Below are 57671 nucleotides of genomic sequence, written 5' to 3'. Positions count from 1 at the left end.
ACCAGCGTACCGTGGAAGCGCATGTTTTCCGCCGCAGCCGCCGGCTGCGCCATCATGCCGGCCGCCATGGCCATGCCTGCCCCCAACAGCGCGCTCCGGCGCCGGTTCGTCTTTGTCGCGCGCATGACGCCACTCCCTTTGATTAGGCTTGCGCCGGTCCGACGCAAGCAGCGTATTAGTCGTAATAAAGGCGGAAATCGATCGCCGCACGGTAGGCACCGGCGCTCAGCGTCGCCGGGGTGCGCACCGGCGTCACCGTATACGTCAGGGTGTTTTGTCCCGGCGTTAACAAGATCGGTTTGTTACGCGCGCCGAGGCGCACCGGCAGGCCGCTGGCATCCGCCAACTGCAACCCCAAGCCGGTAACGCCGGCGACCCTGACCAAACCCGGCGCGTCGTCATCCGCCGGCGCGGCAAACGCCACCGACACCGCAGGCTGGCTGCCGCTCCAGGCCAGAACCCCGGTCCAGGCGTCGCGGTTGCTCGCCGGCGCCCGCAGACAGTCTTTCAGCGTCAGCTCAAACGCCACCGGCGTGCCGCGATCGCCCGGGCGCTGGAAGTGCGCCGTTCCTGTCTCCCCCAGCCACACTTCCTGACGAGCGGTGGTCATTTCCAGACTGCAGGCGCTTTCCGTCAACGCGCCGTAGACGTGGAGCGTGCCGTTCGCCCCCTCCACGTCCCAGTTGTCCACCGCGCGGGCCGGCGGCATCAGCATCAGCAGCGTGCCCGCCGTCAGCGGTACCATCAGCGCGGCCAACACCGTCAGGCCGATAGTGCGTCGCTGATGACGTTCATAGGCCTTTCCCAACAGCATGGGGATCTTTCGTTGCATGATTCGTTCACTCCGCTGTGTTCACTCTGTCTTCCCTGCCTGCGCGCGGCTCGTCATTTGGCGACCGGCACGACCTGGCAGGCATTGCCGGCGCAGCGGAAGTTCAACTGCGGCCGCCCACCGTAATCGTTGATGTATGCCAGCGACGGACCGTTGCCGAGGCTCGCGGCGGAGACGTTCAGCGGGGCGCTGGCCTTCGGCGCCACCATCAACGGTTCGAAGCCCGCCGCCCCTTTCCCGCCCTTACCGGCACTCGCCTCAACGATCGTCACGTAATACGGGGTCGGGTTGTTCACCACGTACTTGTCGCCCTGCCGGGTCAGCGTCAGCTGCTCCTGCCACGGCGCCGCGTTCTTCTTCGGGGCGAGCGCCGCCGGGCGATAAAACATTTTGATGCGCGTCTGCAGCGCTATCTGCAGCGTGTTCGGCTTATTGCTGCGCGGCGGGATCTCGCGGAGGTTGAAGTAATACAGCGTCTCCCGATCCTGCGGCAGCTGACGCGCCGCCGGCAGCGACTGGATCTTCACCTGGCTCGGTTTGCCCGGTTCCACCCGCTGCACCGGCGGCAGCACGGTGAAAGGGCTTTGGATCTTGTTGCCGCGATCGTCTTCGATCCATCCCTGTGCCAGATACGGCAACTGTTTGTTCTGGTTACTGATGTTAAGACTGACCGTTTTCAGGTCGCCGTCGAAAATCACGCGCGTGCGATCCAGCGCGATAGCCGCATGAGCGGGCAGGCTGACCGCGCCGATCGTCAACGCGGCGGCGAGCGGGCCCACAAGGAAAACGGTCTTTCTGGTCATAGTCAGATTCATCATGTCTTCACGGTTCCAGTCGGCCGGAAGCGGACGAGCCCGCCCCGGCGGTTTAGCGGCGGAGCGGGCTCCGCCGGGTGTATGTCAGTTGGCGTCAGCCGCCGGCTTGCTGCCGGCAAGAGGACGGCAAGGCAGCAGCAACGTGTTCATCAACATTTCGGCCGGCAGAGGCGCCGGCAGCTGAATTTCACACTGTGCCGCGCCATTCCAGTGCACGCTCATGCGCTCGCCGGGGTTGAGGCCGGACAGATAAACGCTGCCGCCATCATTGATGATGCCGGTCTCCTGTTTGCGGGCATTCAGCACCGTGGCGCCGAACGGCGGCTCGCTGCCGTCCGCCAGCTTGACGATCGCCATCGCCTTCTCGCCGGCGATCACCTCAAACTTGCGGTAGCCGATGGCCCCCTCGGTCAACGTGGCCTGCACCACGGAACGCGTCGCCTCGACGTTGTCGCTCAGGCTGTTGAGATCGATGCTGGCCTTGTTGCGGTAGTAGCTATTTACATCCGCCACCACTGCCTTGCCGTAACGGTTGGTCAGCACCGTACTGCCGTAGCCACGCACCGGTACACCGGCGACGCCTTCGGTATCGAGCAGCAAGCGCGTACCGCCCGGCGTATTGACGCGGTGCAGCACCGCCCCTTCCGCCGCCATCGTCAGGCCGCCCTGCGCGCCGATGCCAACGGCGCTGTAGCGGCCGGCCTGGTAGCTGGCGTTGGCGTTGATCTGCGCCATGTCGCCCTGATGGCTGTAATAACCGCTGGCCGTCGCTCCGCTGCGTGCGGCGCCTGCGCTGATCTGATAGTTGTTGTGTTCATCGACCCGGTTGTAATACCCGACCCGATGAGCGTTCTCTTCGCGATCGAGCGTCATGTTGTAACTGAGCGTGCCTGCACTGCCCCAGGGCAGCGACAGCGACAGATACATCCCGTCGTCGTTGCGCTCGTTGTATCGGTTGCGATAGGCCGACAGCGACACGCTGACGTTCTTGAAATCGCCAATGTCGAAGTAGCGCGATACCATCAGGTTGTAACGATCGTTCGGCGCCCGATCCCAGTAGGTTTGGTGGCTGTAGTTGAGATAGGTGCTCAGCCCCAGATCGCGGAACTGCTTGTTGAAGGTGATGGTGTACATCTCCTTGCTCTTGCCGCTGCGTCCCCCTTCGTAACGCGCATCCAGGTAGTCGCCCATGCTCATGAAATCTTCCTGGGAGAAGCGGTAACCGGCGAAGGTGACCTGGCTGTCGTATTCATCGAAGTTCTTCGAATAGCTCAGCCGGTACGAACCACCGGTCAGCGTGCCATCCTGCGGCAAACGCGCACGCGACTGCGTGGCATCGAACGACAGCGCCCCCAGCGCCATCAGATCGCGCCCGATCCCCAGCGACAGCGCGTTGTAATCGCCGCCGGCGATGCCCCCGCCGTACAGCGACCAGCCGTTGCTGATCCCCCAGGAAAACTCACCGGTGCCGAACATCGGCCCGCGCAGATGGTGCCCCCACTCCGATGGCTTGCCCGTCGCCAGCTTGTAACGCACCGTACCCGGCCGCGTCAGATAAGGGATGTTGGCGGTGTTCATCTTGAACTCCTGCACGCTGCCGTCTTGCTCTTCGACGCGCACGTCCAGCTCGCCGGAAACCGCATCGTTGATGTCCTGAATGCGGAACGGCCCCGCCGCCACCTGCGTTTCATACAGCACGCGCCCCTGCTGGCTGACCACCACCTTGGCGTTGGTTTTCGCCACGCCGGTCACTTCCGGCGCATAGCCGCGCAGGTTGGGCGGCAACATGCTGTCGTCGGATCGCAGACTGACGCCGGTAAAGCGCAGGCTGTCGAAAATGTCGGAGTTCAGGTAATCCTCACCCATCGTCAGCCGCGAACGCAGCGCCGGGATCGCCCGGTAGGCGTAATAGCGGCTCCAGTCGAACTGTTTGTCGGTCGGCTGAGAAGAGCCGGTCTGATGGTTGAGGTTGGCCTGCCAGTCGGCGCGCAGACGCCAGGCGCCCAGGTTGGCGCCGCCGGTGCCGTTGCCGCTCAGGCTGTAAGTGCTGCCGCCTTTCTGATGTTTTTGCGTTTGGGCGTTGACGTTATAGTCAAACAGCAGCCCAGGAATACCGTCATCCCAGCGCGATGGCGGGTCCCAGTTTTCCGAGCTGTATTCCAGATAGGCCTGAGGAATGTTCAGATACAGTGAAGAGCTGGCAAGATCGCCGCGGGCTTCCATCCCCGCCAGACTGGAGGCGTCAAGGCAACGGCCGCCGTGCGTCCAGTTCAGCGTGCTTAACAGTTTTTCTTTCAGCCCCAGTTGGTTGACCAATTCCGGCGAAAGACAGGCTTCGCTGCCTTTAGGATCGTTCTCGGGCGCCATAAACGTCACCGGTTGTTCCGGCAGATCGTTCTTATTGACGTGCACCACCATGGTATAAACGCCCGGCATGATGTAGCCGCTGCGCGTGAATTGGCTCAGATCGATATTTTTGCGATCGTTGATGTCCAATACGTCGGTATTGAATTGAATAACGTCGGCGGCATAGACCAACGCGATTGGATTTCCCAGAGAAAGGGCAACGCAAAGCCCCAAGGCTTGAAGACGAAATAACTTCCCTGCCGGTGAAAGCATAATAAAGTCCTTTCAATAACGAATTAACCGTCAGTACGAGAAAAAATCAAAAATAATCCAGCTTAAAACGCACTGTGGAAAAATACGCTCCCACCTTCAACGGCTGGTGATTCGGCATCAACGTCATGGAATAATTCAGCACTCGGTTCCCCGGTATTATTCCCTCCATCGGCAAAGGTTTCCCTGGAATAACCGTCGTGCCGCTGCTGTCTTTTATCTCCAATGCAACGCCGCGCGCATCGCCCTGTACGCCAAACAGAGCGCCTTCCGCATAACCATCAAACGTGACCTGAAAGAATTTCCAGTCAGGCTTGTTTTCCGGCCGTTCCAAAATGCAATTGACCAATTCGATACTGAAAGGTTTGGTCATCCCCTGGCCGTCACGAATGATCTGCCCGAGAGGAATAGTGTCCATATCGATCGTCTGATCGCGGCTGCCGGCAGCAATGGCGCAGGCAGTGTCGATAATGGCGCCGTGCATGTTGACTTTGCCCCACCCCTGCGCGGCGGAAATTGCATAGCCAGGCGCAAACGCCAACGACGCCAAAAGAACGGCACCCGCTCGATTCCTTGGTAAAAACATCGCGACATTCCTTTGACAGGGAGATTCACCAGGCATGCGGCGAACCCCATGCCTGGTTGATTAAGCCTTCGGGCTCACTTACTGATAAGCCAGGGTGAAATCGGCTACGGCAGTGAAATCGCCCGGAACGATGGCGGCGGAAGCGCCTTCGCCCTGCAGGTAGGCGGCGAAATGCAGGGTGTTGTTACCGGTGTTCAGGGTCTGCGCGGTAGTCGCTTCACCCAGTTTGATCGGCTGGCCATTGTAAGAGATGGCTACGCCGGCGCCGCTGGCAGTGCCCGCGATACCCAACAGATCCTTGTCGGTGGACGATGCTACGCCGCTGAAGGTGGTTTTAACGGTTTTCAGCGTGGTGATATCACACTGCTCCAGTTTGATTTCAAACGGACGCGGGTTGGATTTGCCGCCGTTTTTCAACGCCACGTTGGAAACCTGGCCCAGATCGACGGTCTGATCGATCGACTCGGGCGCAATAGAGCATGGCGCATCAATAATAGAGCCCGTGAAGGTGACCTTACCGTGTCCCTGATCGGCTGCCTGTGCAAAAGAACTTGCGCCAAATGCAATCACTGCAGCCATCATGATTTTGTTAAGTTTCATAGAACCTATATTCCTTATAAGAAAAAATGCATATTCCAATCAAGAAAAAGAGCGACAGGAAACCTGCTCGCGCTTATATATGCGCAGCCCTGATCCTTTAGCATCTTGCTGGTTGGTTAACTGCCAAAACCCAAAGACACCGACAATAAACATGTCGATAACGGCAAGTCCGCAGCGGCCCACCCATTAATGAATTCATCATGTAAAAATAAACGAAATCACAACAAGCAGAGGCCAATACTTTCTAATCCGTCCTTCTTGTTCGGCGATGAATATTCTGGCAAATGCCTCTCAGCAAAAAAAGGCTTTTTTTGATCAAGGCGAACATTCGCAATTTATTTCCTAATTGAAGTTAATTTACTGTTATTTTTAGGCTCATAGATCGTAAAAGATGCTTTTATAGAGCAATATCCTGTTTTTCTGTGATTCCCAAGTAATCAGATCGCAAAGTGGCGCTTTGTGAATATAATAAACCAAAATTTTAGGTTTCAGCGTGACGCCACCCCTGCCTTGGCATAGGCAAAAACGGGGCGGGCAACGCCTTTTTTTTCAATCCTGATAAATAGATAGGAATTTTCTTTGTTCGCGTTTTACCTCGTTGTTGGTAGGCAGCGAAAGTTTGTTTTTTCTTAGGAATACGGCAATCGGAATACAGAGGAAGTGCTATGGATGCGTTATCCCCGAAACAAAAGGAAATACGGCAATTGCAGCACGATCTGCTGCAAACATTATTCGCACAGTCGCCCCGTAAGTGCCCCGTCGCCGGGTTGCCGCCACCGCGGCAATGGCTATCGACGCGGCAACTGGCCAATGCCGTCAACGTCGGTGTTTACCGGGCTCGACGGCTGTTGTTGGATCTTGTCGCCCGACAAAAAGTGATTGTGACGGACGGCTCTATCAACAACTCGTTGAGGTGGTATCCCACCGCGTTGCTGAACGGTGATAACGACGGCATACCCAACAAAATTGCCCCCCACTCCCCTTTAACGAAATGAATATGGCCAACTGGCCTGATTGGCAATATTTCATTGCGGAGTAATGCCGCACACTATTTATATATATTGGGATATTATCGTGAGAAAAACAGCCCTGCTATTTTTACGTTGCTGCCTGGCATTATCTTTCTTCATGCTGATTGGCAACGCCAATGCGTTTACCTGCCGTACGTCCGATGGCGGACTGATTCCCCCTGGGGGCTCGACCACGCCGGTTGACGTCCGGGTACGCATCGGGCCACAGCTTTCTTATGGCAAAAACGAAATCGTCAACGTCAGCCAGGTCACCTGTAAAAACGACGTCGCGAGCTGGTATGACTATCTCAAAACCGACAGTCCGGCGCTGTCGATGAACAGTGCGATTTTTGGCGCCATCGGCAGCGGTACCACCATCAACGGCACCGATTACAACTCTCCGGTGCCATCAGGTATCAGCGTACTCAGCCTTACCGGGTTACAGACCCAGTCGGTCGCCATCCGGGTCTATATCGTGTTGAACCGTTTCCCAACGCCGGACATCAAGGTGAACAAAGGCGACGTCATCGGCCAAATCAACTTTATTCAGACCAACGATCAGCCGGGTTGCCCGCAGTGCGGCGTTTATCGCTGGCGCCTGATCGCCGACAATGACGCTTACTTCGTCACCACCAGTTGCACCATCAACAACGGCCAGCAGATTAACGTCGACTTCGGCCAGATCCGTCAGGACTTTCTGACTCAAAGCGCCAGCGATGCCCAGATAAAACAGGACAAGGCGCTCAGCTACCAATGCGACGACCAGAGCGCGACGCAGGATATTCTGATCCGCATGGTCAGCGACGCCAGCGGCTTCTCCAGCGATTTTATCAAGACCAGCAACCCTAACGTCGGCGTGGCGATGGTGTACAACGGCGCGGTGGTAAAGCCCAACAACGCCTTCAGAACGCGCATCGTCAACGGCTTGGGCAACGATACCGTGACCTTTGTGCCGGTGAAGAACAATGTCCCTTACACCAGCATCGCCACCGGCCCGCTGTCGGGTTCGGCCACGCTGATCTTCAGCGCACCTTGAGACGGGAGCCAAAATGAACATGACGAGAAAAACGCGCTGCGCTCTGCTGTGGGCGCTGAGTCTGATCAGCGCCGCCATTCAGGCCGCCGATCAGGGCACCAAGGTCAACATCACCGCCACCGTGGTGGCGCCTCCGCCTTGCGTGATCAACGACGGGCGCACCATCGATATCGACTTCGGCAAGGTCGGCATCAAGCGCATCGACGGCAATCGCTATATGCAACGCATCGATTACAGCATCAAATGCGAGTTTCTGGACAACAGCCGCCAGCTGAAAATGAAGATCATGGGCGGCGCGGCGGCCTTCGACGGCAGTGTGTTAACCAGCAGCGTCAATGGATTGGGCATCAAGCTGTTGGCCAACGGTAAGGCCTTCGCCATCAATACGCCGCTGAACATCGACTACGCCAATCCGCCGACGCTTGATGCGGTGCCGGTGAAGAACAGCGCCGTCACCCTGGCGGAAGGCGATTTCACCAGCGGCGCCACCATGCTGGTGGACTACTTTTAATCACCGCGTCCCAGATACTCGCGAAAAAAAAGCCGCAACGTCTCCGTTGCGGCTTGGTCGAGGATCGTGCGCCCGGGGCGCGCTCCTCACATCAGGGTATTCAGCCGAAGATCCCGCCGAACCACTGGCTCAACTTCATCATCACCATATCCCAGATGCGGCTGAAGAAGTTGCCCTCTTTCACCTCTTGCATCACCACCAGCGGGTGCTGCTCGATGGTCTTGCCGTCCAGCTGGAAATCGATGGTGCCGACCACCTGATTTTTCGCCAGCGGCGCTTCCAGCGTCGGCTGGGTCAGCTTGTAGCTGGCCTTCAGGTTTTTCATCTGCCCTTTCGGAATGGTGACCGAGGCGTCTTTCGCCACGCCAAGCGGCACTTCGCTGACGTCGCCGAACCACACTTTCTGCGTGACGAACGGTTTATCGGCCTTGATCGGCGTCGCGGTTTCATAAAAGCGGAAGCCCCAGGTCAGCAACTTTTCGCTTTCGCTGAAGCGCACGCGATCGCTCGGCGCGCCCAGCACCACCGAGATCAGGCGCATCGGGCCGTCGGTGGCGGACGCCACCAGGTTATGACCGGCGCCGCTGGTGTAACCGGTCTTGATACCGTCGACGTTCAGGTTACTGCTCCACAGCAGGCGGTTACGGTTAATCTGGCGGATCTTGTTAAAGGTGAACTCTTTTTCTTTATGCAGCGCGTATTCGTCCGGCACGTCGCGGATCAGCGCCTGGCTCAGCAGCGCCATGTCGCGCGCGGTGCTGTACTGCCCTTCCGCATCCAGGCCGTGCACCGTCAGGAAGTGGGTATTCTGCAGCCCCAGGGATTTGGCGTAGTTGTTCATCAGGCCGACGAACGAATCCTGGCTGCCCGCCACGTAGTCCGCCAACGCGATGCTGGCGTCGTTACCCGACTGGATCACGATGCCCTTATTCAGTTCCATCACCGGCACCTGATCGCCCGGCTTGATAAACATCAACGAAGAGCCGCGCAGCGCCGGGTTACCGGGCGCCCAGGCGTCTTTGCCGACGGTGACCATGTCTTCCGGCTTGATCTTGCCGGCCTTGATCGCCTGGCCGATCACGTAGCTGGACATGATCTTGGTCAGGCTGGCGGGATCGAGGCGAGTATCGGCATTACCTTCGGTCAGCACCTTGCCGCTGTTGTAATCCATCAGAATGAAGGCCTTGGCGTCTACCTGCGGCGGCGCCGGCGGTTCAGCCGCGTACACGGCCGGTGTGGCCAGCAACAGGATGCCTACGCTGAAGGTCAGTTTTTTCAGGGAAGTGGATAAGTTTTTTTTCATCATGACGTCGCCAGAGTGTCCATTCAAACCATTGAAATAGCGTTAACTTTTAAACATGTTCACGTTTTAAGCCAACCAGCGAGAGTGGCCCGGTGCGCGCGTGCCAGCCGCAACCCCCTGCGGCGCCCGTAACGAGTAACGAAGCGCACCGAAAATGCCCTTGCTGTGAGTTTATGTGATTTATCTTATTTTTGCAGGGTTTAGCGTGAATTTTCAGCATTTTTACATAACTGTACGCAGGCCCCCGCTTATCGTTCAAAAAATCATCGCGGTGCGCACTTTTACACCCACCCACGGCTACACGGCCAAGCATCTGCACCGCTAAACATCTGCGCTTCCATACGTCCAAAAAAGATTAATATATTCCATAATGGCATATAGAACCGTTATTTGTTCTTTTTAAAGCGCTTATCCTCAGCGCTATCATCCATATAACGACCTTTATACCGAATAATCCTGGAGATGAGTCATGGCGATCCCCCATTCCGTCATCGAGATGATTGGCAATACCCCGATGCTGGAACTGACCCAGTTCGATACCGGCCCGTGCCGGCTGTTCGTCAAGCTGGAAAATCAAAACCCCGGCGGTTCGATCAAAGACCGCGTGGCGCTGTCGATGATCGAACAGGCCGAGCGCGACGGCAAACTGCAGCCGGGCGGCACCATCATCGAAGCCACCGCCGGCAATACCGGCCTGGGGCTGGCGCTGGTGGCGGCGCTGAAAGGCTATAAGCTGCTGCTGGTGGTGCCGGACAAGATGAGCCGCGAGAAGATCTTCCACCTGCGCGCGCTGGGCGTGGAAGTGCAGCTGACCCGCTCGGACGTCGGCAAGGGGCATCCGGCTTACTATCAGGATTACGCCAAACGCCTGGCCGGGGAGATCCCCGGCGCTTTTTATATCGATCAGTTCAACAACCCGGCCAACCCGGCGGCCCATACCACCACCACCGCCCCCGAACTGTGGCGGCAAATGGAGCATGACGTGGACGCTATCGTGGTTGGCGTCGGCTCCGGCGGCACGCTGGGCGGGCTGAGCCGCTATTTCGCCGACGTTTCGCCGCAGACGGAATTCGTGCTGGCCGACCCTGCGGGTTCAATACTGGCGGACTATCTCGACAACGGCCGCATCGGCGAAGCGGGCAGTTGGCTGGTGGAAGGCATCGGCGAAGACTTCGTCCCGCCGCTCAGCGACTTTGACCAGGTTCGCCACGCTTACCGAATCGGCGACGCAGAAGCCTTCACCACCGCGCGCGATTTGCTGCGCAAGGAAGGCGTGCTGGCGGGATCGTCCACCGGCACCCTGCTGGCCGCCGCATTGCGTTACTGCCGCGCACAGACCGAACCCAAACGAGTGGTGACCTTCGTCTGCGACAGCGGCAACAAATACCTGTCTAAAATGTATAACGACCACTGGATGCTGGAACAGGGCCTGCTGAGCAAGCCGCAGCACGGCGATCTGCGCGATCTGATCGCCTACCGCCACGACGAAGGCGCCGCCGTCTCCGCCGCGCCGGACGACACGTTGGCGATCGTGCACGCCCGCATGCGGCTGTACGACATCTCGCAGTTGCCGGTGCTGGAAGGCGATCGGGTGGTCGGCCTGATCGATGAGTGGGATCTGCTGAACGCCGTCCAGGCCGACGCCGCCCACTTCAGCCTGCCGGCCGGCAGCGCAATGACCAAGCGGGTCCATACGCTGCAAAAAGAAGCCGGCTACGAAGAATTGCAGGCCACCTTCAACCATGGCCACGTCGCGGTGGTGCTCGACGGCGAGCGCTTCCTCGGCCTGATTACCCGCACAGACGTGCTTAACGCCTGGCGCCAAAAATTACGTTAATAAGGACCCATTATGGCCAAGTTTGATACGTTGACCGTTCACGCCGGTTACACCCCGGACGCCACCGGCGCCGTGATGCCGGCGATTTACGCCACCTCCACCTACGCCCAACCGGCGCCGGGCGAGCATACCGGCTACGAGTACTCCCGCAGCGCCAACCCGACGCGCACCGCGCTGGAAAGTGCCATCGCCGAACTGGAAGGCGGCAGCCGCGGCTACGCCTTCGCCTCCGGCCTGGCGGCCTGCTCCACGGTGCTGGAGCTGCTCGATAAAGACAGCCACCTGATCGCGGTGGACGACCTGTACGGCGGCACCTATCGCCTGCTGGAAAAGGTGCGCAGCCGCACCGCCGGCCTGCGCGTCACCTATGTGTCACCGGCGGATCTCGCCGGACTGGAACAGGCGATCGAGCCGGACACCAAAATGATCTGGGTGGAAACCCCGACCAACCCCTTGTTGAAGCTGGCGGATCTGAGCGCCATCGCCGCGATCGCCAAAAAGCATGGGCTTATCAGCGTGGCGGACAACACCTTCGCTTCGCCGTATCTGCAGCGTCCGCTGGATCTGGGCTTTGACGTGGTGGTGCACTCCGCCACCAAATACCTCAATGGCCACTCCGACGTGGTGGCCGGCGTCGCGGCGGTGGGGGATAACCCGGCGCTGGCGGAACAGCTCGGTTTCCTGCAAAACGCGGTCGGCGGCATTCTCGATCCGTTCAGCAGCTTCCTGACGCTGCGCGGCATCCGCACCCTGGCCCTGCGCATGCAGCGCCACAGCGACAGCGCACTGCGCATCGCCCAGTGGCTGGAGAGCCAGCCGCAGGTGGAAAACGTCTATTATCCCGGCCTGCCGAGCCACCCGCAGCACGCGCTGGCGGCGCGCCAGATGACGCGCTTCGGCGGCATGATCTCGGTGCGGCTGAAAGGCGACGACGCCTATGCGCGCCGGGTCATCCAGCGCTCGCGCCTGTTCACCCTGGCGGAAAGCCTGGGCGGCGTGGAAAGCCTGATCAGCCAGCCGTTCAGCATGACGCACGCCTCCATTCCGCTGGAACAGCGCCTGGCAACCGGCATCACGCCGCAGCTGGTTCGCCTGTCGGTGGGGATTGAGGATGTGGAAGATCTGATCGCCGATCTGCAGCAGGCGCTGGCGGAATAATCGCCCGAATCAATCGCCATCAGCCCGGCCGGCGCGCCGGGCTTTTTTGTGCCTAATGTTCAGACGCCGATGACGTCCCGATAAAAGCGCTGAGCCACATCGGGGTGGGAACGGATGCGGCCTTTCAGGTAGTTATACCCCACGTCGCGCAGCAGCGGGTTGAGCGGATCGCTGGCCGGGCCGCGCGCCTGCGCCGCCAGCGGCGGCGGCAGTTGATACAACGGCACCACCGCGTCCAAGCGTGCGCCGAGGAAGAAGGCGATCGACAGCCTGTCACGCCCCGCCGGCGGCGTCTCCACCCGGTGCACCGTGGCGCGCAAATAGCCGTTGGTCGCCAGCTCCAGCAGCTCGCCGATGTTCACCACAAAGGTGTCTTCACGAGGCTGGGCGTCGAGCCAGCGCCCTTCACTCACCTCCACCTGCAGCCCTTTTTGCTCGTCCTGCAGCAGGAAGCTGAGAAAACCGGAGTCCTTGTGCGCGCCGACGCCCTGTGCGCTGCCGGTGGCGTCCCGCCCCGGGTAGCGAATCAGTTTGATGTGCTCGTTGGGCTTATCGCCGTACAAGCGATCGAAAGCCTGCTCCGGCAGCGACAGCGCCAAAGCGAAAGCGCGCAGCAGCCGCAGCGACATGGTGGTCATCGCCTGCTGCCACTGCAGCAGCAGCGGTTTCAGCGTCGGCAGTGCCGCCGGCCACTGGTTTGGCCCCTGCAGGCGCGCCCAACGCGGGGTGTCATCAGACAGCGTCAGCGCCGGGCGTTCGGCGCCGATATCGAACTGCTCGCGCCAGTCCGGCTGACCGCGCGTCAGCTCCGCCGCCGCCCGGTTGTAACCGCGAAAGTGCGGCGAATGCACCATATGTACCGCCAATTTGTCGGCTTCCGGCAGCGCGAAAAATTGTCGCGCGGCCTGCTGCAGCCGCGCATTCAGCGCGCCGTCCACGCCGTGCCCGCGCAGATAGAAAAAGCCGACGTCGCGGGCCGCCGCGCGCAAATCGTCAAGAAAGGCGCGCCGCCGGCGCGCATCGCCGTCAAGCTGCGAAAGATCCAGCAGCGGCAGCGTCTTCAGCGTCGTCAGGTGCGTCATCATGCGGTTCCTCTTCTTCCCCAATCACGATCGGGCCGCCATACAGGCGAATAATCAACATTGTCTCTCTCCAGCGGGTCGCTGCGTTTGCCTCATAGTTATCACCGCGCTCGCCGGAGCGGCCAATATTGTTGCGTTCTAAGTTATGCAAACGTTCAACAAACTGTCGCAAAACCGTCATCAATGTTTCTTATGCTCTGCGCAATTTCGCCGACGCCGCTGGCTGGCGATGGGCGCTATCCGCTATCCTGTAAACGACCTCATACCCTGCCTGCCGGAGAAATACTGATGGATTTAGCCTTATTCGACCTGGATGAAACCCTGATTGACGATGACAGCGCCAGCCTGTGGATCCGCTGGTTGGTCGGCCAGGGCTTCGCACCGGCTGAGCTGGAGTTGCAGGAGCAGCAGCTGATGCAGCTCTATTATCAGGGCAAGCTGTCGATGGAGGACTACATGCAGGCCACGCTGGCGCCGCTGGCCGGCCTGAGTGTGCAAACCGTGGCCGGCTGGGTGCAACGCTACATTCGCCGCGATATCCTGCCGCGCGTCTATCCCGCCGCCCGTGAACGCCTGCAGTGGCACCGCGAACGCGGCGACTGCATCCTGGTGATCTCCGCCACCGGCGAACACCTGGTGGCGCCGATCGCCGAACAACTCGGCGCCGACGATGCGCTGGCGATCGGCGTGGAAATCAGCGACGGCCGCTTCACCGGCAACACCTACGGCACCATGACCTACCAACAGGGCAAGGTGATCCGCCTGCAGCACTGGCTGGCGCAGCATCCGCACCTGAAGTTCGAGCACAGCCACGGCTACAGCGACTCCCTCAACGATAAGGCGATGCTGCAATTCGTCGACAGCGCCACGGTGATCAACCCCGATAGCGAACTGAGCGCGCTGGCGGCGGAGCGCGGCTGGGAAGTGTGCCGCTGGGAGCGTTGATCGGCAGGCAAAAAGTGCCCTGCGGTGTGACAAAAAGCGCGTTGTGGCGTAGGTATAGAGGGTCTTTAATTCACTAACGGAGTTGCGCAATGCTGACCATTTGGGGCCGTGAGAATTCGAATAACGTCAGGAAGGTGCTGTGGTGCGCCGCCGAACTGGGGCTGAGCTACACCCACATCAACGCCGGCGGCGCGTTCGGCAAGGTCAACGAAGAGAGCTACCGCGCGCTGAACCCGAACGGCCTGGTGCCACTGCTGCAGGACGATGACTTCGTGCTGTGGGAGTCCAACACCATCGTGCGCTACCTGGCGGCGAAATTCGGCGACGCGACGTTCTATCCGCAAGATCTGCAGGCGCGCGCCGCCGCCGAGAAGTGGATGGACTGGACCACCTCGACCATCGTCCCGGCCTTCACCATCGTCTTTTGGGGCCTGATCCGCACCGCGCCAGAGCTGCGCGACATGGCGAAAATCGAAGCGGCGATCGCCACACTGGAAAAACACTTCGACGTCATTGAACAGGCACTGGCGCATCAGCCTTACCTCTCCGGCGACGCGTTCGGCTTCGGCGATATTCCGCTCGGCAGCTTCGCCTACGCCTGGTTCGAGATGCCGATCGCCCGCCGCCCGCGGCCGAACATGGAGCGCTGGTATCAGCAGCTGCGCGCTCGCCCGGCCTATCAGCGCGGCGTGATGAGCGAACTCACCTGATCGATACGGGGCGTTACGACGCCCCGACTTTCAGCAGCTTGCCGTCCCGCTCGTCCGTCAGCAGATACAGGTAGCCATCCGGCCCGCTGCGCACCTCGCGAATGCGCTCGCCGCGATCGCCCAGCAGCCGCTCTTCCGCCACCACTTTGTCACCCTCCAACGTCAGGCGAATCAGCTCCTTTTGCGCCAGCGCGCCGATGAACAGCGAGTGCCGCCAGGCGGGGAAGCGCTGCCCGTCATAGAACGCCATGCCGCTGAGGCCGGGCGAAACCCGCCAATAGTGCAGCGGCTGTTCGGTGCCGGGTACCCGTTCCCCCTTGGCCTCCGGGATCGGCTGGCCGGAATAGTTGATGCCGTAGGTGGCCAGCGGCCAGCCGTAGTTTTTACCCGGCTGCGGGAGGTTGAGCTCATCGCCGCCTCGCGGGCCGTGCTCGTGTTCCCAGATCGCGCCGCTCCACGGGTTCAGCGCCAGCCCTTGCGGATTGCGATGGCCATAAGACCAAACCTCCGGCCGTTTGCCGGCCTGACCGACCCAGGGATTGTCCGGCGGCACCGCGCCTTCGGCGGTCAGCCGCACCAGCTTGCCCTGCAGCTTGTCGGTCTCCTGCGCCGTCGGACGCTGGTTGTTTTCGCCCAGCGCGATAAACAGGTAGCCCTGCCTGTCGAACGCCAGCTTGCCGCCGAAATGATTGCCGACCGACAGCTTGGGCAGTTGACGGAAGATCACCTTGAAGTTTTCCAGCCGCGCGCCGTCGTCGCTCAAACGGCCGTAGCCGACCGCCGTGCCGGCTTTGCCGCCGTCACCCGGTTCGGCGAAGCTGAGGTACACCCGACGGCTGGCGGCGAAGTCAGGGGCCGGCAACACCTCCAGCAGGCCGCCCTGCCCCTCGGCGTAAACCTGCGGCACGCCGACGATCGGTGGCGACAGGCCTTTGCCCTGCTGCCATAGCCGCAGCCGGCCGGGCCGTTCGGTGATAAGCAGGCCTTGTTCCGCCGGCAAGAAGGCCAGCGACCACGGGTGTTCCAGGCCGTCCTGCAGTTGGCTGACCGTCGGCGCGGCGTGCAGCTGGCCGCTGCACAGCAGCAAAGCGGCCAGTAAAGTCAATCGGGGCATAGCATCCTCCTGAGGGTGAAATGACCCGTTTAGTGTAGCCCACTCAGCTGGCGCGGTCGTTTGCATTACATTTCAACAGGTTGCCTTTTGGCCGCAGTGTGCTTAAGTTAACCCATCACCCAGGAGGAATCATGGACATTACCGTTACCGATGCGATTGACGAACACACCCTTGATGCGATCAGGCAAGGCCTGCGCGCTTTCAACCTGCCGCATATCGACGCCCGTCACCGCAAGCCGCTCAGCGTCTATGCGCGCGACGAGGCCGGCACGGTGATCGGCGGGCTGACCGCCGAAACCTGGGGCAACTGGCTGAGCGTCGAGTGGCTGTGGGTGGCGGACTCCCAACGCGGCAGCGGCCTCGGCGGCAGGCTGATGCGCGCCGCCGAACGCGAGGCGCAGGCGCGCGGCTGTCGCTACGCTCGCCTGGATACCTTCAGCTTCCAGGCGCGGCCGTTCTACGAAAAGCTCGGCTATCAGCTGCAAATGACGCTGAAAGATTATCCGGTGGAACATGAGTGTTATTTTCTCACCAAAACCCTGACTGATTAATGGATGGACGGATGGACAGCAAAAGCATGGTGGTGAACTGTGTGGCATACAAAGCCGGCCAACGGCTGGGCGAAGTGACCATCGACGATATCAGCGAGGTGGTCAAACAGCCGGACACCTTCGTCTGGCTGGGGCTCAGGCAGCCGGAACCGGCGTTTATGCGCAAGGTGCAGGAGGAGTTCGGCCTGCACGATCTGGCGATCGAAGACGCGCTGTGCGCGCATCAGCGGCCGAAGCTGGAAACCTACGGCGACTCGCTGTTCATCGTGGTCAAAACCGCGCAGTGGGGCGAGCACGACGAAATCGAATACGGTGAAACCCACTTCTTCGTCGGCAAAAACTTTCTGGTGACGGTGCGCCACGGCGCCTCGCCCAGCTACGCGCCGATCCGCGCCAAGGCGGAAGAGAACCACAAGCAGATGTGCCGCGGGCCGGGCTTCGCCCTCTATTCGGTGCTGGACTTCGTGGTGGACAACTACCGCAGCGTGGTGACGCGCTTCGAGAGCACCATCGAGAATATCGAAGCCAACATGTTCCAGTCGGAGTTCGATCAGGCGGCGATCGAGAACGTCTATACCCTGCGCCGCCATCTGCTGGCACTGCGCAACGCCGCGCTACCGATGGATGAAATCTGCAACCAACTGATCCGCCTGCACGAAGAGGTGATCCCGAAAGAGCTGCGCGCCTACGTGCGCGACGTGCAGGATCACGCGCATCAGGTGGTCAGCAACATTGACGACATGCGTGAAATGCTGACCAATGCCATGCACGTCAACCTGGCGCTGGTGACGGTCAAACAAAACGAAGTGGTGAAACGGCTGGCGGGCTGGGGGGCGATTTTGGCCATCCCGACGGTGGTCTTCAGCCTGTACGGCATGAACTTCGCCGACATGCCGGAGCTGAAATTCCCGTGGGCCTACCACGCCACGCTGGGAGTGACCGCCGTTGGCTGCATTTTCCTGTATCAGAAGCTGAAGAAATCGGGCTGGCTGTAAGCGAAAAGCGGCGGCTGTTCCCGCCGGCGAAAACCCTCTGCGGGGCAGCCCGCCCCGCCGCTTCAATACAACTTCGGCCGCCGATCGCGATGCACGTGATTGTGGCGGCCGATGTGCTTGTCATCAGCCGCGCCGATATCCATCGATGCCAGTACCATGCCTTCGCCCGCCAGGCTCTGCGTCAATGGATAGCCGTCGGCGTCGACGATCACCGAGCCGCCGATCCACGCAACGCCGCGCTCCGTTTCACAACGATCGCACACCGCGATGAACAGCCGATTGACGGCGGCGTTGGCCTGCGCCTTCACCATCTCCGCCGGCCGTTCGCCCTGCGGGCGCGGCGCCAGCGGCCAGTTGACCGGCGCGCACAGCAGCTGAGCGCCGGCCAGCGCCGGCAGCCGCACCCACTCAGGGAATTCGAGATCGTAACAGATCATCACCGCCAACCGGCCGAAGCGGGTCTCGATGACCGGCGGCGGCCGATCGCCGGCGATAAAAATGGTGCTCTCTTCGTGCCACAGGTGCGCTTTGCGATAAATCGCCCTCACCCCCTGCGCATCGATCAATGCCGCACTGTTGGCCACCTCGCCATCGGGCAGGCGCTCGCAGAAACCGGCGACGATCGCCACATCCAACTCGCGCGCCAGGGCTACCCACAGGCTGAGGCTCGGCCCGTCTTCGCCCTCGGCCAACGCCCGCGCCTCTGTCTTATCGCGCAGCACATAGCCGCTGTTCACCAGCTCCGGCAGCACGATGACGTTGGCGCCGCGCTGCGCCGCCCGGCGGATCGCCTGGGCTGACAGCGCCCGATTGTGTTCCGCTTCCCCGACCCGCAACGCTAACTGACAGCATGCGACGCTGATTTTTTCCTTCACTCCCGTTCTCCTTCCAATAAACCCTCGCAGCACAACGCCACCCGCCGTTCGGCTTCAAGATCGAGCTTCCGGCACATCACGACATAAACGCTCCCGGCCACCAGCAGGCCGACCAGAAAAGCGATATCCGCACCGCCCAGTAAAACAGCAAAGGGGCCGGTGTAAAAGCCCAACGTCATGAACGGCACCATCGCCAGCAGGCCGATCGCGTAGGCCGTCAGGCCGGAGCGCCCCCAGCGGCCGTAGATCCCCGCCGGGTTGAAGATTTCACCGATCGCGTAATGCCCGCCGCGCACCACGTAAAAGTCCATCAGATTCACCGCCGTCCAGGGCACCAGGAAATACAGCATCAGCAGCACGAAGGTATTGAAGCTGGTGAGATAGCTTGCCGGGATAGCCAACGCAACCGCAAACACCGTCAGGGCGACGACGCCAATGCCGATCATGCGTAATCTCAACGTCGGCGTCACTTTACGGAACGCGTCAATCGCGCTGAGGCTGGTCAACATTGCGCCATAACAGTTGACCGCCATGATGCCGACCAGCGAGGGCACGGCGATCAACACGGTCAGCGTGCCAAACCCCGGGTAAACGGCATTACCCACCGCCTGTACGCTGCCGATCGCATCGGGGGCCGGTAGGGCTGAGGCCAGAAATGCGCCCAGCGACATCAGCCAAAGCGCCGATCCGGCGGCCCCCAGATAAGTCCAAAAGATCACGTTGGCAGACGGCGTTTCATGCGGCAAATAGCGTGAGTAGTCGGAGACGTACACCGCGTAGCTGATCTGGTAGCCGGCGGCGGCCGACAGCTGAATCAAAAAGGCCGCCCACGAGAAATGCCCGGCGCCGACGGCGGCGTCCATCCGCAGCGACAACACGGCGCCGATTGTCAGCACGCCGAACACCGCCATCATCACATAGGTCAGCCAGCGCTGCACCGCATGCAGCATATCGTGGCCGACGATCGCCAACAGCACGGCCACCGCGATCAGCAACGCATACCAGGGCAGGCGGTGGCCCGGCAACACCGTGTTGATCGCATCGGTCGCGAGAATAACGTTGAACACATTGAAGCCGATGTAAACAAACACCACGGCGGCAAAGGGAACGATGGCCCCACGCAGGCCGAATTGGGCCCGCGACTGGATCATCTGCGGCAGCCCCATGCGCGGCCCCTGGTTGGCATGGCACGCCATGAAGAACGTGCCGAACCCTACGCCGGCGGCAATGGCCAGCATCGAATAAAGCGCGCCCAACCCCAGCGCCGGGCCGGTGAAACCGACCACCATCGTCGTCAAAACGAAATTACCGGTGAACCAAAACGGCGCCTGATGCCAAACCTTGCCATGCCGTTCGTGACGGGGCACATAGTCTATCGAGCGCACTTCAATTTTTGGGCGTGACGCCACATTGCGATTGTTCATGTCCCACCTCGTCTTTTCAACGCTCGGTTTGCGGCTGCAGCTGTGCTGCCGGGCGGCTCAACAGGCTGCCCAGCACGAAGGCGACGCCGCCGCCCAGCAGGCCGCCGTAGATTGGGCTGTTGGCGTCGATGCCGTGCCAGGCCATCAACCCCACCACGCACAGGCTGCCGGTCAACATGCTGGCAATGGCGCCGGCGCTGGTGGCGCGCGGCCAGAAGATCGCCCCCACCAGCGGGATCAGCATGCCGCCCACCAGCAGGTTATAGGCCAGCGTCAGCGCCGCCAGCACGTCACGTACCACAAACGCCAGCCCCAGCATGGCCATGCCCATGAGAAGCGTGGTGAAGCGCCCGGCGGCCAACCCGCCGGAAGGTTTGCGCCGGATGGCCGGCAATACGTCCTCCAGCGCGATAGTGGAAGAGGCCAGCAGGCAGGCGCTGGCGGTGGACATCAGCGCCGCCAACGCCGCGGCGGCCACCAGCCCGCTGACGCCGACCGGCAACACCGCCTGCGCGATGGCGGCGAAGGCGCCGTCGGTGTTGCTGAGCGACGGCAGCACGATCTTGCCGGCCATGCCGATCAGCGCACCGGTCACGCCGTACAGCACGCAATAGACGCCCGCCCCCAGCCCGGCGAAGCGCGCCACGTTGGCGCTGCGGGCGGTAAACACCCGCTGCCAGATGTCCTGACCGATCAGAATGCCGAAGAAGTAGATCAGGAAGAACACCAGAATGGTGTCCAGCCCGATCGACGACAGCCGGTAGTAACCGGCGGGCAGCAGGCTGGTGAACGCCTCCCAGCCGCCGGCCTTGACGATGCTCATCGGCATCAGCACCAGCATCATGCCGACGGTCATGATGATGAACTGAATGATGTCGGTCAGCGTCAGCGACCACATCCCCCCCAGCGTCGAATACAGCACCACCAGCCCGCCGCCGAGCAGGATAGACGTGCTGAACGACAGGCCGAACATCACCTGCATCACGCTGCCGATGGCGATGATCGAGGTCACCGCCACCATCAGGTCATACGCCAGCATGATCGCGCCGCTGGTGACCCGCGCCGCCGGGTGATAGCGCTGCGACAGCACCTGGCTGACGGTATACAGCTTCAGCTTGAGCAGCGGCTTGGCCAGCACCAGGCTCAGCACCACGATGCCCAGCCCCAGCGCGCCGCACAGCCAGACGCCGGAGATGCCGTAGGTGTAGCCGAGTTTAACGCTGCCGATGGTCGATGCGCCGCCGAGCACCACCGCCGACAGCGTGCCCAGATACAGCCCCGGCCCCAGATTGCGCCCGGCGACCAGATACGCCTCTTTGGAATTGGCGCGGCGAATGCCCATCCACCCCACCGCGCCGATCACCAGAAAGTAAAACACCACGACCAGCAGATCGAGATTCATGGGTACCTCCACTCCGTTGTTATTGTTATCAGGGGTCCCGACGCAACCGCTCCGCCGGTAGGGTCAGTGCACCGGCCTCAGCGGGCCGGCAGCACGCACAACATTTCAAACAGCAGGTTGGCGGCCAGCAGCGCCGTGTTGCCGGAGCGATCGTAAGGCGGCGACACCTCCACCACGTCGCCGCCCACCAGGTTCAGCCCGCAGCAGCCGCGCACGATTTCCAGCCCCTGCCAGACCGACAGCCCACCGACCTCCGGCGTGCCGGTGCCCGGCGCGAAGGCCGGATCCAGCCCATCGATATCGAAGCTGAGATAAACCGGCGCATCGCCCATCTGTTCGCGGATCTCCGCCATCAGCGGCGTCAACGACCGGTGCCAGCAGGCCTCGGCCGGCACCACGCGGAAGCCCTGGCGGCGTGACCAGTCGAAGTCGTCCGCCGCATAGCCGCTGCCGCGCAGGCCAATCTGTACCACCTTTTCCGGCGCCAGCAGCCCTTCCTCGAACGCGCGGCGGAAGGTGGTGCCATGCGCCAGCTGTTCGCCGAACATCTCCTCGTTGGTGTCGGAATGCGCATCGACGTGGATCAGCCCGACCGGGCCATGTCGGCGGGCGACGGCGCGCAGCACCGGCAGCGTCAGCGTGTGGTCCCCGCCGAGCGTCAACGGCATGCAGCCGTGCGCCAGGATCTCGTGGTAAGCCGCCTCGATGCGCTGCACGCTGTCCGCCAGGCTGTAGGGGTTGATGGCGACATCCCCCAGATCGGCCACCTGCAGCCGTTCGAACGGGGCGGAGCCGGTGCCCATGTTGTAAGGGCGGATCATCACCGACTCCTGGCGGATCTGGCGCGGGCCATAGCGGGTGCCGCTGCGGTTGGAGGTGCCGATATCCAGCGGAATGCCGACAAAGGCGGCGTCCAGACCGTGCGCCTGATCGGCTACGGGCAGGCGCATCATGGTGGGAATACCGGCAAAGCGCGGCATATCGTTACCGCTTTGGGGTTGGTTCAGCATGGCGTTTCCTTGTCTTGATCTGCGATGAATTGAAACATTTGAGCAACATTCGCAGACTACCCCGTTGGCCACCCCGGCTACCATTCCCGCTTTTGCATGTAAACATCGAAAAACGAGATGCAACTAACTCATTGAAGTATTGATTTTTATTTCCACTTCATGCCATAAGGAAGGCCATATCTTCAGCGCCGCCCCTATTTTTTCGATGTTAAAAATGGGTTAACCGGCCGACGTTCTGCGGAGGGGGAATGCTCACCAACCTAAGCGATATCGATCTGAAACTGCTGCGGGTGTTCGTCGCGGTGGCGGAAGCCCAGGGTGTCAGCGCCGCGCAGGAAGCGCTGCTGATGAACCAGTCCACCATCAGCACCCACCTGGCCTCGCTGGAAACCCGGTTGGGTTTTCGCCTGTGCCAGCGCGGCCGCTCCGGCTTCCGGCTGACGCCCAAGGGCGAACGCATGTTGATCGCCTGCCGCTCGCTGTTCAACGCCGCCCGCGACTTCACCCGGGTCAGCCAGTCGCTGAACGGCCTGCTGACCGGCGATCTGCAGATCGGTCTGGTGGATAATCTGGTTTCGCTGCCGGGCAACCCGTTCAGCCAGGCCATCAAGCACTTCCAGCGCCGACATCAGGACGTGCAATTGCAGTGCCGCATCTGCTCACCGAACGAGATTGAGCAAGGGCTGCTGCACCGGCAGCTCGATCTGGGCATCGGCTACTTCGGCCAACAGTTGGAGGCGTTGCGTTATCAGCCGTGGCTGGAAGAGACGCAGGCGATCTACTGCAGTGAGGATCACCCGCTGTTCGCGGTGGAAGAACCGGAGCGCGAGCAGATTGAAAACGCGCGCTGGGTCAAGCGCGGCTACCTGCTGGCGCAGCAGCTGTGTCCGATCGCACCGCCGCACCTGGCGGCGGTGGCCCACCATATGGAAAGCGTCGCCCATCTGGTGCTGAGCGGCACCTGTCTCGGCTACCTGCCCACCCACTACGCGGCGCGCTGGGTGGAACAGGGGCTGCTGCGGCAGCTGGGCGGCGCGGCGCTCTCTTACCGCGCCACGCTCAGCCTGGTCAGCCGCCCCGTCCAGCCCGACGAGGCGTTGAACGCGCTGCTGGAGGATTTGGCGCGCGCCGCACGCCAATCGCCTCATCGCTGAGAGGCCAGCGCCCGATTCATGGCAAACAGCGTGCCGGTTAAAGACAGGATGAGGAGCCCGATAATGGCCCAGGCAAAAGAGGCCGCCCCGCCCCTGTCGAGCAGCATGCCGCCGATCGCGCCACCGGCGGCCACGGCGGTATTCCAGCCCGTGGTATACATGGACTGTGCCACGTCGGCCGCACGGCCGGAAAGGCGTGACAATGCCGTCTGCGTGAGGGTGGCAAAACCGCCGAAAGCCGCGCCCCACAATGCGACCGCGAGATACACCATCGGGGCTATCCGCCCCCCACTTCCCAGCAGCACGGCGGCGAGGGCAAAGATGACGATGCTCATCACCGTAAGAGATTGGACTCGTCGATCGACCAGCATCCCGGCGACGCCCAATCCGGCAATCGCGCCCAGCCCGAAGATAAACAGCACGATATCGACCCGCTCGGATAACCCCGACGGCGTGAGGAAAGGCTCCAGGTAGATATACAGAATGTTGTGGGCAACGATGAAGGTGAACACCACGAACAGCACGGCGCGGATCCCGCATTGCAAGAATACGCCGCTCAGAGACGGGCGATGCGCCTTAGCCTGGCCGGGGAAATCCGGCACGATAGCGATGATCCACACCACGAGCATCAGCGCCATCAACGTCATCAGGCCAAAGGCGCCCTGCCAGCCGATGGCTCGGCCAAGCAACGTGCCGAGCGGTACGCCGAGCACCAGCGCCAGGGTGGCGCCGGCGCCGGAGATCGCAATAGCGCGGCCGCCAAGATGGGCCGGTGACATGCGCACGGCGTAACCGGCCAGCAAGGACCAAACGATGCCGCCGAAAACGCCGGCGAAGAAACGCGTCGCCAATGAGACGTGGTAATCATGCGACAGCGCCGTGACGAGGTTAACGATGGCAAAACCGCCGATCGCACTCAAGAGCAAGGGGCGGCGCCGCATGCCTTGCGTCAATGCGGTGAGCGGAATAGCGGCGACCAACGCCCCCACCGCATAGGCGGTGATGAACTGCCCCGCCAGACTTTCAGATACGTTCAAATCGCCCGCGATCGAAGAAAGCACGCCCGCCGGCATGATCTCGGTCAGCAGCGTGATAAAAGCGGCCATCGCCAATGCCAGCAGGCCCCCCAGCGGCAACCGCTCGCTGCTCCCGGCAGGCGCAGATATCGTCGTTTGATTCATCAATCACTCCCCATTCAAAGATGTTTCCGCTCATTGCGGATGACGGTTGCATCATGCTGCCCACTCGCCGATAAAAGAAAAACAGGCTAAAGTGAATAACACTCATGACAAAAAAGTCATCAATAGAATGGAAGCCTATGGAAAGTCTGGGTTCTCTCGACGTTTTCGTTCGGGTCAGTGAAAGCCGCAGTTTCACGGCGGCCGGGCAACAGCTGGGGATCTCCGCGTCGGCGGTCAGCAAAACCATCGCCCGGCTGGAGGAACGGCTCAGCGTGCGGCTGTTTCACCGCTCCACCCGCACGGTCAACCTAACGCCGGAAGGGGCCTTGTTCCTGGAAAGGTGTCGACGCATTTTGAGCGAGGTGAAAGAGGCGGAAGCCGAACTGTTGCAAACGCGGGGAACGCCCCAGGGCAAGCTGCGCATCAGTCTGCCGTCGCTGGGCACGCTTTTCATGCCAAAACTGGGGGACTTCAAACGCCGCTATCCTGAGATCGAGCTGGATATTGATTATTCGGATCGGCTGGTTGACGTGATTGAGGAAGGTTTCGATGCCGTTATCCGCAGCGGAACCCCGAGCGACTCACGGCTGGTTGCCCGCCGGCTGGGTACCTGCCGCAAGGTTTTCGTTGGCGCGCCGGGTTATTTCAGCAAAGCGGGTATGCCGAGCAAGCCCGAGGATCTGACAAGCCATGCCCGTTTGCATTATCGCTTTCCCAGCACCGGCAAACTGGATGTCTGGCCGCTGGGAGACAAGACGGAGATGATCCCCGAACGGCCGGCCAGCATGGTGACAAATACCCTCGATCCGCAGGTGTGCTTCGCGGAGCAAGGGCTCGGCATCGCTTATTTGCCGGAAATCGCCGTGCGCAGACAGCTGGAACAGGGCAGCCTGGTGACGGTTCTGGATGAATACGACCGCGAGAACATGGTTTTTCATGTCCTCTGGCCGTCGGGCCGCCACCTGTCAGTCAAAATCAGGCTGTTCGTCGACTTTGTGACGAGCCACCTTTTCCCGCTTTAAACGGCGTAGGCTGCCTTAACTGACCGGCATGCGCGCCGGATCGGGATACTGGTACTCAAAACCCAGCTCGTTGCAGATGCGGTTGCCGTCCACCAGCCGCTCATCCTGCACCGCTTCGTCGGCGAACTGCGGCGGCTCCAGGTGCAGCTGTTCGGCCAGCGCCGGGTAAAATTCGCGTTTGGCCGGATGATGCGGCGCGCACAGATTGTACACATGGCCGCCCTTCGGCAGCTTCAGCAACAGTTGGATGGCGGCGATGACGTCGTCCTGGTGCACCAGATTCACCCCCTGCGACCCGCCCTTCACGTCGAGTTTGCCCGCCAGGAAGCGACCGGGGTGGCGATCGGCGCCCACCAGCCCCGCCAGCCGCAGAATGTCCACCGAGGTGTTCGGCAATTCATGCAGCCAGCGCTCCAGCTCGGCCAGCACCTGGCCCGACGGCGAGACCGGCCGCAGCGGCGACTCTTCGCGCAGCGTGCCGGCGGTTTCGCCGTACACCGAGGTGGAACTGGTAAAGATCACCCGCGGCACGCCGAAGGCCATCGCGCTGTCCACCAGCATGCGCACCGCATTGAAATAGTTCTCGCTGCCTTCGACGGTGCGGCGCGCGGGCAGCGTCACCACCAGCGCATCCACGCGCAGCAGCGATTCCAGATCGTCCGGATCGCACACCAGCTCCGGCGTCAGCTCCAGTTGATAGCATTCGATGCCGCTCATGCGCGCGGCCTCGACGCCGTCCGGCGTGGTTTTGCTGCCGACCACATCATACCCGCGCCCCATCAGCGACAGCGCCAACGGCATGCCCAGCCAACCCAAACCAATAATGGCTACCTTTTTCATCCTCTTCCTCTCCTGAAGATCGCAGCGCCCTGCCCTTAAGGCTACGCCACTGTGCACGGCGATACAATCTGCCCGGCTTAAGGTTAGGTAAAGCCGTGTGTGGCTAATAACCTAACCTGTTTCAATAAATTAAATTTATGACGTTAAAAAAGGGTTGCGCGGTGGACAGCGGATAGTTTAGCTTAATTGGCATACGGTTTTTACCGGCTTTTGATTAGAGAAAAACACCATGACACGCGTTCAGTTCAACCACCATCATCACCATCACCCTGACTAGTCTTTCAGGCGATGAGTGCTGGAAGACGGTTTGTTAATCTTCCAGTGGCGCGCAGAACGCAAGAGAGAGCCCTCGGAAGATATCTTCCGAGGGTTTTTTTTTGGCTCCGGACAGACAAAAAGAATAGTTTTTACAATAAATTCATAAAATTACAGATTAAACAGAGGTTACCATGCTGGACAAGACACGTTTACGGATCGCAATGCAGAAGTCGGGCCGCCTGAGCGATGAATCCCAGGAACTGCTGGCGCGCTGCGGCATCAAGATCAACCTGCAGCAGCAGCGTCTGATCGCCTTCGCCGAGAACATGCCGATCGATATCCTGCGCGTGCGCGACGACGACATTCCGGGCCTGGTGATGGACGGCGTGGTCGATCTGGGCATCATCGGCGAAAACGTGCTGGAAGAAGAGCTGCTCAGCCGCCGCGCTCAGGGCGAAGACCCGCGTTACTTCACCCTGCGCCGCCTCGATTTCGGTGGCTGCCGCCTGTCGCTGGCCACCCCGCTCGACGCCGAATACGCCGGCCCGCAAAGCCTGCAGGACGCCCGCATCGCTACCTCTTACCCGCACCTGCTGAAGCAATACCTCGACCAGCAGGGCGTGCGCTTCAAATCTTGCCTGCTGAACGGTTCGGTGGAAGTGGCGCCGCGCGCCGGCCTGGCCGACGCCATCTGCGATCTGGTCTCTACCGGCGCCACGCTGGAGGCCAACGGCCTGCGCGAAGTCGAGGTGATCTACCGCTCCAAGGCCTGCCTGATCCAGCGCGACGGCGAAATGCCGGAAGCCAAACAGCAGCTGATCGACCGCCTGATGACCCGCATTCAGGGCGTGATCCAGGCGCGCGAATCCAAATACATCATGCTGCACGCGCCGAGCGAGAAACTGGACGAGATCGTCGCGCTGCTGCCGGGCGCCGAGCGCCCGACCATTCTGCCGCTGGCCGGCGCGCAGAACCGCGTGGCGATGCACATGGTCAGCAGCGAAACCCTGTTCTGGGAAACCATGGAAAAACTGAAAGCGCTCGGCGCCAGCTCGATTCTGGTGCTGCCGATTGAAAAGATGATGGAGTAACGCCATGTCGACCTTCAACACGCCGATCGATTGGGCAACGTGCAGCGCCGAACGCCAGGCCGAGCTGCTGATGCGCCCGGCAATCGCCGCTTCCGACAGCATCACCCGCACGGTGAGCGAGATCCTCGACAACGTGAAGGCCAACGGCGATCGGGCGCTGCGCGACTACAGCGCCCGTTTCGACAAGGCGGACGTCGCCGCACTGCGCGTCAGCGCCGAGCAGATCGCCGCCGCCTGCGCGCGGCTGGGCGATGACATCAAACAGGCGATGGCGCTGGCCGTCGCCAACGTGGACACCTTCCACAACGCGCAGCGACTGCCGCCGGTGGACGTCGAAACGCAGCCGGGCGTGCGCTGTCAGCAGGTGACCCGCCCAATCGACTCGGTGGGCCTGTATATTCCCGGCGGGTCGGCGCCGCTGTTCTCCACCGTGCTGATGCTGGCGACGCCGGCGCGCATCGCCGGTTGCCGCCGGGTGGTGCTGTGCTCGCCGCCGCCAATCGCCGATGAGATCCTGTATGCGGCACAGCTGTGCGGCGTGCAGGAAGTGTTTCAGGTCGGGGGCGCGCAGGCGATCGCCGCCCTGGCGTTCGGCACCGAAAGCGTACCGCGCGTAGCGAAAATCTTCGGGCCGGGCAACGCCTTCGTGACCGAAGCCAAGCGGCAGGTCAGCCAGCGTCTCGACGGCGCGGCTATCGACATGCCGGCCGGGCCTTCGGAGGTGCTGGTGATCGCCGACGCCGGCGCTACCCCGGCGTTCGTCGCTTCCGATCTGCTGTCGCAGGCCGAACACGGCCCGGATTCGCAGGTGATCCTGCTGACGCCGGACGCGGCAATGGCGCAGGCGGTGGCCGATGCGGTGGAAAGCCAGCTGGCCGAGCTGCCGCGCGCCGAGACCGCCCGCCAGGCGCTGGCGAGCAGCCGCCTGATTGTGGCGCGCGATCTGCCTGAGTGCGTGGCCATCAGCAACCGCTACGGCCCGGAGCACCTGATCATTCAGACCCGCAATGCGCGCGAGCTGGTAGACGACATCACCAGCGCCGGTTCGGTGTTCCTCGGCGACTGGTCGCCGGAGTCCGCCGGCGATTACGCCTCCGGCACCAACCACGTGCTGCCGACCTACGGTTACACCGCCACCTGCTCCAGCCTGGGGCTGGCCGATTTTCAAAAACGCATGACGGTGCAGGAGCTGACGCCGCAGGGCTTCAGCAACCTGGCCGCCACCATCGAGACCCTGGCTGCCGCCGAGCAGTTGATCGCCCACAAGAACGCCGTGACCTTGCGCGTCGCCGCCCTGAAGGAGCAAGCATGAGCATCGAAAAACTGGCGCGCGCCAACGTTCGCGAGCTGACCCCTTATCAATCGGCGCGCCGCCTCGGTGGTAAGGGCGACGTGTGGTTGAACGCCAACGAATACCCGATCGCACCCGAGTTCCAGCTGACCGCACAAACCTTCAACCGCTATCCGGAGTGCCAGCCGGCGTTGGTGATCGAACGCTACGCCGCCTACGCCGGGGTGAAGAAAGAGCAGGTGCTGATCAGCCGCGGCGCCGATGAAGGCATCGAGCTGCTGATCCGCGCCTTCTGCGAGCCGGGTAAAGACGCCATTCTGTTCTGCCCGCCGACCTACGGCATGTACGCCGTCAGCGCCGAAACTTTCGGCGTGGAGCGCCGCACCGTAGCCGCCAAAGAGGACTGGCAGCTGGATTTGCCGGCCATCGCAGACAGCCTGGACAACGTGAAGCTGATCTACGTCTGCAGCCCGAACAACCCGACCGGCAACCTGATCGATCCGGACTCTCTGCGCAGCCTGTTGGAGCTGGCCAAAGGCAAGGCGATCGTCGCGGTGGACGAAGCCTATATCGAGTTTTGCCCGCAGGCCTCGGTGGCCGGGTGGCTGAGCGACTATCCGCACCTGGCTATCCTGCGCACGCTGTCGAAGGCCTTTGCGCTGGCCGGCCTGCGCTGCGGCTTTACGCTCGCCAACGAAGATCTGATCGCCCTGCTGCTGAAGGTGATCGCGCCTTACCCGCTCTCGACGCCGGTGGCGGATATCGCCGCGCAGGCGCTGAGCGAAGAAGGTATCCGCACCATGCGCCAGCGCGTCACCGACATCGCAGCCACCCGCAGCTGGCTGCAGCAACAGCTGGAAAAATGCGCCTGCGTCGAGCAGGTTTTCGCCAGCGACAGCAATTACCTGCTGGCCCGCTTCACTGCCTCAAGTAATGTGTTTAAAAGCTTGTGGGATCAGGGCATTATCTTACGAGACCAAAACAAACAGCCCGGGTTGTCCGGCTGCCTGCGCATCACCATAGGCACCCGCGACGAATGTCAACGCGTGGTGGACGCCTTGTCCGCCCTGCCCGGCGCCAACCCGACTCGCCAGGAGCCAATGTGAGCCAAAAAACCCTCTTTATCGATCGTGACGGCACGCTGATCGCCGAGCCACCGGAAGATTTCCAGGTTGACCGCCTGGACAAGCTGGCACTCGAGCCGGACGTGATCCCTTCCCTGCTGGCGCTGCAACAGGCGGGGTATCAGCTGGTGATGATCACCAATCAGGATGGGCTCGGCACCGCCAGTTTCCCGCAGGAAACCTTCGATCCGCCGCACAACCTGATGATGCAGATCCTCAGCTCGCAGGGCATTCAATTCGCCGATGTGCTGATCTGCCCGCACCTGCCGGCGGACAACTGCGACTGCCGCAAGCCGAAAACCGCGCTGGTGAAGGGTTACCTCGAACCCGGTGTGCTGAATGCCGCCCACAGCTACGTGATCGGCGATCGGCCGACCGACGTGCAGCTGGCGGAAAACATGGGCATCCAGGGGCTGCGCTACCAGCGCGGCGTGCTGGGCTGGAAAGAGATCGTGCGCCAGCTGACCCTGCGCGACCGCCACGCGCGGGTTAACCGCGTGACCAAAGAGACGCAGATCGACGTCAACGTCTGGCTGGATCGCGAAGGCGGCAGCAAGATCAAAACCGGTGTCGGCTTCTTCGATCACATGCTGGATCAGATCGCCACCCACGGCGGCTTCCGCATGGAGATCGACGTCAAAGGCGATCTGTATATCGACGATCACCACACGGTGGAAGACACCGGCCTGGCGCTGGGTGAAGCGCTGAACAAGGCGCTCGGCGACAAGCGCGGCATCGCCCGCTTCGGCTTCGTGTTGCCGATGGACGAATGCCTGGCGCGCTGCGCGCTGGATATCTCCGGCCGCCCACACCTGGAGTACAAGGCCGAGTTCAACTATCAGCGCGTCGGCGATCTCAGCACCGAAATGGTCGAGCACTTCTTCCGTTCGCTCTCCTACACCATGGGTTGCACGCTGCACCTGAAGACCAAGGGCAAAAACGATCACCATCGGGTCGAGAGCCTGTTCAAAGTGTTTGGCCGCACGCTGCGCCAGGCGATCCGCGTCGAGGGCAATACCCTGCCGAGCTCGAAAGGAGTGCTGTGATGAATGTGGTGATTTTGGATACCGGCTGCGCCAACCTGGCCTCCGTCACCTACGCGGTGCGGCGCCTGGGTTACCAGCCGGAGGTGAGCCGCGATCCGGAGATCGTGCTGCGCGCCGACAAGCTGTTCCTGCCGGGCGTCGGTACCGCACAGGCGGCGATGGATCAACTGCGCGAGCGGGATCTGATCGAGCTGATCAAGGCCTGCTCTCAACCGGTGCTGGGCATCTGCCTCGGCATGCAGCTGCTGGCGGCCAGCAGCGAAGAGAACGGCGGCGTGGCGACACTCGGCCTCATCGATACGCCGGTGAAGCAGATGACCGACTTCGGCCTGCCGCTGCCGCACATGGGCTGGAATCAGGTGTCCGCGCAGGCGGGCCACCACCTGTTCCGCGGCATCGATGACGGCGCCTACTTCTATTTCGTTCACAGCTATGCGATGCCGATATGCCCCAGCACCATCGCTCAGGCGAACTACGGCGAGCCCTTCACCGCCGCCGTGCAAAAAGACAACTTCTTCGGCGTGCAGTTTCATCCAGAACGTTCTGGAGAGGCCGGTGCGCAACTGTTGAAAAACTTTCTGGAGATGTAGGCAGCATGATTATTCCGGCTTTGGATTTGATCGACGGCAACGTAGTGCGTTTGCATCAGGGCGATTACGGCCAACAGCGCGACTACGGCAACGATCCGCTGTTGCGCCTGCAGGACTATCAACAACAGGGCGCGCAGGTGCTGCACCTGGTCGATTTGACCGGCGCCAAGGATCCGACGGCGCGCCAGATCGCGCTGCTGCGCAAGCTGCTGGCGGGGGTTGACGTGCCGGTTCAGGTCGGTGGCGGCATCCGCAACGAGCAAGACGTCAGCGCCCTGCTGGAGGCCGGCGCCACGCGCGTGGTGATCGGCTCTACCGCGGTGAAACAGCCGCAATTGGTGCAGAGCTGGTTCGGGCGCTACGGCGCCGACGCGCTGGTGCTGGCGCTGGACGTGCGCATCGACGCGCAGGGCGTGAAACGCGTGGCCATCAGCGGCTGGCAGGAGGATTCCGACGCCACGCTTGAACAGGTGGTGGAGCAGTTCCTGCCCTACGGGCTGAAACACGTGCTGTGCACCGATATTTCGCGCGACGGTACGCTGGCCGGTTCCAACGTGGCGCTGTATCAGGCGATCAGCCGCCGTTATCCGCAGGTGGCCTTCCAGGCTTCGGGCGGCATTGGCAGTCTGGATGACATCGCCCAGCTGCGCGGCAGCGGCGTTGCCGGCGTGATCGTGGGGCGCGCCCTGCTGGAAGGTAAATTTAGCGTTGAGGAGGCGATCGCATGCTGGCAAAACGGATAATCCCGTGCCTGGATGTTAAAGACGGGCAAGTGGTGAAAGGCGTGCAGTTCCGCAACCACGAAATCATCGGCGACATCGTGCCGCTGGCGCAGCGCTATGCGCAAGAAGGTGCGGACGAGCTGGTGTTTTACGATATCACCGCCTCAAGCGACGGCCGGGTGGTGGACAAAAGTTGGGTATCGCGCGTGGCGGAGGTGATTGATATTCCGTTCTGCGTCGCCGGCGGCATTAAAAGTGCCGAGGACGCCAGCCAGATCCTGTCTTTCGGCGCCGACAAGATTTCGATCAACTCGCCGGCGCTGGCCGATCCTGAGCTGATTAGCCGCCTGGCAGAACGCTTTGGCGTGCAGTGTATCGTCGTGGGCATCGACACCTGGTTCGACAGTGAAACCGGCAAGTATCACGTCAACCAATATACCGGCGACGAGAGCCGCACCCGCATCACCCAGTGGGAAACCCTCGACTGGGTACAGGAAGTGCAGCGCCGCGGCGCCGGGGAGATCGTGCTGAACATGATGAACCAGGACGGCGTGCGCAACGGTTACGATCTGCAGCAGCTGCGCCTGGTACGCGAGGCCTGCAAGGTGCCGCTGATCGCCTCCGGCGGCGCGGGCACCATGGCGCACTTCCTGGAAGCGTTCCGCGATGCGGACGTTGACGGCGCGCTGGCGGCGTCGGTGTTCCACAAACAAATCATCAATATCGGCGAACTGAAAAGGTTCCTGGTTGAACAAGGCGTGGAGATTCGCGTGTGCTGACAGAACAACAGAGCAACCAGCTGGACTGGGAAAAAACCGACGGCCTGATGCCGGCCATCGTGCAGCACGCCGTTTCCGGCGAAGTGCTGATGCTGGGTTACATGACGCCGGAAGCGCTGGCGACCACCGAGCAGAGCGGCAACGTCACCTTCTTCTCGCGCACCAAGCAGCGCCTGTGGACCAAGGGTGAAAGCTCCGGCCACTTCCTCAAAGTGGTCAGCATCACGCCGGACTGCGATAACGACACGCTGCTGGTATTGGCCAACCCGATCGGCCCGACCTGCCACCTCGGCAACAGCAGCTGCTTCCACCCGGCCGCCAGCGACTGGACGTTCCTCTATCAGCTGGAACAGCTGTTGGCAGAGCGCAAGCACGCCAGCCCGGACAGCTCATACACCGCCAGCCTGTACGCCAGCGGCACCAAGCGCATTGCGCAGAAGGTCGGGGAGGAAGGCGTGGAAACCGCGCTGGCCGCCACGGTCAACGATCGCGAGGAACTGACCAACGAAGCTTCGGATCTGGTCTATCACCTGCTGGTGCTGCTGCAGGACCAGGATCTGGATCTGAGTGCGGTGATCGGCCGGCTGCGCCAGCGGCATCAGAAAAAAGCGTGACGTTAAATCACGCCCAATAAAAAAGCCGCCGGGCGTTAACCTCGGCGGCTTTTTTTATCGTTCAACGAACGGGCTTATTCCATCCATTCGGTATGGAACACGCCTTCCTTGTCGATACGTTTATAGGTGTGCGCACCGAAGTAGTCGCGCTGCGCCTGGATCAGGTTCGCCGGCAGCACCGCGGAGCGGTAGCTGTCGTAGTAGGCGATCGCAGCGGAGAAGGTCGGCGTAGGAATACCGTTCTGCACGGCGTAAGCCACCACGTCACGCAGCGCCTGCTGGTACTCGTCGGCGATTTGCTTGAAGTATGGCGCCAGCATCAGGTTGGCGATATCGGCATCCGCCGCGTAAGCGTCGGTGATCTTCTGCAGGAACTGAGCGCGGATGATGCAGCCGGCGCGGAAGATCTTGGCGATTTCGCCGTAGTGCAGATCCCAGTTGTTTTCTTTAGACGCGGCTTTCAGCTGAGAGAAGCCCTGCGCGTAGGATACGATCTTGCCCAGATACAGCGCGCGACGCACTTTCTCGATGAATTCAGCTTTGTCGCCGGTGAACGGCGCCACTTTCGGGCCGGTCAGCACTTTAGAGGCGGCAACGCGCTGATCTTTCAGCGAGGACAGGTAGCGTGCGAACACCGACTCGGTGATCAGCGACAGTGGTTCGCCCAGATCCAACGAGCTCTGGCTGGTCCACTTGCCAGTGCCTTTGTTGGCGGCTTCGTCAAGGATCACATCGACCAGGTATTTACCCTCTTCGTCTTTCTTGGTGAAGATGTCTTTGGTGATGTCGATCAGGTAGCTGTTCAGTTCGCCCTTGTTCCACTCGGCGAAGGTTTCGGCCAGCTGCTCGTTGCTCAGGTTCAGTGCCTGCTTCAGCAGAGAATAGGCTTCGGCAATCAGCTGCATGTCGCCGTATTCGATGCCGTTGTGCACCATCTTCACATAGTGGCCAGCACCGTCTGCGCCGATGTAGGTCACGCAAGGCTCGCCTTCCGCAACCGCAGCGATTTTCTCCAGGATTGGCGCCACCAGCTCGTAAGCTTCTTTCTGGCCGCCAGGCATGATGGAAGGCCCTTTCAGCGCGCCCTCTTCACCGCCGGAAACGCCGGTACCGATGAAGTTGAAGCCCTGGTCGGACAGTTCGCGGTTACGACGGATGGTGTCCTGATAGTAGGTGTTGCCGCCGTCGATCAGAATATCGCCCTTGTCCAGGTGCGGAGTCAGCGAGGCAATGGTTTTATCCGTTGCTTCACCCGCTTTCACCATCAGCAGGATGCGGCGCGGTTTTTCCAGCGATTCGACAAACTCTTCAACGGTGTAATACGGCGCCAGATTCTTGCCCGGGTTCTCAGCGATCACTTCGTCAGTTTTGTCGCCAGAACGGTTGAAAATGGAAACGGTGTAACCACGGCTCTCGATGTTCAGCGCGAGGTTGCGGCCCATTACCGCCATGCCGACAACGCCGATTTGTTGCTTGGACATTTAGGAACTCCTGTCTGAGGATGACCCTGCCGGCAACGTCGGCCAGCAGGTTTTGTGATGTGGCACACATGTTAACTCAGGATTGAGCCGGGTGGGTAGTGATTGGTGCGATAGGTCACATGATGTCGCTATATATTCATATCTTCCCCATAAAAAACCACGGCACCCTAAGGTGCCGTGGTCTGAGGCTCAGTCAATCAGTACGAAATCCAGTGGCTTTAATCACTGTGCTTGGGTCGCCTTGAACGCGTCTACTTTTTCCTTCAATAAACGCTCACTTTCGCTGATCATATCCAGATATTGAGTATTTACGAACCCCCACAACGTGGAGGTTTGATCCTCAGCATGCCCAACCTGGAAAGGTAGAGTGGTCACCACAACCAGATTCGGCACCGACTCCAGATAACGATCTATGGTATTGGTTTGAGCATCGACGTTACGTTCATCCCAGTGGCTAACTGCCTCAATCCCACGACGCGAGTAAATATTCATCACTGTGCTTGTCATGCGATTAATATAAATATACTCAATACCATCGACCTCCTCGACAGCCAGAATCTCCGTATCTTCATTCAAATGCGCAATAATGCCCGAGAAAATGTGCCAATCCCAATTGCTGCGCTCCAAATAAGTGACAATCTTCTCAAGTTTAATGTCAAAATCGTCAGGGAATAACGCATCGTCCTCGCAGATCATAGCCATTTCGGTATTACGATCGGCAAGTACGGACAACATGTATTTATAACTCATGCCACATCCGATCCAGCCAATACGGTGTCGAACTCCCTCAATAACCTTGAAACCATGGGTAGGCTTACTGAGGAAATCTTGCTTCCGTACCGGTGTTTCCGTTAGTGAGAGGCAGAGTTTTGGAATATCCGCCTCTATCGCTGGGATAAAATCAACGCCATTTTTATAAGTTTCGAAATCAATCAAATCATTCGCCAAAAGATAGCGTTTGAAATAACCTTCAAAGTTGTTGTCACTATGAGTGAACAACGCAATATTTTTCTTACGGCTAGCATGATATTCTTGATCGTTCAAGAGACGATCAATTTTTTTCGCCATTGCGTCAATATCGCCAATAGGAGCAAAATCAATAACATCAAAGAGGGATGTGTGCTCTGCAATATCCACACTCTCTTCACTAACAATCGGCGTTCCTAACGATAGCACTTCGTAAATACGTGTGGTCTCAAGCAAAGCATTTTCATAGTAATGCAGGTTAATAACCAGTTTGGCATTTTTCACCAGCCTGGTCAGCTCATCACCGAATACACCAGAGGCAATATGAACATTAAAACGTTGTCCCAATTCTTCAAGATAATGACGGCGACGCTCACAATTCGTATCACCATAGAAGAGAACGTCAACTTGCTCCTCATTGCCGTTCAACTTATGACCTTTCTGGGTCAATTTCGAGCTGTAGTCTGCAAAAGAAGCAATTGGGAGGTAGAACAATTTCTGATAAGGGATACCATGTTCTAATAAGTAATTAATGTTAGTCAGGGAATAGTCAAATATTGCCATTGCACGTTCGAGAATCGCAAAATACTCTGGCGTAAACCAACGTGGGTTAATAGACTGTTCCATTTGGAACGCAACAAAATTTTTCGGCAGCTCAGCAAAAATTTGAGGACAAATAACAATATGCAGTTGCCCACTGTCCGCCAGCGCCGAGTATGCTTCAATTATGGTAACACCGCGCCCCACCTCTACAAGCGTTTTCTCAAGCAAATGGGCCACAAACAATGTATGTCTGGTAGTGAGAATAACAATATGGTCGGTATCTATATTAACTAACGGCATCGGCGTATTAGCGGTATTCTTCGCCACACGCAGAAGACTGCTACGCAACTCACCGAAACGGCCGGTTAACAATAGTTTACCTGCCACTTTAGTTTTGCGAAGCAAAGTTTTATAAGGGTGCGGGCTTGCACGAAACGCTTGCCAACTTTTCCCAACCAAAGAGGTCGGTTTCGCCCCTTTACGCTGTCGCATGTAGTGTCTGGATATATCCCTGATTACCCCAAATTCACCACGAATGGCTCGACCAAGCATGCGAACAGGTACCGTTAGTCGCCACGACAGACTTTTTCGCATATTATTCATGTCGGACTGACTTTCACTAAGCTGTTGACTCAGTGTTTCAACTTTTAATTTAAGAGGCTCGTCTTCAACATAATTATCATTTAAAAGAAGAACTTCTTTTTGCGCATTCTCCAATAATTGCTGAGTGGCCAGCTGTTGCTCTCGCTGTTTTATAAGCGTTTCCTGAAGCAACAGCAATTGCTCTTGCATAGAAGAGATCATCGCCTGCTTTTCTTCGTTATCGATCATCAGATGATGCTCCGCAACACGAATTTTTTGTTGCATATCATCCTGCTTCTCATTTTCTTGCTTAACCTGTTTTGATAGCAACTCACCCAGAGTCAACCTCTGCATTTTTAACAATCCTTCCTTCTCAGTAGAATAATATTCAATATGGCGACTGACTATGGCCTGTTCACTTGGCCGAGATAAACGGAATCGCAGATAATCAATATCGAAAATCAATTCAAATGGAACTAAGTATGAGAATAGATAAAATGCCAAACGATTAGTTCTTTCTTTTTCATCGTCGGCCAAGGTTACATATTTATATGAGCTGTCACCAACGACTGTCGTTGGTATACCAGCGAAAATCCCTTCTAATCCCACACTAGAATTAATCGTTAAAATCTCGCGACAACGCTGGACGAAAGACAAACTGGTCGGTGAACTGTCGATCTCATAGTCCCCTTCCTTGAGCTGGAACTGACTACCAGGATGAGTGCGAACTAATAATTTTTTCTTTGGAAAACGTGTACGTGCATATGAAAGCAACGTCAGATTAGTAAACTCTTCACCATAAGCAACAAGATTTGAATCGTCTTCAACCTGTAATACGATCCCCAGATCGGCATCACATTGCTGCTCGTGAGTATTTGGCACACGCAGGAAGTAACGATGCAACTCCTCTATGGAAAGATCGACCTGGCACTGTTCCTGAACCGCCAAATAGCGCTTCTCCGCCTCTGTGTGACCGTTAACACCTGAGAAATCCAAATACCCTGTACTATAATAAGAGGGCATTCTCAACGGCCCCACTTCAAAGTGCATAACAGGAATAGATAAAGACTCGGCAACGGCTTCCAGAGAAGGGCAATTGCAGATTGACAGTATTCCCTCTATCTTTCCAGACTCATAGCCTTGGAGATAGTTTAGCAGCTCTGCTTCCAGCTCGGGGATTCGCTGGGTCAGCATTTTCTTGAACGCCAACATCGGATTGTGGTTTGAAGAGTCTAATAAACTCTCAAATACACTATCGCTCAAATGGTAATAATCATGGCTAGCCAATAGCTCACCAGACGGGATGCTGTAACCCAAATTATTCATTGTAGGTACATCAAATTCCCAACGTTCTGACTTGCGCCACTCTTCCGGAGACAACAAGTAATCATTACCGGCGATAAAAAGTGAACGCTGCTGCAATGAGTTAAGCAAGCGATAAAATATCCATAAATAGGGAGCTTTCACTCCCCTAAACGGATATGGCGGTAAGAATACAGCAATCATTGCTCTAATTACTCCTCGCTTAAAACACTGATAGGGGCATAAACAACCCCCCCGAGTTCACGAGAGGACCAAAACTTCAATCTCATCATTGGTCTACGTTGATCCAACTCTTCTCGCTCGCCGCCTTGCAGGGATGCCAAGCCGCAATGGACCAAGTAATCTCCTGAGTTAATTGGTAATTTAACCTTATAAATCACATGCTGCTCACCAGCCTTGAGGATTAAAGGTTTACCGGCTCCAATGTTGCTGTCCCCCCAAATATCTCCACCCTGCGCTTTAGAGATGGAGATTCCCAAAGCAACATCTCGAATCTCTTCTGAAGCAAGGATGGTAAAATCCAAGGTCAGTTCATCACCAGAACGTACCAAAGGCTTATCGGAGAGCGAAGTACCATCCGATTTTATCACTTCGAGATTTTGAATAATCGCTCGAGCACTGCCAAAGCGCTTTTCTCCCACTTCAGTATTCAGCTGCCCCTGTTGCAAACCCTGCAAGTCAGATTGATTCATCACAACAGACGAGGAGATCTTGCCCGTATTCTCTCGTTTCACTGCTTGCGACAACAGCATTCCTTTCTCATAAGCCAGAACAGCAGCCAGTACGTCATAGGTGTCGCCCACTAACTCCCCATTGTTCATAACCAAACAACGGTCAGCGTATTCCAGAATACTACCGGTAGAGTGGGTCACCATGATAATAGTGACCCCCTTAGCACGAAGAGCCTCCATGCGTTTATAGCATTTATATTGAAAACCGATATCGCCTACGGCTAACGCCTCGTCTACGATAAGTATTTCAGGTTCGACACAGGCTTGGACAGCAAAAGCCAGGCGAATATACATCCCGCTTGAGTATGTTTTAACGGGTTGATCGATAAATTCGCCAATATCTGCGAAGTCCGTAATCTCCTGGAAACGCTCATCGATCTGTTCACGGGAAAAACCTAGAACAGAACCATTAAGATAGACATTATCACGCCCGGTAAACTCAGGATTGAACCCTGCGCCTAACTCAAGTAGGGCCGCGATACGGCCATTGACTTGTATTTCTCCCTGAGTTGGAGTCAGCGTACCGCATATCATCTGTAATAACGTTGACTTACCTGCACCATTTCGTCCGATAATACCTACGGTCTCACCTTTCTTGATTGAGAATGAGACATCGCGAAGTGCCCAAAACTCGCGAAAATAGCGGCGAGATTCACGTCGTACTACACGTTGTAACCTCGGAGCAAAAAACTGTTTTAAACGATCTCGTGGACGATCATAAATCTGATAACATTTGCTCAATGCAGTCACTTGGATCGCGATTTCATTAGAGGACATCAGCAAACCCCTTTCTGGTTTTCTGGAAGAATACAAAACCGAACCATGCAACCAATGATGCCGCCAGGGTGTAAACAGCCAAACCTTGCCATTCTGGCAAACGCCCCCAAATTAAGACATTCCGTGATTGCTCAATAATAAATGTTAAGGGATTAAGCATTATCCAAATACGATATTTTTCCGGTAACGACGTGATAGGGAAAAAGACTGGTGACAGAAACATCATCACCGTCGTGATAATTACAGTCGTCTGCCCAACATCGCGTATAAAAACACCCAGGGATGCCAATATCCAAGCCAATCCAAGGCAAAAAATGACCAGCGGCAAGAAAACTAACGGTATAAAAACGATAGTCCAGTGCAGAAAACCGTTGAACAAAAAGAATGCACATAACAGTACGACCAAGCTAATCAGGGTATGGAACAACGCAGCGCATAACCCAATCACTGGCAACGTTTCCAAAGGGAAAACCACTTTCTTCACATAGTTGGTATTCCCTAGGATAATTTGCGGTGCCCGATTAACCACCTCGGCAAAAAAGCCATGCACAATCATACCAACAAAGAGGATCACAGCAAACTGCGTACGGCTTTCATCTCCGCCGACGGACCAACGGGCTTTAAAAACAACCGAAAAAACAAATGTATAGACCGTCAACATAAACAAAGGATTGAGAAACGACCATGCCAGTCCCATCGTGGAACCCTTGTATCGCCCAACAACCTCACGTTTTGTCATTTGCAAGATCAGCGATTTGAATCCCCAAATGTTACGGATCAGAGCTAGGGGTGACAGGGGTTGCGATTTATGAGGGTTACTCATTGCCCCACCCCGCTGCCATACCAACACTTTGCGCTTCGAAATTGCATCCAGTCATAACAAACATAATCAATACCTTAGATGTAATTGAACTCATAAAACGTAGACCTCATCTTCAACCATGTTACCGCTTGATTTCAGGAGAAGTCATGGGAATCGTCTTCAAACAGCCAGCATTCACCTTGGATCTCTGTGGATCGTGCCACCATCCCCATTTATTGAAATATAAGACAACTGATTTCATGTGATAAATGAATAAATTTAGGTTTTTATAAGAACCTTTACCAAAAACATGGACGATAGTAGCGCCAGGGAAGTAGACAATATCGCTCATTGACAAAGCCCGGCGACACAAATCCACATCTTCTAAATACATAAAATACCGTTCATCAAATCCCCCCAAGTTCGCTAACAAAGTGGATTCAACCAGCATAAAACAACCAGAAACTGAAGGAACTGCGAAGGATTTAGTGTAATCAGCACGCTGGATTTCATAAGTGACATCCAGTTTAGCTCCCCATTTAGGGAAAAAACGCCGAAGAAACAAATTTGCAGGTGTAGGTAGTAAGCGGCAACTGTATTGGAATCGCCCATCGCTATATTGAATTCGAGGGGAAACAAAACGGTGTTTTTGGTTCCGCGCAAAACTGTAAAGGCTCTCGAGCGCCCCCGCGGTAAAACTGATATCTGGATTACAAATCAAAAAATATTCACATTCATTCAGATAACGCTTCATTGCTAGATTATGACCGTAGCCAAAACCGTTGTTGGCTTCCGCACGAATATAACTAATGCGATGATTATCTAGTTTTGCAGCCCATTCAGAACCACCATTATCAACCAAAACTATTTTTTGAACACATTTTTCGCTAAGTAAAGAAAGTAACGTGTCTTCTAGTTGGGCATAGCTATGGTTATACAATACGATTGAAGCAACAATTTGGTATTGTTTTTGTTTTGAAAACATGCCGTATGAAGTTCCTAACCAATAATCATTTAAAAACAAGCAGTTACAATACACTGATGGCTGATGTATTATCACTCGTCAATTGGAACGAAAACCGCCACCAATAAACAAAAACACCAAAGGGGATAAAATTATCCCCTTTTATTCCATGCAAACCAAGATCCACTACTGCAACAGTTTGCGAATCACAGCATGTAACTGCTGGCGCCAGACGCTAGGTTTAAGATTCAATGCGCAGATCTTATCGGTGTTAAGAACAGAGTATACAGGCCGGGACGCAGGTGTAGGATACTCTTGCGTAGTAATCGGATTCACGGTGACCTGGTGTGGGTATAGCCCACTCTCAGTAGCCTGTTGGAAGATTATCTGAGCAAACTCATACCAAGAAACCACCGAATCCCCACAAAAGTGATAGACACCGTATTCACCTGGTTCTTGCAACAGGGCGATAATGACATCAGCGATATCACCGGCATAAGTCGGGCAGCCTCGCTGATCGCTTACCACGCCAAGTTCATCCCTTTGCGACCCAACGCGCAACATCGTTTTAACAAAATTATTGCCATACTCGCTAAATACCCAAGCCGTTCTTATTACAATAGTTTTTGGGTTAGCCTTCAGCGCGGCAATCTCACCTTCAAGCTTGGTTTTACCATAAATGTTTTGTGGCGAGCAGGGAGCATCTTCGCAGTAAGGTTCCTCCGAACGGCCATCAAAAACATAGTCGGTTGATACGTGTACAAAAGGAATATTTCGTGCAGCAGCTGCAGATGCCAGGTAGCCGGGTCCGTAGGCATTGATTGCCTTAGCGGCATCGGGTTCAGATTCAGCCTTATCAACGGCAGTATAAGCGGCGGCGTTCACGATAACATCGGGCTCAAACTCTGCCACCGCTTGCTCAATCGCATCATAATCACTGATGTCAAGTTGCTTGCTGTCCAGTGCTAGCAGGCTCCAATCGGTAGGAAACCTATCGCTGAAACAGCGCCCCAGTTGCCCCATAGAACCTGTCAAAAGTACACGCATTAAAAAAGCTCTCTAAGTAATTTACCTTGTAGATCCTTTGGCGATAGCAATGGCTCATCGACTGGCCAATCAATACCAATTTCGGGATCATTCCAAAGCAAGCATGCTTCGCTAGCAGGATCATAGTACTCTGTACACTTGTATTCGAAATCAGCAATGTCTGAAATAACCAAGAAACCATGTGCGAGACCTGGTGGAACCCAAAGTTGGTGGTGGTTATCTTCCGACAAGTGAACACCAACCCACTTTTTGAACGTCGGCGAATCGACCCTGATATCCACTACAACATCATAGACCTCTCCACGCACAACTCGGACTAACTTGCCTTGGGGTTTGATTCGCTGGAAATGCAAACCACGCAATACTCCTTTAGAAGAACGCGAATGGTTGTCCTGAACAAAATCCACATCGATATCTAACATTGCTTGATAGCGGTTTTTTTGAAACGTTTCGACGAAAAAACCACGATGATCACCGAACACTTTCGGCTCAATCAACTTCACACCTGCGACTGGTGTCTCAATCACTTTCATTGGGTAACCTGCTAACTAATACGCTCACCTCAGAGGCCCAAAGGGTGGCCATCTGAACATGCCTCTCCGGCAGTCTATCACTACCCACCCGCCCAGTTTTCGAACAGAAACTAAACGAGAATAAATTATGGATAGTTCAATGAACGCACCGTAGACGAAGGTATCGGAGATTAGCACAATTAATCAAAATATCCGACACTCATCCACAAAAAATAGTCAAAATTTATGTGGTTCATTGAAGGGGAAATCATGGCAATGTATTGTTATTAAACACATTTAAATTGCAACCAACATATAAATGGCCAACCAAGCCCTCGTTGGTTACAATTAATTTACATTATGCCATATTTTGTCATTAACGAGCTTCGCTATCAACCGTGACGATAACCCTGAGGGTTGTTCTTCTGCCAATTCCACGCATCACGCATCATGGCATCCAAATCACGGGTAGCCTTCCATCCCAATTCTTTGAACGCCAACCCTGGAGCAGACCAGCATTCGGCAATGTCGCCGTCTCGACGTGGTACAATTTGGTAAGCTACGTTGCGACCTGAAGCCTTTTCAAAAGCATGGAGCATCTCCAACACCGAATACCCTACCCCAGTACCCAGATTATAGACCGTAAAGCCCTGGTGCTCATCGATGTGTTCAATCGCCTTGAGGTGACCTTCAGCCAAATCCATGACATGAATATAATCTCTGACACCCGTGCCATCCTGGGTCGGATAGTCGTCACCAAAAATTGACAGTTTCTCCAGTTTTCCGATTGCCACCTGAGCAATATAAGGCATCAGATTGTTAGGAATACCATTTGGATCTTCACCGATCATGCCAGATTCGTGCGCACCGACCGGGTTGAAGTAACGCAAGGCGGTAATGGAGAATTGCGGTTCTGCTTTAGCGAAATCTTGCAGAATTTGTTCAACCATCAACTTCGACGTGCCGTAAGGATTCGTCGTACCGCCAACGCGTGACGTCTCAGTCAAAGGAACTTGCTCTGGAGTACCGTACACCGTGGCAGAAGAACTGAAGATAAACTTATGCACACCCGCACGACGCATTTCCTCCAACAATACCAACGTGCCAGTGACATTGTTCTGATAATACTCTAGCGGCTTGCGTGTCGACTCTCCGACAGCCTTTAGTCCAGCAAAATGGATTACGGCCGAGATGTCGTGAGCCTCGAAGATACGATGCAGGCACTCAGCATCCAAGATATCACCTTGGTAAAACTGAGCACTTCTGCCCGCGAGTTTCTCAACGCGACGCAGAGACTCATCGGAAGAGTTCGATAAATTATCTAACACTACGACATCTTCGCCATGTTCCAACAAAGCCAGAACAGTGTGAGAACCGATATAACCGGCACCACCGGTGACTAAAATCGCCATAAAAACTCCTTACTCGCGCCCCTGGCGCTCAAGATGAACGGTCTTCTTTAAGCAATCAATTGATTCTAAATGAAACTTGGACTCACGCACGCCTTTTCGATCATAATTGACCATCCATATGTCCCCAGAGTTCCCTTGGTGCACTTGTTTTTGGCCGGTAAGTAAACAATCGGCCTACCAGGTGGCTTTGACCAGGCTCCCTACAAAGAGGCTAAAATATTTAGCGCCGTTCTCGGTTATATCACTGCCTTTCTGAAGCATTCCAAGTGTTTGCAAGACATAACATGGGTAGTTTAAGCCTCACAAAAAAAAAAGAGCTGTCCAAGACAGCTCTACAGTGCTCCTTACGCGACGCACTCAGTTTGATAACAGCGCCAAAATCTCGTCGGTTTTCTCTTGCATCAGCGCAATATCGGCTCGTGATTCGACATTAAGACGCACCACCGGTTCCGTATTGGAGGAACGCAAATTGAAACGCCAGCCTGCGAACGCCATGCTGATGCCATCGGTGTAGTCCACCTCATCGGCATACGGTAAATAGTGTTGTTTAACGCTTTCGATGGACACGGCAGGCTGAGCCAGCTTGATATTGATCTCACCGGAAGACGGGTAGGCGGCAATGCGATCCTGTACCAGTTGCCCCAGCGTTTGCCCCTTCACACTGACCAGCTCAGCGACCAGCAGCCACGGGATCATGCCACTGTCACAATAAGCAAAATCACGGAAATAGTGGTGGGCACTCATTTCTCCGCCATAAATGGCGTCTTCCGCACGCATGCGTTCCTTAATGAAAGCATGGCCGGTTTTCGACATCACAGGTACGCCCCCGGCACCGGTAACTACATCGACGGTGTTCCAACTCAGACGTGGATCGTGGATGATCTTCGCGCCCGGCTGTTTCTGCAAGAAGGCCTCCGCCAGCAAGCCGACGATATAATAGCCCTCAATGAAATCGCCTTTTTCATCGAACAGGAAGCAGCGATCGAAATCGCCGTCAAACGCAATGCCCATATCAGCGTCATGCTCACGCACCGCATCGGCGGTATCTGCACGACACTCAGGAAGCAATGGGTTGGGAATACCGTTCGGGAAAGTGCCGTCCGGCTGGTGATGCACCTTGATAAACTCCAGCGGCACGCCCCGCGCCTTCAGTTGCGCTTCAATAGCATCGATCACATGCCCCGCCGCGCCGTTGCCCGAGTTGATCACCAGCTTCAACGGTTTGAAATTTTTCACGTCGACGTAGGACAGAATGTGTTCTACATAAGCCCCTAATACGTCCTGGCGAACATAGCGACCGCGCGTTGCCGTCGGCTTCTGAAATTGGTTTTTCTCCGCCAGTTCTTGAATCGCCCGTAACCCGGTATCGCCGCTAATCGGGCGAGAGCCTTCACGCACCAGCTTCATGCCGTTGTAATCGATAGGGTTATGGCTGGCGGTGACTTCCACGCCGCCATCAGTTTTTAAATAGGTTGTGGCGAAATAGATTTCTTCGGTACCGGTTAAACCGATGTCTATCACATCAGTGCCCGCATCCTGTAAACCTTTCGCCAGCGCCAGCTTCAAGCTTTCACTGGTTAGCCGCACATCGCTGCCCAACACGATATTTTTGGGCTTCAAAAACTCGCCGTAAGCGCGTCCAATACGATACGCAATGTCCTCATTCAGCTCTTCGCCAAGCTTTCCCCGAATGTCATAAGCTTTAAAACACGTTAATTTTTGCATTACCAAACCCTATTAAACTCTGCCATAGCGATCTTGCAAACGCTCAATATCATCTTCTTCCAGATAGTGCCCCGACCTGACCTCAATCATTTCCAAATCGATTTTTCCCGGGTTTTCTAGCGTATGGACACTGCCCGCAGGAATGAAGGTAGACTGATTTTCCGACAAGAAGAACTCTTGATCATCAACGTTAACTCTTGCTGTCCCACTCACGACGACCCAATGTTCGGCACGGTGGAGATGGCGTTGCACCGACAGCCCCTCCCCTGGCCGCACAATGATTTTCTTCACCTGGAAGTGCGTGCCGCTGTCGATGTCGCAAATCTTGCCCCAAGGACGATAGGCGGTGGAATGCTGGCGAAAATGATGAAGATTGCGCTTTTTAAGCTCATCAACCACTTTCTTCACATCCTGCACTTTGTCCTTGTGAGCGATCAGCAAGGCATCATTGGTGTTTACCACGATCAGGTTTTCCAACCCAATGGTCGCCACCAACGCAGACTCAGAGGAAATGTAATTGTCATTGGAATCGATCGAGATAATGTCGCCCACATTGACATTACCCAAATGATCTTTCTTGGAAACGTCCCACAGCGAGGACCAAGAACCGACGTCACTCCAGCCGGCATCAATGGGAATCACTACGGCATCACGCGTTTTTTCCATCACCGCATAGTCGATGGAGTCGCTCGGACAGTGTTTGAAGATCGCTTGTTCAACCCGAATAAAGTTCATGTCGCGTTGGCTTTTAACCACAGACTGTTGGGTTGTGTTAAAGATGTCTGGGCTAAACTGCTGCAACTCTTGCAAAAACTTGGCGGTTTTGAACATGAACATTCCGCTGTTCCAGCTATATTCACCGCTGGCGAGGTATTCTATCGCTTTCTCCAAACGTGGTTTTTCTACGAATGAATCAACCTTAAAGCAATCATGAGACAAGTGACTGCCGCGTTTGATGTAACCGTACCCGGTTTCCGGATGCTCCGGAATGATGCCAAACGTGACCAGTTGGTTGTTGTCTGCAAACGACACGGCCGTCTGAATCGCTGCGTGGAAATTGTCCACTTTCGTGATCAGATGGTCTGCAGCCAGCACCAAGAGCATGCTGTCTTCGTCTTCTTCGGCAGCGAGATGAGCGGCCAACGCCACTGCAGGCGCGGTATTGCGCCCTACGGGCTCTAAAATAATATTGGTCGCCAGTTGCCCAATTCCGCGTAATTGCTCGGCAACCAAAAAACGGTGTTCCTCGTTGCAGATGACCAGAGGAGCAGCAACTTCGATACCGGTCAGACCCGACAAACGCTGTAACGTTTGTTGCAGCAGGCTAACCCCGCTGTCATCAATAGATAAAAACTGTTTAGGAAACGATTCTCGCGACATCGGCCACAGACGACTCCCAGTGCCGCCGGCCATAACCACAGGAATTAATTTGGACATTATCTACCCTTTACTCAGCCATCGTTCTTACAAGGACGACGCCGCACGTCAGCAGCATCATTCTAAAATTCGTACGATCATTAACCAATAGTTACTCTTTGCGAAAAGCATGTATCCCTCTAACCTACCGTTCCTTAACAGAAAATTATGCATAGAAATAAACCAGGCAAGTATAAATACAGAAGGAACCACCAGCCGATAACATAACGTATTAACGCAAAAAAGAGCAGCATAGTGCTGCTCTTTCAGATTAATGCTCATAGTGAATATATTGCTAACGACTGCGGGCAAAATACTGCGCTACCCGCATAACATCTTTTTCGTCCAACGTACCGGAGTCGCTCAGCAAGGTAATCCAGGACTTGATGTAGGTGTATTTGGCGGAGGCTAGATCGCGCTGGGCGCTATAGAGCTGCTGTTCGGCGTTGAGCACGTCAACGTTGACACGTTGCCCGGCCAGCACGCTTTGCCGGGTCGCCGTCACCTGTGTGGTGGCCGATTGTACCGCCAGCTCATAGGCCGCCACCTTGGCGCGGCTGCTGATGCACAAATTGTACTGCTTGCGCAGATCGTTGAGCGTGGTACCCGTCTGCGCATCCATTTCATACATCGCCTGGCCATAGCGCGCGGCCGCCTGCCGGGTCGACGCCGAAACGCCGCCGCCGGAATAAATAGGCATGCTGACCTGCACACCGATACTGTCGGTACGGTATTTCTGGTTAACTGTGTTATCGCTGCTGGAGTCGTTTTCCGAATGCGAAGCATACAGCTGAACCTGCGGCATAAAGCCCGCCCGATTCCTTTCGACGTCATACTTAGCGGCATCCACGCCATGACGCGAGGCGGCCAACACCGGGTTGTTCTCCAGCGCGATCTTTTGCCACTCTTCGAACTTGGATGGGATCAACGGCGCCACCTTAAACTTGCCCGGCCGCAAAACCTGCAATTCATCCAGTTGGTTCAGCGGTATGCCGATAATCACTTCCAATTCGCGCTGCGCGGCGTCCAGCGCATCGCGCGCTTCGATTACCTGCGCTTCGGCCAGGCTGTAGCGCGCCTGAGTTTCCGATACGTCGGTAATGGTGCCTTCACCGGCGCTCATCAGGCGATCGTTCAAGGTCAACTGTTCCTTGTAAGCCGTCTTTTGCGCTTCAGCCAACGCGATTTGATCCTTGGAATAGGCCACTTCGACATAGGCGTTAATCACCCTAACCGCAAGATCCAGCAACTTACTGCGATAGCGCTCGTCCGACATCATCGTCTGCGCTACGCCGGCTTTGTAGCGCGCGTACGCTTCATAATCGAACAGCGGCTGCGTCAGCGTGATCGAACTGGAATAACTGCGATATTGCTGCCGCCGGGTGACCTCCGAAACATTGCCGAAAAAGTCGCTCTGCGGGTATTTTTGCGTCTGCCAGTTACGCGGCGAATTCTGGTAGTTCAGCGACACTTTCGGCAGCAGCCCCGCCCTGCCGATGTTTTCGTTCTCATCTCCCGCTTCTTTCTCTTTTATAGCCGCCCGGAAGGTCGGGTCCTTTTCTAATGCCAGCGAATATGCGTCTAAAATCCCTATCGAATAAACCGGCGCAGATATCGCAAACAAAAGGGTGCCGATAACCAGACCGGCAGCCTGTCGTTTTGATTGAATCAAAATTATTCCTCGGTTAATGAAGTATGAGCGCGATCCAAAATAGGTTTAAACAGATAGCTCAGCAGCGAGCGCGACCCCGTTTTCACGAACACCTCTACCGGCATCCCCGGCTTGATGTCCTCGCCACTGAGCATCTTCATGCCCTCCGGCGAGACCGTGACCTGCATCTGGTAGTAAGGTTCACCGTTGGCTTTGTCGACCAGACGGTCGGCGGAAACCAACGTGACCGTTCCCGGAATTTTCGGGGTTTTGTTTTGGTTGAAGGCGGTAAACATCAGATCCACCGGCAACCCGTTGTACACCTTATCGATCAGGTCGACTTTGAGGCGAGAATCCACCACCAATGTCGCCTGGCTGGGTACAACGTCCATCAGGTGGTCACCCGCTCCCACGACGCCCCCCTGAGTGAAGATATTCAATCCGACCACGGTGCCATCCACCGGTGAAGTGATGGCGGTGTTGCCCAGCTCGAAATCGGCCATTTGCAGCTTATTGCGAAACTCGCTGGCGTCCATTTGGGTTTGCGCCAGTTGCGTTCTGACCTCGCGCTGATAGTCGGCGAAACGCTGGTCGATACGCTGCTGAGATTCCTGCAGCTGCTTTTGCAGCTGGCCAATCCGCCCGACGGTTTCATCGATGCTGCTGTTCACCTCGGCAAACTGACGCTGCACTTCCAGGTAGCGGTTGCGCGGCAGGTAGCCGTCCGCCGCCAGTTGCTTCATGCTGTTCATCTGCTCACGCAGGCTGGAAAGTTGGATCTGCTTGTTGGCGCGCGAATCCTGCAGGCCTTTCAATTGGAAACGAATCCCGTCCATCGACTGCTTATAACCGTCAATTTCACTTTGCAGCCCCTGGCGGCGGGAGGCGAACAGCTGCGTTTGCAACGCGATGATTTCAGCCACGCGCGGCTGATCCTTGATCTGGGTAAAAATGGGAGAAAAAGTGACGCTGCTCAGACCATCGCGTTCAGCGAGTAAACGCCCTTCGGTGGCCAGCGTGGTGTAATACTGGTCGCGCAGGGAATCGACCTGCGCCTGTGCCTGCACCTGGCTCAACTGCACCAGGACTTCACCGGCTTTCACCTTGTCACCCTCTTTCACCGCGATATTTTTGATGATGCCGCTGGCCGGAGCCTGCACCGTTTTGCGGTTGCCGGAAACAGTTACCGATCCCGGTGATGCCACCCCTTTATCCAAAGGCGCGAACGCTGCCCAAGCCAAAAATCCGAACAGGCCAATCCCCACCACCAGCCAGCCCATCCGGGTAAACCGCCGTTCATCCTGCGGGATCTCTTCAATATACGAGTCTTGCGGCTCGCCAATGTGCGTCGACATACCAACTCCTTTAAACTGCGGACGGCAATAAAGCCATCAGGCAATTCACGGCTTAATTAATTTGCGTTTTCGGGATGTTGCCTTCATCCGGCTCGGAATTTACCGCCCTCACCGCTTGCTGAGGCGGTTGCGTCTGCGCTTTTTGCGCATTGGCTAACGCCTGAAGCACTTGTTGAGTCGGGCCGAACGCGTTGACGTTGCCATTCACCAAGAGCAACAGCTTGCTGGTCATCGACAGCAAATTGGTGCGATGGGTAATCAGAACCACCGTTTTATTACGTTGCTTGAGGAACATAATGGCCTGGTTCAACGCTTTCTCGCCCGCATCGTCCAGATTAGAGTTAGGCTCATCCAAAACCACCAGCGAAGGGTCGCCGTACAGTGCGCGCGCCAGGCCGATACGCTGTTTCTGTCCACCGGACAGCCCAGCGCCACCGTTGCCGAGCACCGAATCGTAGCCGTTCGGGAAACGCAGGATCAGTTCGTGCACACCGGCCAGCTTAGCGGCTTCAATGACTTTCTCTGAGTCGATATCGTTAAAGCGTGCGATATTCTCGGCGATAGTCCCGGCAAACAGCTCAATGTCCTGCGGCAGATAGCCGATATACGGCCCCAATTCATCCTTGTTCCACTGATAGATGTCGGCATTATCCAACCGAACAATCCCTTCACTGACCGGCCAAATGCCGACCAGCAAACGAGCCAGCGTCGATTTCCCCGACGCGCTTGGGCCAATGATCCCCAGCACGTCACCGGGCTGGATAGCAAAACTCACGTTATGCAATACCGCATCGCCTTTGGATCCCGGCGGCGTGGCGGTGACGCCTTCTACGGCGAGTACCCCTTCCGGACGCGGCAAGGACATACCGGTACCCCGTTGCGGGTGCGTTTCCAGCAGCTTGACCAACCGGCCATAAGAAAGCTTCGCCGCGCTGTAGCTCTTCCAGACGTTAATAACCTGCTCAATCGGCGCCAGCGTTCGCCCCATCAGAATGGAGCCGGCGATCATCATACCGGGCGTGATGTGCCCATCGATCGCCAGCCAGCCCCCCAGCCCCAACACCAGCGATTGCAGCGACATGCGCACAAACTTGGTGATCGACGTGACCCGCGATGCGCGTTCGCTGGCGATGCGCTGACTGTTCAAGAACCGCTGGTGCAGGCCGAACCACCGGCGTTTCAGGTTGGGCAACATCCCCAAAGCCTCGATCACTTCGGCATTTCGCAGATTGGTGCTGGCCAGCGTACCTGACATAATCGACAGCTTGCTGGCTTCCGCCAGCGGCTTTTTCGACACCATTTCGTTGATCACCGCCAATGCGATCAGCAACAGCGCACCGACCAGGGCGAAGAGCCCCAACCAAGGGTTAAAGAGGAATATCACCAACAGATAGATCGGAAACCACGGCGCATCAAAGAAGGCGAACAGCGCGCTGCCGGTGAGGAATTGGCGCAGATTGGTCAAATCGCTCAGCATCTGGCCGGCGTCAGACGAACCGTTTTTCAGATTCGCCTCGTAGGCCGCAGTGTAGACTCGCGTGTTGAGGCGCATATCCAGCTGGCTGCCAATACGGATCACCACCATGCTACGCACGTATTCCAACAGTGACATCATGCCGAACATGCCCAACATGATCAGCGTCAGCATCAACAGCGTGATTTCATTACGCGAAGGAAGCACCCGGTCGTAAACCTGGAGCATATAGATAGAAGGAACTAGCATTAATAAATTAATAAATGCGGTAAATATGCCAACGGTCCAAAAAACCTTACTGCGAGTCCGTATAACATCCGCAATTTCGTTGCGCGGTATAAATTGATTCACTTTCTGCCCTTACATCATGTGCACTGTCAGTCAAAATCCGCATTGGACTCTTATAAGGAAAATCCTAAAAAGGGAAAAATAAAATAAATCCTAAAGCCCCCCACCCCAGACATGCTCGAGACTGCAGATACTTTTTCTAACTATAGGTAGAGAAAGCGGATATCAGCAAGGCCGTAAGCAAAAAAAATCACCTCACGAACCACAGAAAAAAACAAATAAAAACAGTAGGGTAAATAACAGACAGGGCAAAGCGAGTTTAGTACGAAAGGGAATAAATTAGAGATAATGACGTAGTTCACAATTTTCAAAGAATACGGGGTGTTTACACACCCCGCATTATTTATTGACTAACAGTTTCAATGGGAATTATACCCCACGGGAACTCATACTTAGGCGTAGTGCAGAGTATCCACCAATTGCTGGTGGTTTTGCCCAGTCAGGTATACCACGGTATCGTTGAGGTCCAGCGTGTGGTTATCGTTGTTGTCGATAATCACATAAGAGCTGGCAGTGTTACCGCCACCGCTGAATACAACGGATGCCACACCCACTTTCGCCGTCAGGGAGTTGCTGCTATCCAGACCGAGAATGCCGCCCAGCAGGCCGATAACGCCATTGGTCAAACCGCCCACCAGTGTCCCTAACAACGCATCCAACGTGTCGGCAGAGCGCGTACCGTAGTTCGCTACCGCAGTGCCGCTAGCGTCATCGGAGATAGTCAGGCCGCCATGGTTCACGTCGACAATCGAGTCCTTGAGGCTATTAAAGTCCTTGATGGTCACACCCGCCTGCGTGTTACTCGCCTTGATGTCATAGGTGTTGGCACCTGCGCCACCGGTCAGCGTGGTGTTGCCAATCACGCCCAGGGTATCGGCAGCACTGGAACCTTCTACGGTCATTTGGTAACCGTTCAGGCCCAACGCCGTCAACACCGGCGCCAACAGGTTGGTGGTAATGACGCTCAGCGGCAGAATGTTCAGCAACTGAACGATGATACCGTCACCGGTACCGCCATGGCTGGAGTCGAGATTCAGACCCGCGGTATTGGTGGATGCATTGATATCACGCACGTTGCTGAAACCGCTGCCCAGAGTCAGATCCAGCGCGTGATCACCGGTCACGTTGATGGTCTGAACCTGCGCATTAGTGCCGGCCAATGACAGAATGTTGTCAAAGCTGCCGGTACCACCTGAGGCCACGTTCACCGTGGTCAGCGCGGTACCCAACAGGGCGCTGCTGCTGCTGTTGAGAGTGATGGCGCCGGCATTCACGTTGGCAGAGCTCACCGCATCGAAGTTGATGTTGAAGTGATCGGTGGCGTTCTGCACGAAAGTAAAGTTCAGCGTACTGGCGGAAGTGGCGTCCCCTTTCACTTCCAACTGCGCGGCGTTGCCGCCGGCGGCGTTAATGACGTTGACGTTAGCCAGACCGGAGATCACAAAACCTTGCGAGCCCAGATTGGTAGCCGCCGCATTCTGCGTAACCGTGCCGCCCGTGGTGCCTTCAACCGTCGATGTACCGTTGGTCAGGCCAAAGTCAAAGGTGTGGGTCGGCGTTGTCACGCTGGTGGTGGTCGGTGAACCAATCAGCGGTGTCGTAATCAGCGTACCGACGGACTTGCCGATATAGCCGGTCAGGTCAATCTTCTCAAAGTTCGAGAAGTTATTGGCATTACTCGAAACAGTACTGGTGCGAACCCCCAGGGCGTTTTGGTTGGTCACCACGGTTTTGGTGATGAAGTTGGCGGAGATGGAGTCCGTACCTGCACCACCATCAGCCTTAACCGTGTTCGCGACGGTGTTCGCCCCGCCGGAAACCCCGTTGCCCACCCAGTGCAGGCTATCGTTGCCGGCACCGAGGTTAAACTGTGCGGTACCAGCAGCGATGTTTGCCGTCGATGTGACAACTACGTCATCCGAACCCGAACTGGCATTCAGGATGACGTTGCCGTTATTCACGGTGATATCTACACCTGGATTAACACCATTGTCAGACAAATTGACCGTTGCTGCGCTGGTGCCGTTGATAGTCAGATTCGCCAGATGGTCGGCGAACTTGAGGTTCACGGTGCTGGCAGCATTGGCGTTCAATTGGACATTAGTGAGTACCGCTGTTTCGGCGTTGCTCAATACGTGGCTGGTATAAGAATTTATTGAACCCGTTGCATTACCACCAGCTGCAGTAGCAGTTAACGCAGCACTAGTCTTATAATCCAAGCTGGTACCGATAATGAATTCAAAAGCATGTTGCTGAGAAACCGTGGTATTGTCTATCGCAGTTGAATTACGCATGTCATTAATGATTGCTGCGGCAATGACAGCCTTGTTAGTCCCTAGCGCAGCGAAAGAAGCAATTTGTTCTGGGGTTGCTACGGCTCCATGAACGATTTTATATACTTTAGCAATATAATCATCACCATTCAGTTGCCCAACTCTTTTCTGATATTCAGATGTTAATAATTGCTTGCTGATCATATTGACATAGCTAGTTCCGCTATTCAAATCAGCACTCCAGTACTTTAACCCCCCAGCATCAACCCATCTATCTCGCCCCAGAAGACCGAGATAAGAAGCAGCAACTTGTTCCTGAACAGTTAACGGTGCAATGCTAGCAGTTGTTGAATATAAAATAGAGTCCAATTTTTGGTCAAAAGTACTTTGTACACCAATTACTGCAGGATCAAACCCTGTATAGTGAACAAGATCATTAACGAGAGTTGACAAGGCCGAAGACAATCCACCGCCAGCAAGCAGATCTGTAACAACATTAGCTGCAGGAGAACTCCCGTATACCAAAGTGTACACTTGCGTTACGATCTGCGTATTACTCAGTCCCTGATAAAGGGATTGACCCGCGGCACTATTGAGCAATGACGTAACAAAAGTTTCACTGGTAAATTGACCATCTTCGATCTGCTGACCAAAATGCTTAAACTGAGTATCAGTCGGATTTTGCCCCAGAACAGCGTAGTATAAAGCAGCTGCCGTTGTTTGGTTCGCAAGAGAAGCCATGATAAACCCCTATTTAAATGTACTCTCAAATCGGCGAAATATTTTTCGCCGTGAGAAAAAGTTTGATTGAGTAGAAGATGGTAATCTTCCACAATCTAACTAAAGGACGTGGATGCCATTTTGTCAAGGTATCAAACCACAAGTATCACTTGTAGATTCCAAGAGATTTAAGCATGAAAAAAAATCCGCTAACAATTTGAAATAAAACAAAAAAAAAGCATCAACACATTACAAAGAGAGAACATAGAATCGAATAAGATGGTACAATCAAGTGATAAATCCGCCTCCTCTCGCAGAGACAACTTGGTAAAAGTAAATTTATCTGAATAATCCCAGTGAGATCCGCGAAAAAGTGACATAAAAAAGCCCCGAAAGTTACCTTTCAGGGCTTACATATCGAAAGAGGTTTGATGCCAAAGACCAAGAAGTTAATAAGCAGACTTATGCACAAACCCTTTGAAAACTGTGAAGAAAATAATCTTTATATCTAACCAGAGACTCCATTCCCTAATATATTCAAGATCATACTCAACACGCTTTTGCATTTTATCTAGTGTGTCGGTTTCCCCGCGCCAACCATTTATCTGGGCCCACCCAGTAATACCAGGCTTTACTTTATGTCGAAGCATATATCCTTCGATTAAGCTGCGATACTGCTCGTTGTGCGATACAGCATGTGGCCTGGGTCCTACGATGGACATTGCACCAAACAATACATTGAAAAATTGCGGTAATTCATCTAACGAAGTTCTACGTAGAAATCTTCCAACTTTCGTAATGCGAACATCATGCTTTTTTGCCTGAATAACAACACTATCATTCTCCATTACTGTCATAGATCGAAACTTCCAAACCTTAATGGGTTTTCCATCCATACCATATCGTGTCTGTTTAAAGATGATAGGTCCGGGAGAGGTGAACTTAACGAGGAAAGCAATTAGAACCAGCACTGGAGATATAAAAATAAGAATGGCAAATGACATTATGATATCTTCCAGGCGCTTCAATAGTTTATTGACACCATTCAAATGAGTATCAAACAATGGAACAACCGGAACGCCATTAACCTCCTCTGTACGAGATTGTAGGATATTGAATGTAAATAAATCAGGTATCAACATAACGGAACAGGTAGTATCCGTGAGTTTTCTCACCAGATCTTTAATCCTAACTTCATCCCCCATACTCATAGCTACGTAAATTCTATCTAGTCGTCCTGCACGTGCATCTTCAACCAATTTCGAAAAGTCACCAGCATAATTAATACCTGGCTCATTATGGATAGGTACATCATCATATATACCTACCACAAAAAAACCCAGCCAAGAGTCAGAATTAAAACTTCTCAATAATTTAAGACCAACAGGCATAGAGCCAGCAACAGCGACTCGACGAGTATTGTATCCTAAATTGCGGACAAATCC

The 57671-nt window shown here is 56.3% G+C and carries 51 protein-coding genes and 1 other annotated feature (1 of these 52 running past the window's edge); of the genes, 20 read left to right on the top strand and 31 right to left on the bottom strand.

The features are described 5' to 3' along the window. From C9411_RS19005 to C9411_RS18980, 6 genes are all read right to left on the bottom strand, one after another. Positions 1-125: the 5' portion of a fimbrial protein gene (locus C9411_RS19005; RefSeq protein WP_063989368.1), read on the bottom strand. It extends 430 nt beyond the left edge of the window; only the first 125 of its 555 coding nucleotides appear in the window; its start codon is at positions 123-125; its stop codon lies off the left edge, out of view. A 50-nt stretch (positions 126-175) separates the two neighbouring features. Beyond that, positions 176-814, bottom strand: a complete 639-nt coding sequence (locus C9411_RS19000; RefSeq protein WP_107227684.1) for a fimbrial protein — start codon at positions 812-814, stop codon at positions 176-178. 71 nt (positions 815-885) lie between these two features. Further along, positions 886-1650: a fimbria/pilus periplasmic chaperone gene (locus C9411_RS18995; protein WP_048321394.1), complete on the bottom strand. Its 765-nt coding sequence runs from the start codon at positions 1648-1650 to the stop codon at positions 886-888. Positions 1651-1731: 81 nt separating this feature from the next. Beyond that, positions 1732-4266 carry an outer membrane usher protein gene (locus C9411_RS18990; RefSeq protein ID WP_107227683.1) on the bottom strand — a complete coding sequence of 845 codons (2535 nt, stop codon included), beginning with the start codon at positions 4264-4266 and terminating at the stop codon, positions 1732-1734. A 46-nt stretch (positions 4267-4312) separates the two neighbouring features. Beyond that, positions 4313-4849, bottom strand: coding sequence for a fimbrial protein (locus tag C9411_RS18985; RefSeq protein ID WP_063989364.1), 537 nt, complete (start codon positions 4847-4849; stop codon positions 4313-4315). Between the two features lie 78 nt (positions 4850-4927). Next, positions 4928-5449, bottom strand: a complete 522-nt coding sequence (locus tag C9411_RS18980; RefSeq protein ID WP_025302212.1) for a fimbrial protein — start codon at positions 5447-5449, stop codon at positions 4928-4930. Between the two features lie 665 nt (positions 5450-6114). On the opposite strand from C9411_RS18980, the gene C9411_RS18975 reads away from it, so the two are divergent. From C9411_RS18975 to C9411_RS18965, 3 genes are all read left to right on the top strand, one after another. Further along, complete coding sequence (locus C9411_RS18975) at positions 6115-6444, top strand: hypothetical protein (protein ID WP_107227682.1); 330 nt, start codon at positions 6115-6117, stop codon at positions 6442-6444. 133 nt (positions 6445-6577) lie between these two features. Further along, positions 6578-7495, top strand: a complete 918-nt coding sequence (locus C9411_RS18970; protein ID WP_074181182.1) for a fimbrial protein — start codon at positions 6578-6580, stop codon at positions 7493-7495. Positions 7496-7514: 19 nt separating this feature from the next. Further along, a complete protein-coding gene (locus tag C9411_RS18965; protein ID WP_233221929.1) occupies positions 7515-8006 on the top strand; it encodes a fimbrial protein in 492 nt (163 codons plus the stop codon). 100 nt (positions 8007-8106) lie between these two features. Here C9411_RS18965 and C9411_RS18960 read toward each other — a convergent pair whose 3' ends face one another. Continuing rightward, complete coding sequence (locus C9411_RS18960; protein ID WP_107227680.1) at positions 8107-9312, bottom strand: serine hydrolase; 1206 nt, start codon at positions 9310-9312, stop codon at positions 8107-8109. 466 nt (positions 9313-9778) lie between these two features. Between C9411_RS18960 and C9411_RS18955 the strand changes: the two genes are divergently transcribed. Further along, entirely contained in the window at positions 9779-11146 is a 1368-nt protein-coding gene (locus C9411_RS18955; RefSeq protein WP_107227679.1) for a cystathionine beta-synthase, read from the top strand. A 12-nt stretch (positions 11147-11158) separates the two neighbouring features. After that, positions 11159-12304: a PLP-dependent aspartate aminotransferase family protein gene (locus C9411_RS18950; protein ID WP_063989359.1), complete on the top strand. Its 1146-nt coding sequence runs from the start codon at positions 11159-11161 to the stop codon at positions 12302-12304. 59 nt (positions 12305-12363) lie between these two features. Here the strand turns inward: C9411_RS18950 and C9411_RS18945 are convergent, their stop codons facing one another. Both C9411_RS18945 and C9411_RS18940 read right to left on the bottom strand, forming a co-directional pair. Further along, positions 12364-13386 (bottom strand): isopenicillin N synthase family oxygenase, encoded by a 1023-nt coding sequence (locus C9411_RS18945; RefSeq protein ID WP_107227678.1) that lies wholly within the window; start codon positions 13384-13386, stop codon positions 12364-12366. Further along, a complete protein-coding gene (locus tag C9411_RS18940) occupies positions 13331-13567 on the bottom strand; it encodes a hypothetical protein (protein ID WP_107227677.1) in 237 nt (78 codons plus the stop codon). The genes C9411_RS18945 and C9411_RS18940 overlap by 56 nt, the downstream gene beginning before the upstream one ends. Before the next feature lie 107 nt (positions 13568-13674). Between C9411_RS18940 and C9411_RS18935 the strand changes: the two genes are divergently transcribed. Continuing rightward, on the top strand, positions 13675-14331 hold the full coding sequence (locus C9411_RS18935) for an HAD family phosphatase (RefSeq protein ID WP_033642497.1): 657 nt from the start codon (positions 13675-13677) through the stop codon (positions 14329-14331). A gap of 89 nt (positions 14332-14420) precedes the next feature. Beyond that, the gene (locus C9411_RS18930; RefSeq protein WP_060426578.1) at positions 14421-15041 is read left to right on the top strand and encodes a glutathione S-transferase family protein; all 621 of its coding nucleotides are present in this window, start codon (positions 14421-14423) and stop codon (positions 15039-15041) included. 13 nt (positions 15042-15054) lie between these two features. Here C9411_RS18930 and C9411_RS18925 read toward each other — a convergent pair whose 3' ends face one another. Beyond that, positions 15055-16155 carry a PQQ-dependent sugar dehydrogenase gene (locus C9411_RS18925; protein ID WP_107227676.1) on the bottom strand — a complete coding sequence of 367 codons (1101 nt, stop codon included), beginning with the start codon at positions 16153-16155 and terminating at the stop codon, positions 15055-15057. Positions 16156-16286: 131 nt separating this feature from the next. Between C9411_RS18925 and C9411_RS18920 the strand changes: the two genes are divergently transcribed. Beyond that, positions 16287-16706: a GNAT family N-acetyltransferase gene (locus C9411_RS18920; protein ID WP_063989357.1), complete on the top strand. Its 420-nt coding sequence runs from the start codon at positions 16287-16289 to the stop codon at positions 16704-16706. A gap of 11 nt (positions 16707-16717) precedes the next feature. Beyond that, positions 16718-17701: a magnesium and cobalt transport protein CorA gene (locus tag C9411_RS18915; RefSeq protein ID WP_025302200.1), complete on the top strand. Its 984-nt coding sequence runs from the start codon at positions 16718-16720 to the stop codon at positions 17699-17701. Positions 17702-17763: 62 nt separating this feature from the next. Here C9411_RS18915 and C9411_RS18910 read toward each other — a convergent pair whose 3' ends face one another. The 4 genes from C9411_RS18910 to speB form a co-directional block, all read right to left on the bottom strand. After that, positions 17764-18576 (bottom strand): nitrilase family protein, encoded by an 813-nt coding sequence (locus C9411_RS18910; protein WP_063989356.1) that lies wholly within the window; start codon positions 18574-18576, stop codon positions 17764-17766. Further along, positions 18573-20000, bottom strand: coding sequence for a cytosine permease (locus C9411_RS18905; RefSeq protein ID WP_107227675.1), 1428 nt, complete (start codon positions 19998-20000; stop codon positions 18573-18575). The genes C9411_RS18910 and C9411_RS18905 overlap by 4 nt, the downstream gene beginning before the upstream one ends. Before the next feature lie 16 nt (positions 20001-20016). Further along, positions 20017-21402: a sodium:solute symporter gene (locus C9411_RS18900; RefSeq protein WP_107227674.1), complete on the bottom strand. Its 1386-nt coding sequence runs from the start codon at positions 21400-21402 to the stop codon at positions 20017-20019. A gap of 77 nt (positions 21403-21479) precedes the next feature. Continuing rightward, positions 21480-22412, bottom strand: coding sequence for an agmatinase (gene speB, locus C9411_RS18895; RefSeq protein WP_063989353.1), 933 nt, complete (start codon positions 22410-22412; stop codon positions 21480-21482). A gap of 248 nt (positions 22413-22660) precedes the next feature. Between speB and C9411_RS18890 the strand changes: the two genes are divergently transcribed. Then, the gene (locus tag C9411_RS18890; RefSeq protein ID WP_063989352.1) at positions 22661-23566 is read left to right on the top strand and encodes a LysR family transcriptional regulator; all 906 of its coding nucleotides are present in this window, start codon (positions 22661-22663) and stop codon (positions 23564-23566) included. Here the strand turns inward: C9411_RS18890 and C9411_RS18885 are convergent. Then, positions 23557-24747, bottom strand: coding sequence for an MFS transporter (locus tag C9411_RS18885; RefSeq protein WP_107227673.1), 1191 nt, complete (start codon positions 24745-24747; stop codon positions 23557-23559). The genes C9411_RS18890 and C9411_RS18885 overlap by 10 nt on opposite strands. 137 nt (positions 24748-24884) lie before the next feature. On the opposite strand from C9411_RS18885, the gene C9411_RS18880 reads away from it, so the two are divergent. Beyond that, a complete protein-coding gene (locus tag C9411_RS18880) occupies positions 24885-25769 on the top strand; it encodes a LysR family transcriptional regulator (protein ID WP_033637772.1) in 885 nt (294 codons plus the stop codon). A 15-nt stretch (positions 25770-25784) separates the two neighbouring features. On the opposite strand, the gene C9411_RS18875 is transcribed toward C9411_RS18880, so the two are convergent. Then, positions 25785-26609 (bottom strand): SDR family oxidoreductase, encoded by an 825-nt coding sequence (locus C9411_RS18875; protein ID WP_107227672.1) that lies wholly within the window; start codon positions 26607-26609, stop codon positions 25785-25787. A 229-nt stretch (positions 26610-26838) separates the two neighbouring features. Here C9411_RS18875 and hisL point away from each other — a divergent pair, with 229 nt between their 5' ends. From hisL to hisIE, 9 genes are all read left to right on the top strand, one after another. Beyond that, complete coding sequence (gene hisL / locus C9411_RS18870; protein WP_100396937.1) at positions 26839-26886, top strand: his operon leader peptide; 48 nt, start codon at positions 26839-26841, stop codon at positions 26884-26886. Beyond that, positions 26862-26988 (top strand) — a sequence feature (His leader region). It overlaps the preceding gene by 25 nt. 70 nt (positions 26989-27058) lie before the next feature. Next, positions 27059-27958 (top strand): ATP phosphoribosyltransferase, encoded by a 900-nt coding sequence (gene hisG / locus C9411_RS18865; RefSeq protein WP_063989350.1) that lies wholly within the window; start codon positions 27059-27061, stop codon positions 27956-27958. A 4-nt stretch (positions 27959-27962) separates the two neighbouring features. Beyond that, on the top strand, positions 27963-29270 hold the full coding sequence (gene hisD / locus C9411_RS18860; protein WP_107227671.1) for a histidinol dehydrogenase: 1308 nt from the start codon (positions 27963-27965) through the stop codon (positions 29268-29270). Further along, entirely contained in the window at positions 29267-30355 is a 1089-nt protein-coding gene (hisC, locus tag C9411_RS18855) for a histidinol-phosphate transaminase (protein ID WP_107227670.1), read from the top strand. Before hisD ends, hisC begins: the two co-directional genes overlap by 4 nt. Next, a complete protein-coding gene (gene hisB / locus C9411_RS18850; protein WP_063989348.1) occupies positions 30352-31419 on the top strand; it encodes a bifunctional histidinol-phosphatase/imidazoleglycerol-phosphate dehydratase HisB in 1068 nt (355 codons plus the stop codon). The genes hisC and hisB overlap by 4 nt, the downstream gene beginning before the upstream one ends. Further along, positions 31419-32009, top strand: coding sequence for an imidazole glycerol phosphate synthase subunit HisH (gene hisH / locus C9411_RS18845; RefSeq protein WP_063989347.1), 591 nt, complete (start codon positions 31419-31421; stop codon positions 32007-32009). The genes hisB and hisH overlap by 1 nt, the downstream gene beginning before the upstream one ends. A gap of 5 nt (positions 32010-32014) precedes the next feature. Then, positions 32015-32752, top strand: a complete 738-nt coding sequence (gene hisA, locus C9411_RS18840) for a 1-(5-phosphoribosyl)-5-[(5-phosphoribosylamino)methylideneamino]imidazole-4-carboxamide isomerase (protein WP_063989346.1) — start codon at positions 32015-32017, stop codon at positions 32750-32752. After that, a complete protein-coding gene (gene hisF, locus C9411_RS18835) occupies positions 32734-33510 on the top strand; it encodes an imidazole glycerol phosphate synthase subunit HisF (protein WP_063989345.1) in 777 nt (258 codons plus the stop codon). Before hisA ends, hisF begins: the two co-directional genes overlap by 19 nt. Beyond that, the gene (gene hisIE / locus C9411_RS18830; RefSeq protein ID WP_063989344.1) at positions 33504-34124 is read left to right on the top strand and encodes a bifunctional phosphoribosyl-AMP cyclohydrolase/phosphoribosyl-ATP diphosphatase HisIE; all 621 of its coding nucleotides are present in this window, start codon (positions 33504-33506) and stop codon (positions 34122-34124) included. The genes hisF and hisIE overlap by 7 nt, the downstream gene beginning before the upstream one ends. 74 nt (positions 34125-34198) lie before the next feature. Here hisIE and gndA read toward each other — a convergent pair whose 3' ends face one another. From gndA to C9411_RS18755, 15 genes are all read right to left on the bottom strand, one after another. Further along, positions 34199-35605 carry an NADP-dependent phosphogluconate dehydrogenase gene (gndA, locus tag C9411_RS18825; protein ID WP_107227669.1) on the bottom strand — a complete coding sequence of 469 codons (1407 nt, stop codon included), beginning with the start codon at positions 35603-35605 and terminating at the stop codon, positions 34199-34201. 222 nt (positions 35606-35827) lie between these two features. Further along, positions 35828-39202, bottom strand: a complete 3375-nt coding sequence (locus tag C9411_RS18820; protein WP_107227668.1) for a hypothetical protein — start codon at positions 39200-39202, stop codon at positions 35828-35830. A gap of 8 nt (positions 39203-39210) precedes the next feature. Beyond that, on the bottom strand, positions 39211-40527 hold the full coding sequence (locus C9411_RS18815; RefSeq protein ID WP_049205871.1) for an ABC transporter ATP-binding protein: 1317 nt from the start codon (positions 40525-40527) through the stop codon (positions 39211-39213). Continuing rightward, on the bottom strand, positions 40517-41350 hold the full coding sequence (locus C9411_RS18810; protein ID WP_063989342.1) for an ABC transporter permease: 834 nt from the start codon (positions 41348-41350) through the stop codon (positions 40517-40519). Before C9411_RS18810 ends, C9411_RS18815 begins: the two co-directional genes overlap by 11 nt. 121 nt (positions 41351-41471) lie before the next feature. After that, positions 41472-42314 (bottom strand): glycosyltransferase, encoded by an 843-nt coding sequence (locus C9411_RS18805; RefSeq protein ID WP_074181180.1) that lies wholly within the window; start codon positions 42312-42314, stop codon positions 41472-41474. Between the two features lie 165 nt (positions 42315-42479). Beyond that, positions 42480-43340: a dTDP-4-dehydrorhamnose reductase gene (gene rfbD / locus C9411_RS18800; RefSeq protein ID WP_063989341.1), complete on the bottom strand. Its 861-nt coding sequence runs from the start codon at positions 43338-43340 to the stop codon at positions 42480-42482. After that, the gene (gene rfbC, locus C9411_RS18795) at positions 43340-43873 is read right to left on the bottom strand and encodes a dTDP-4-dehydrorhamnose 3,5-epimerase (RefSeq protein WP_063989340.1); all 534 of its coding nucleotides are present in this window, start codon (positions 43871-43873) and stop codon (positions 43340-43342) included. Before rfbC ends, rfbD begins: the two co-directional genes overlap by 1 nt. 371 nt (positions 43874-44244) lie before the next feature. Continuing rightward, complete coding sequence (gene galE, locus C9411_RS18790) at positions 44245-45264, bottom strand: UDP-glucose 4-epimerase GalE (RefSeq protein ID WP_063989339.1); 1020 nt, start codon at positions 45262-45264, stop codon at positions 44245-44247. A gap of 357 nt (positions 45265-45621) precedes the next feature. After that, entirely contained in the window at positions 45622-46989 is a 1368-nt protein-coding gene (gene cpsG / locus C9411_RS18785; protein ID WP_107227667.1) for a phosphomannomutase CpsG, read from the bottom strand. A gap of 12 nt (positions 46990-47001) precedes the next feature. Continuing rightward, on the bottom strand, positions 47002-48426 hold the full coding sequence (locus C9411_RS18780; RefSeq protein WP_107227666.1) for a mannose-1-phosphate guanylyltransferase/mannose-6-phosphate isomerase: 1425 nt from the start codon (positions 48424-48426) through the stop codon (positions 47002-47004). 274 nt (positions 48427-48700) lie between these two features. Next, positions 48701-50077, bottom strand: a complete 1377-nt coding sequence (locus tag C9411_RS18775) for a TolC family outer membrane protein (protein ID WP_107227665.1) — start codon at positions 50075-50077, stop codon at positions 48701-48703. Between the two features lie 2 nt (positions 50078-50079). Further along, positions 50080-51411, bottom strand: a complete 1332-nt coding sequence (locus C9411_RS18770) for an HlyD family type I secretion periplasmic adaptor subunit (RefSeq protein WP_107227664.1) — start codon at positions 51409-51411, stop codon at positions 50080-50082. 52 nt (positions 51412-51463) lie between these two features. Beyond that, positions 51464-53236: a type I secretion system permease/ATPase gene (locus tag C9411_RS18765; protein ID WP_063989334.1), complete on the bottom strand. Its 1773-nt coding sequence runs from the start codon at positions 53234-53236 to the stop codon at positions 51464-51466. Between the two features lie 389 nt (positions 53237-53625). Beyond that, entirely contained in the window at positions 53626-56247 is a 2622-nt protein-coding gene (locus tag C9411_RS18760) for a DUF4214 domain-containing protein (protein WP_107227663.1), read from the bottom strand. Positions 56248-56675: 428 nt separating this feature from the next. Next, positions 56676-57671 (bottom strand): undecaprenyl-phosphate glucose phosphotransferase (locus C9411_RS18755; RefSeq protein WP_107227662.1); only part of this gene is annotated, 996 nt, incomplete at its 5' end.

This window comes from Serratia sp. Nf2 (assembly GCF_003028435.1).
GTDB lineage: Bacteria > Pseudomonadota > Gammaproteobacteria > Enterobacterales > Enterobacteriaceae > Serratia > Serratia marcescens_L.
Note: the sequence above shows the minus strand (reverse complement) of the source record. Positions and strands in the feature narration are given on the sequence as shown.

Bases quoted from the DNA above. Each gene is read 5' to 3' on its own strand.
- C9411_RS18935 (WP_033642497.1), top strand. From the start codon at position 13,675: ATGGATTTAGCCTTATTCGACCTGGATGAAACCCTGATTGACGATGAC.
- C9411_RS18990 (WP_107227683.1), bottom strand. From the start codon at position 4,266: ATGCTTTCACCGGCAGGGAAGTTATTTCGTCTTCAAGCCTTGGGGCTT.
- hisC (WP_107227670.1), top strand. From the start codon at position 29,267: ATGAGCATCGAAAAACTGGCGCGCGCCAACGTTCGCGAGCTGACCCCT.
- C9411_RS18815 (WP_049205871.1), bottom strand. From the start codon at position 40,527: ATGTCCTCTAATGAAATCGCGATCCAAGTGACTGCATTGAGCAAATGT.
- C9411_RS18920 (WP_063989357.1), top strand. From the start codon at position 16,287: ATGGACATTACCGTTACCGATGCGATTGACGAACACACCCTTGATGCG.
- C9411_RS18955 (WP_107227679.1), top strand. From the start codon at position 9,779: ATGGCGATCCCCCATTCCGTCATCGAGATGATTGGCAATACCCCGATG.
- galE (WP_063989339.1), bottom strand. From the start codon at position 45,264: ATGGCGATTTTAGTCACCGGTGGTGCCGGTTATATCGGTTCTCACACT.
- C9411_RS18915 (WP_025302200.1), top strand. From the start codon at position 16,718: ATGGACAGCAAAAGCATGGTGGTGAACTGTGTGGCATACAAAGCCGGC.
- C9411_RS18950 (WP_063989359.1), top strand. From the start codon at position 11,159: ATGGCCAAGTTTGATACGTTGACCGTTCACGCCGGTTACACCCCGGAC.
- C9411_RS18985 (WP_063989364.1), bottom strand. From the start codon at position 4,849: ATGTTTTTACCAAGGAATCGAGCGGGTGCCGTTCTTTTGGCGTCGTTG.
- C9411_RS18945 (WP_107227678.1), bottom strand. From the start codon at position 13,386: ATGACGCACCTGACGACGCTGAAGACGCTGCCGCTGCTGGATCTTTCG.
- C9411_RS18975 (WP_107227682.1), top strand. From the start codon at position 6,115: ATGGATGCGTTATCCCCGAAACAAAAGGAAATACGGCAATTGCAGCAC.
- speB (WP_063989353.1), bottom strand. From the start codon at position 22,412: ATGCTGAACCAACCCCAAAGCGGTAACGATATGCCGCGCTTTGCCGGT.
- C9411_RS18760 (WP_107227663.1), bottom strand. From the start codon at position 56,247: ATGGCTTCTCTTGCGAACCAAACAACGGCAGCTGCTTTATACTACGCT.
- cpsG (WP_107227667.1), bottom strand. From the start codon at position 46,989: ATGCAAAAATTAACGTGTTTTAAAGCTTATGACATTCGGGGAAAGCTT.
- hisF (WP_063989345.1), top strand. From the start codon at position 32,734: ATGCTGGCAAAACGGATAATCCCGTGCCTGGATGTTAAAGACGGGCAA.
- C9411_RS18995 (WP_048321394.1), bottom strand. From the start codon at position 1,650: ATGATGAATCTGACTATGACCAGAAAGACCGTTTTCCTTGTGGGCCCG.
- C9411_RS18980 (WP_025302212.1), bottom strand. From the start codon at position 5,449: ATGAAACTTAACAAAATCATGATGGCTGCAGTGATTGCATTTGGCGCA.
- C9411_RS18900 (WP_107227674.1), bottom strand. From the start codon at position 21,402: ATGAATCTCGATCTGCTGGTCGTGGTGTTTTACTTTCTGGTGATCGGC.
- C9411_RS18875 (WP_107227672.1), bottom strand. From the start codon at position 26,609: ATGAAAAAGGTAGCCATTATTGGTTTGGGTTGGCTGGGCATGCCGTTG.
- hisH (WP_063989347.1), top strand. From the start codon at position 31,419: ATGAATGTGGTGATTTTGGATACCGGCTGCGCCAACCTGGCCTCCGTC.
- C9411_RS18930 (WP_060426578.1), top strand. From the start codon at position 14,421: ATGCTGACCATTTGGGGCCGTGAGAATTCGAATAACGTCAGGAAGGTG.
- C9411_RS18805 (WP_074181180.1), bottom strand. From the start codon at position 42,314: ATGTTTTCAAAACAAAAACAATACCAAATTGTTGCTTCAATCGTATTG.
- C9411_RS18810 (WP_063989342.1), bottom strand. From the start codon at position 41,350: ATGAGTAACCCTCATAAATCGCAACCCCTGTCACCCCTAGCTCTGATC.
- C9411_RS18965 (WP_233221929.1), top strand. From the start codon at position 7,515: ATGACGAGAAAAACGCGCTGCGCTCTGCTGTGGGCGCTGAGTCTGATC.
- hisA (WP_063989346.1), top strand. From the start codon at position 32,015: ATGATTATTCCGGCTTTGGATTTGATCGACGGCAACGTAGTGCGTTTG.
- rfbC (WP_063989340.1), bottom strand. From the start codon at position 43,873: ATGAAAGTGATTGAGACACCAGTCGCAGGTGTGAAGTTGATTGAGCCG.
- C9411_RS18970 (WP_074181182.1), top strand. From the start codon at position 6,578: ATGCTGATTGGCAACGCCAATGCGTTTACCTGCCGTACGTCCGATGGC.
- C9411_RS18905 (WP_107227675.1), bottom strand. From the start codon at position 20,000: ATGAACAATCGCAATGTGGCGTCACGCCCAAAAATTGAAGTGCGCTCG.
- C9411_RS18940 (WP_107227677.1), bottom strand. From the start codon at position 13,567: ATGACGGTTTTGCGACAGTTTGTTGAACGTTTGCATAACTTAGAACGC.
- C9411_RS18960 (WP_107227680.1), bottom strand. From the start codon at position 9,312: ATGATGAAAAAAAACTTATCCACTTCCCTGAAAAAACTGACCTTCAGC.
- C9411_RS18780 (WP_107227666.1), bottom strand. From the start codon at position 48,426: ATGTCCAAATTAATTCCTGTGGTTATGGCCGGCGGCACTGGGAGTCGT.
- hisG (WP_063989350.1), top strand. From the start codon at position 27,059: ATGCTGGACAAGACACGTTTACGGATCGCAATGCAGAAGTCGGGCCGC.
- rfbD (WP_063989341.1), bottom strand. From the start codon at position 43,340: ATGCGTGTACTTTTGACAGGTTCTATGGGGCAACTGGGGCGCTGTTTC.
- C9411_RS18885 (WP_107227673.1), bottom strand. From the start codon at position 24,747: ATGAATCAAACGACGATATCTGCGCCTGCCGGGAGCAGCGAGCGGTTG.
- hisD (WP_107227671.1), top strand. From the start codon at position 27,963: ATGTCGACCTTCAACACGCCGATCGATTGGGCAACGTGCAGCGCCGAA.
- C9411_RS18770 (WP_107227664.1), bottom strand. From the start codon at position 51,411: ATGTCGACGCACATTGGCGAGCCGCAAGACTCGTATATTGAAGAGATC.
- gndA (WP_107227669.1), bottom strand. From the start codon at position 35,605: ATGTCCAAGCAACAAATCGGCGTTGTCGGCATGGCGGTAATGGGCCGC.
- C9411_RS19000 (WP_107227684.1), bottom strand. From the start codon at position 814: ATGCTGTTGGGAAAGGCCTATGAACGTCATCAGCGACGCACTATCGGC.
- C9411_RS18925 (WP_107227676.1), bottom strand. From the start codon at position 16,155: ATGCCCCGATTGACTTTACTGGCCGCTTTGCTGCTGTGCAGCGGCCAG.
- C9411_RS18890 (WP_063989352.1), top strand. From the start codon at position 22,661: ATGCTCACCAACCTAAGCGATATCGATCTGAAACTGCTGCGGGTGTTC.
- C9411_RS18820 (WP_107227668.1), bottom strand. From the start codon at position 39,202: ATGATTGCTGTATTCTTACCGCCATATCCGTTTAGGGGAGTGAAAGCT.
- C9411_RS18880 (WP_033637772.1), top strand. From the start codon at position 24,885: ATGGAAAGTCTGGGTTCTCTCGACGTTTTCGTTCGGGTCAGTGAAAGC.